Source organism: Methylobacterium brachiatum (assembly GCF_020523825.1).
In the GTDB taxonomy this organism is placed as follows: Bacteria; Pseudomonadota; Alphaproteobacteria; order Rhizobiales; family Beijerinckiaceae; genus Methylobacterium; species Methylobacterium brachiatum.
In genome coordinates, this window is the sequence record NZ_JAJALK010000005.1 from 166,199 (window position 1) to 222,363 (window position 56,165).

A 56,165-nucleotide genomic window follows, 5' to 3' on the forward strand; every position below is an offset into this window, starting at 1 on the left:
CGAAGAAGCCGCCGAGCATCGGCGAGTGGATCCGCACCTGGGCGGGCTGCAGGCCGGCCACCTGCGCCGCGATCGCCTGGAACAGCTCCGGCATCTGGTTGGGCAGCCAGAGGTCGAGCGTCCCGTCCTCGGAAAAGCGCGCCAGCGCCGAGGGCGGCTCGAGCTGGGCATGGGCGAGATAGGGCGCCTCGTAGTCCGCCTCGATCACCTTGGCGGCCTTGGCGAAGGCGCCGGCCGTGTCGCCCACCGCCTCGGCGGGGAGGCCCGGATCGGTGGAGGCCTTGAGCGCCGCCACAATCCCGTCGGACGAGAAATCGGCCGCCACCGTGTCGAGGCCGCTGGGCTTGGGCGCCGACCAGCGCACGCCGAGCGCCTCGACCGCCTTGCGGGCCCGCCACCAGCTGTCGGCCGCGACCGCGACGGCGCCCGGCAGGCGGTGCACCGAATGGACGCCCGGCATCGCCCGGATCTCGGCCTCGTTGGTGAGCGCCTCCGGCTCGGTGCCGAGATGCGGCGCGTGCTGCACGGCGGCGTAGAGCATGCCGTCGAGCTTCTGGTCGATCGCGTAGACCGCCCGCCCCGTCGCCTTGTCGTGCACGTCGAGCCGCGGGACCGGCTGGCGGATGTACCGGAAGGTCGACGGATCGCGCAGCTCCACGGCCTCGTTCGGCTTCAGCAGCAGGGCGTCGGCCGCGAGATCGCCGTAGGGCAGCGACCGGTTGGTCGCCGCGTGGATCACGGTTCCGTCGCGGGTGGTCAGCTCGGATTCCCGGACCTTGAGCCGGGCGGCGGCGGCGCGGATCAGCATGTCGCGGGCGGTGGCCCCGAGCCGGCGCATGACCGCGTAGCTCGACCGGGTCGAGAAGCTGCCGCCGGTCATGCGCAGGCCGTTCACCACGGCGTAGTCGGGGCCGGGCGGCGCGCAGTCCACGACGAAGCGCGCGGGCGGCACGTCGAGCTCCTCGCCGACGATCTGCGCCATGCCGGTGGCGATGCCCTGGCCGCCCTCGACGAACGGGCTGAGCAGCTTGACCGTGCCGTCCGGGTGGATCTCCAGGAAGGCGGCGACCCGGGTGCCGGGCTTGGGCGCGATCGCGCCCGCCCCCTCCGCGGGCCCCTGCGCCTGGGCGCGGGCGCTGCGGCCCGGCAGGGCCACGCTGAGCACCAGGGCGCTGCCGGCGGCCGCCAGGAAGCCGCGCCGCGACGCCCCCGGGACCCCGTCCCGCGCGGGCGGTTCGACCACGGTCACGGCGTCCGCGCGGGCCTCTGTCAGAAACTGGTCCATGCCGATCTCCTCAGGCCGCGGCCTGCCGCACGGCGGCGGCGATGGCGTTGTAGGTCCCGCAGCGGCACAGGTTGGTCATCGCGTCGGCGATGTCGGCCTCGGTGGGGTGCGGCGTCTGCTGCAGCAGGGCGGTCGCGGCCATGACCTGGCCCGACTGGCAATAGCCGCATTGGGGCACCTGCAGCGCCACCCAGGCGGCCACGACCTTCCGGCCGACCGCGTCCTGCTCGACCGCCTCGATCGTCGCGACGGATTGCGTGCCGACGCTCTCGATCGGGATCTGGCAGGAGCGCGTCGCCTGGCTGTCGAGCAGCACCGTGCAGGCGCCGCATTGGCCGATGCCGCACCCGTACTTGGTGCCGGTCAGGCCGAGCGTATCGCGCAGGACGAACAGTAATGGCGTGTCGGGCTCGGCATCGATTGCATGCTGGCGACCGTTGATTGTCAGGCTCACCATGATTGCGTCCGTCCGAATATCAGCAAGGGCCTGCGCCCTGCTTAAGCAGGGCCGTGCCCGCCGCCTACGCCATAAAGGCCACGTTTTCGGACACGGCCGCGCGCAGCCCGCGGGCGGTGTCCGCCTCACATGACGGCGAGCGGCCCGGCGGCTTGCCGGATCGCCCGGGGGACCTCGCCGTAGACCCGGAGGAACGACCGGCGCATCCGCTCGCGGTTGGCGAAGCCGACCGCCTGGGCGATCTCCTCCAGGGGCAGCCGGCTCTCCTCCAGCATCAGCTTGGCCGCCTCGACCCGGATCGTCTCGATGGCCTTGGCCGGCGAGGTCCCGGTCTCGGCCCGGAACAGCCGAGTCAGCTGGCGCGGGCTCAGGCAGGCCACCGCCGCCAGGTCCTCGGCGGTCAGGGGCTTGCGCAGGTTGCGGCGCGCATAGGCCAGGACGGTCTGGATCCGATCGGTGGGCGGGTCGACCTCGAGCAGGGCCGAGCGTTGCGCCTGGCCGCCGGACCGGCGCCGCTCCATCACCAGCCCGCGGGCCACGGAGGTGGCGAGGTCCCGGCCGTGGTCGCGCTCGACCATGCCGACCGCGAGATCGAGCGCCGCCGACATGCCCGCGGAGGTCCAGATGTTGTCGTCGGCGATGTAGATCTTGTCGACGTCGAGCTTGCAGGCGGGATAGCGGGCGCGGAACTGGGGCGCGAAGTACCAGTGGGTCGTGGCGCGCCGCCCGTCGAGCAGGCCGGCATCGGCCAGGATGAAGGCCCCCAGGCACAGGCCGGCGAGCCGGCGGGTCGATTGCGCGGCAGCGCGGATATAGGCGGCGAGCCCCGGCGCCGTCGTCGGGATGCCGACGCCGGCCGCGACCAGGACCGTGTCGAAGGCGTCCGGCTCGGCCAGGGGCTCGGTGGCGACGTCGGCGCCGAGGCCGGCCCGGAGCCGGCCGCCCTGCTCCGACAGGAGGCGGACGTCATAGAGCCGCTCGCCGGCGTACCAATTCGCCATCTCGAACGGCGAGGTCACGGCCAGGCCCATGAAGTCGAAATCGGGGCAGAGGACGAGGCCGACGCGACGGGCCGCTGCCATGAAGAACCGCTCCGCTCCACCCCGATAAGAGCGGCTGTATTAGCATTCCTTCCGAGAGGGCGCGACGCGCAGAAGCACATCCCGTCGCGCGCCGCGCGGGTTGTGCAATGGATACCGGTCGATCACGGCGCGAACCTGGCTCGGTACTCGGGACCGAACCCGCGTGCAGACGAGCCTCCGGCGGCCCGGGCCCGTGAACCTGCGGCGCGCCGAATCTCCGCGACCGGCGCGCCGGGATTCAGCTCAGTGCAGCAGGAAGTCCCCGGAGACCGCGCGCAATTCAGCCGGCTTCACGAGCTGACAATGCATGACCGTCACGGAATGCACGGGACCGTCGAGCTGCGCCTGCCAGAACGCCAGGAACTTCTTCAGTTGGGGAAGATCGGGGAACAGATCCAGCTGCTGCCAGATGAAGGTCTGGAGCAGGTTCGGGTAATCGGGGAGATGATAAAGGATTTCCGCCGTCGTCAGGCTGTAGCCTTCGATCCAGGTGGGAAGCTTTTTCAAGGTCGCCATCACCCAACTCACGTAAGCCGGTTGACCGAAGCCGTACGCTAACCCGGGCCGTTTGCCGCCTCAAGGAAGCGGCGCCTCGATTCCGCGTTTCTGCGGATGCTCACACCGTTCCAGGCCGCCACGAGGCGCAGGCCCGCTCGGCTCGACAGCGGGCCTGACGCCACGCTGACCCGTGCACGAAACGGGCCGTGCGACCGGATCCGTGCCGGCGCGGCGGAGCGAGCGCCGGCTCACGCCGGAAAGGCGCGGTTGAGCAGATCGTAGTTCACGAAGGGCCCCAGGGCGGCCGGGATGCCGCCGCGCTTGATCTCGCCGGTCTCGATCAGGAAATCGGCGGTGTCCGACAGCGCCTTGAGGAACGGCGCGGTGTTCGCCTTGGCCGTGCGCCCCCAGTATTTCGGGCCGAGCTGCTCCTGGGCCGTCGGATAGGACAGGCCGGCCAAGGTGTCCCGCAGGGGCTCGAAAGGCGCGCCGAAATCCTCGGCCAGGGTTCGAGCCGTGCCCTCGGGATCCGCCCGGTAGCGATCGAGCTGGGCCTGCACGGTCCGCAGCCAGGCGATCACGGTCTCGGGCCAGCGCTGCGCGAAGTCCGTCCGCACCACCGCGGAGTTCCAGAACAGGAAGCCGTGCGGCCGGAGATCGCCGGAGACGAGGAGCTGTCGTCCGCCCGAACCGAGCAGGTCGCCCCAGAACGGCCCGTTGATGTAGGTGCCGTCGATGTCCCCGCGCGTCCAGGCGGCGATCGTCTCGGGCTGGCCGAGCGGCAGGCGCTTGATCGCAGCGGGGTCGAGCCGGTTGATCCGGATCACCGCGTCCAGGGCGCAGGCCATGGTGGAGGACGGCGCCACGGCGATGCGCTTGCCCTCCAGCTGCTTGATCTCCGTGATCGCGGGCCTGACCACGAGGCGTTCGCTGGTCACCACCACCTCGGGCGAGCCGAGGATCTGGATCGGCAGCCCGCGGCCGAGGCCGGCCACGATCGGCGCACTGCCGAAGATCGCGAGGTCGAGCCGGCCGGCCGCGAGCATCTGCAGCGCCAGCCCGCCCGACGGAAACGGAAACCACTCCACCTGCGTGCCCAGCGCGGCCTCGAACGCGCCGTCATGCCTGCCGATCACCCAGGCCCGGGGGGCCGTCGGATGGCCGATTCGGACCAGGGCGGGCTTTCCACCCGGCTGGGCGCCGCCGCGGCCCGGCCGAGCAAGGGTTCCGAGCGCGCCCGCGCCGAGCGCCAGCACGCCGCGGCGGGACGGGTTTGCGCGACCGCGCGTCATCGGTCGCCGTCTTGGCGGTCCAGGCGCGCCCGTCCGCCCGGCCCCTGCTCGCGGACGGCGCGGGAGGGAACCGGACTGCCGATGCCCAACCGGCCGATGTCAGCTTTCCCATACACGCGGTCGATCCCCCTGCGAGATGGAGCCGTGCGGCAGCGGACGGCTCGAAGCAGCGGCGGATACAGTGTGATCCGGCAGCCGATCAGGTCAACGGGACCGACTGTGCATGTCGAACGCGCCCGCTTAAATGCCCGCCCTTCTGCACTATAAAGTCGACGACATTACTTTATCGATGGAAAATTCAATTCGTTTCGTATTTTCAATAAATTTATTCGGGTCAAAAATTTCGATCCCTCGAGTCTTACAACAGAAAAATCCCGGTTCAGCCAATGTCGTGACGCCGCGGGCATCACGAAAGCGGACCTGCGTGTCGGCATCCGTCGCAGGCGACGGGGTATGAACCCGTTCGCGAGGAACGTGATAACCTGTGCCCTTCCATCCATCGAGGGACCGGTTTTGCCCACGGATCGTATCGTCCTGACCGAGAACATCGCGTCCACGGCCCGTCAGGTCTTCGCGCAGGCGGGGCTCGACGATGTCCAGGTGCTCTCGCATGCCATCGGCCTGCCCGACGCGTCGCGCATTGCCGAGACCAACGTGCTCGGAATCCGGTCCCGGACCAAGATCACCGCGGCGCTGCTCGACGCGCTGCCCCAGCTGACCGCCATCGGCTGCTTCAGCGTCGGCACCAATCAGGTCGACCTCGAGAGCGCCCGGGCCCGCGGGCTGCCGGTCTTCAACGCGCCGTTCTCGAACACGCGCAGCGTGGCCGAGCTCACGATCGGCGAGATCGTCATGCTGCTCCGGCGCATCCTGCCGCGCTCGGCCTCGGCCCATGCGGGCGGCTGGGACAAGTCGGCCTCGGGATCCTTCGAGGTCCGCGGCAAGACCCTCGGGATCGTCGGCTACGGCAATATCGGCTCGCAGTTGTCCAACCTCGCCGAGGCGATGGGCATGCGGGTCATCTTCCACGACCTGACCGACAAGCTGCGGCACGGGAACACCGAGCCCGTGGAGAGCCTGGAGGCCCTGCTCGCCGCCAGCGACGTCGTCAGCCTGCACGTCCCCGAGACGCCCGGGACCCACGGGCTGATGGATGCGGACCGCATCCGGTCGATGAAGCCCGGCGCCTACCTGATCAACAACAGCCGCGGGACGGTGGTGGATCTGGACGCCCTGGCGCAGGCGTTGCGGGACGGGCGTCTCGGCGGCGCGGCGATCGATGTCTTCCCGGTCGAGCCGACATCCAACGCGGAGCGATTCGTCTCGCCGCTCCAGGGCCTCCCGAACGTCATCCTGACCCCGCATATCGGCGGGTCGACCGAGGAGGCGCAGGACCGGATCGGCGCGGAGGTCGCCCGCAAGCTGGTCGACTACGCGCAGACCGGCTCCACCCTCGGCGCCGTCAACTTTCCGCAGGTGCAGCTGCCGCCGCGCCTGTCCGGGGCGCGCTTCCTCCACGTGCACCGGAACGTGCCGGGCGTGCTCGGCAAGATCAACGCGATCTTCTCGAGCCGCGCGCTCAACATCGATGCGCAGTACCTGCAGACCGACGGCGAATTCGGCTACGTCGTGGTGGACGCCTCGGTGCAGCTGCCGGAGGCGGATGCGGTCCTCCAGGCGCTTCGAGGCATCGACGGCACGGTGCGCACCCGGCACCTCGCGCCGCGGGCGGCGTGAGCCCGGGCGTGGAACAGTAGTCCCGGGCCGAAACCCGCCCGTCCGCGAGCGCAGCCCGTATCCGGCGGCGCAAGGAAGCTTGGCTTTCCTGAATTCAAAATTTCTGGCAGCTTACGAGGCCTCGAATGCGGGCGGAGCCGGGCTCCGCCGCCGTCCGGGACCGGGATCGTTCGTCGCCGCGCCGGAGCCGTCCGCGGCCGGCGCCGCGCGACGTCCAAGGGAGACCATCACATGCCGCTGCCTTCGTCGGGGCCACGCTCGACCCTGACCTCCCTCGCCGTGATCGCGGCAATCTGCGCCGGCGCGACCGGCGCGTTCGCCTACACCGCGGGCTGGCTCTCGCCCGACCGCCTGACGCCGACGAAGCTCGTCGACGCCCTCGCGCCGCCGACGGGGCCGGTTCCCGGCTATCGGCGCAACCATGCCAAGGGCATCTGCTTCACCGGCGTGTTCGAGGCCAATGGCAACGGCACCGCGCTCTCGCGGGCCCGGGCCTTCGAGACCGGGCGCCATCCGGCGCTGGGGCGGTTCAACCTCGGCACCCCCAATCCCGGCGCGGCGGATGCCACCGTCCGGGTGCGGGGCTTGGGGCTTCAGATCACCGCGGAGGACGGCGCGGTGTGGCGCACCGCCATGATCAACGCCCCGGTCTTCCCGGTCTCCAACCCGGAGGCCTTCTACGCCCTGCTGCGGGTGCCCGCGAGCAAGGAGCCGAACGCGATGGCGGGCTTCGTCGCCGCGCATCCGGAATTCGCCCCGTTCGGCGCCTGGGCCAAGAGCCCCGACTGGACCGCGAGCTACGCGCAGGAGCCCTATAACAGCCTCAACGCCTTCCTGTTCACCAACGCGTCCGGCGCCGAGCAGGCGGTGCGCTGGTCGTTCCGTCCCCAGGCGCCGGCGGAGCGGATCACCCCCGAGGACCTCGCCAAGCGCGGCGCGGCCTATCTGGAGCAGGAGATCACCGAGCGGGTCGCGGCCGCGCCGCAGCGCTGGAGCCTGATCCTCACCGTCGCCGAGCCCGGCGACCCGACCGCGGATCCGAGCCGGGCCTGGCCGGAGGGACGGCGCACCATCGAGGCCGGCACCCTGGTGGTCGAGCGCATCGAGCCCGAGGCGGACGGCCCGTGCCGCGACATCAACTTCGATCCGACGATCCTGCCGGACGGCATCCGGGTCTCCGACGACCCGTTCCCGGCGGCGCGCTCGGCGGCCTACGCGAAATCCTACGATCTACGCACCGCGGAGGCGAAGGACTATCCCAAGCGCGCATCGGAGGCGCAGCGATGACACCCGACGCGAAGCGCTTCACGGGGCTCCAGCGGCTCCTGCACTGGTCGATGGCCGTGTGCATCATCGCGATGTTCTTCATCGGGGTCGGCATGGTCTCGACGATCATGCCGAAATACGTGCCGCTGCTGGCGACCCATAAGACGCTGGGCGTGGCGATCTTCGTCCTGGCCCTCATCCGCCTGGCGGTGCGGGCGCGAAGCGGGACCCCGCCCCTGCCGGCGGACCTGCCGGCCCCGATGCGGCTCGCCGCGCACCTGTCCCATTACGGGCTCTACGGGCTCATGGTCGCGATGCCGCTGCTCGGATGGGCGATGCTGTCGGCCGGCGCCTACCCGGTCGTGCTCTACGGCGGCCTCCGTCTGCCCGCGATCGTGCCGCAGAACCCCACGCTCCATACGGTGCTCTGGAACGCGCATTCCTACCTGGCCTTCGCGTTCTTCGCCCTCGTGCTGACCCATGTCGCGGCGGCGCTGTTCCACGCGCTGGTGCGCCGGGACGGCGTGTTCGCGGCGATGGCCCCGGTCGGATCGCGGACCGGGGCGTCTGCCCGGTGAGCCGGCGCCCGGCGGTCGGGACGCGTCGCTAGCGCAGCACGCCCTCCGCCAGGGCGCGCTGGATGCCGCGCACATCGGCGCCCTTCTTCAGGGTGCGCTCGATCGGCTGGGGCGTGCCCGAGACCCAGATCTTGAGCTCGGCGTCGAGGTCGAAGGTGCCGGCCGTCTCCACCGAGAAGCGGACCACCGCCCGGTAGGGGATCGAGGTGAACTCGACCTTGCTGCCGGTGATGCCCTGCACGTCGATCAGGATGATCCGGCGTTCCGTGAACACGAACACGTCCCGGATGATCTTGAACGCTAGGCGCGCGGTCTCGCCGTCGATCAGGATGCCCGCGAGCCGCCGCTCCAGGGATGCGGCGTCGACCTCGCTGCCGTGGCCGAGCAATCCGTCCAGCAAACCCATGGCTCGCACGCTCGCTTCGCCTGTTCCGGGGCCGCCACCATGCCGTCCGGGATCCGCGCCGGCAACAGGGCGGCGGTCCGGACCGGCCCGTCGACGCGTTGGCGTTTCGCAGGGCCGGCGCTAAAGCCCCCGGCATGTTCGATGACGCAGCCGCTCGACGCTATCTCGCGGGCCTGGCCCCGGCGGCCCCGGGCTCGGTGCGCTGGCTCATCTATGACCAGGCCCGGCAATGGGTGTCGGTCATCGACACGGAGCTGGCCGCGCTGCGGCGGGACTGCGCGCATGTCCTCAGCACCCTGCCGGAGGAGGACACGGACGCGTCCCTCGCCGCGGCGATCCGTGAGTTCCTCGCCGCGGGGGCCGACCGCGCGCCGCACGTCATCGCCCTCTCCTGCGCCGTGCTGATGCAGGGCACCGGCGATCGCGAGGCGGTCTTCGCCCGGGTCCAGTCCGGCGTCATGGCGACCCTCGTCGAATCCGAGGCCGTGGTGGTCAGGCCCGTCGCCGCGTGACGGGCCGGCGGCTTGTGCCCTGACGGATCGCCCCGCGCGATCACCGGCTGCTCGATGCGGGCCCCTCCGCATTCGGGCGCGCGGCCTCAGGCGACGACGAGGTTGAGGGTCCGGGCCGCGGGGGCGATGGCGACGCGCCGCCCCCAGTCGAAGGCGAGGAAGTCCTGCTCGATCCCGTCGGCGAACACGACGCCGCCCTCGTTCATCCGCGAGGTCACGGTGAGGGACTCGGCGGCGAGCTTGCCCGCGCGCAGGCCCGTCGCGGTGGCGACGCTGGCGAACGGCTCGCGCACCCAGTAGCCGACCGCAGCCTCCTCCACGCCGACATCGAGGGCGATGTGGGTCGCCTCGGCGATCGACCGGGCCCAGCCGGTCAGGCCGGTGCCCGACGCCACGATCAGGCCGCTCGACGACTGGTCCTCGGCCCGGCCGTGATCCTCGATCCGGTAGCGGGCGGATTGGTGGCTGCGATGGCCGACGAAGATCTCGTTCAGGGCGAGCAGCCGCTCGCCGCCGTCGAGGACGGCCTGCACCATGGTGCGGCGCTCGATCGGTGCCGCGCCGGCGACGCTCGCCGGCAGCAGGGCACCCAACCGCTCCACGGCGGCGCGGGCCAGCACGCCGTCGTAGAGGTCGGGCGCCGGATTGACGCCGACCACCGGCTGCCCGTCGAGATATTTCGCGACGTTGGCCACCAAGCCATCCTGGCCGACCGCCACCACGACGTCTTCGGGGGCGAACAGGAAGCGGTCGAGGTCCGGGCGCCGCACCAGCGCCTGCCGCCACTCGGTCGGCACCGTGGCGCGGGCCTGGGCGAGGACCGCGTGGAAGCGCGCGTGGCGGTCCTCGATCGCCGCGATCGACTGCCCGCGACTCTCCAGGAAGAACCGCACCTGGCCCCGCGTCGCGTGCCGGGCGAGCAGCAGCTCGTAGTCGGTGTCCCGGGTCACGAAGACCACCCGGGGCGTGACGGAGGGCATGGCGCGTCTCCTCAGCGCGGCGCGACCGGCAGGGGCATGGCCCGGCGGAACTCGCCCAGGGCCGATGCCAGGAGATCGGGCGTGACGTTGAGGTGCTCGATCGTGTCGAGCTTGCCGGCCAGCTCCCGGGCGGCCAGCCCGAGCAGCACGGTCGGCGGCATGTCCCGGTAGATCGCCGCCCGGCGCTGCTCGGCCTCGATCGTGGCGCCCTCGACCAGCCGGATCCGCTCGGCCTCGGCGGCCGCCTCCAGCCCCTGGGCCTCGGCCAGGCCGGCGGCGCGGTCGCGGGCGTTCTGCGCCTCCTGGGCGATCAGCAGCGTCTCGCGCCGGGCGAGTTCGGTCTTGGTCGCGAGCTCGTTCTCCGCGATGGCCCGCTCCTTCTCAACCGCGAGGGCGCGGCGGGCGAAGGTCGCCTCGTCGGCCTTCTGCTGCAGGGCCTCGAAGGTCGGGGTCTGCAGGGCGCGTTCCAGCTCGCTCGTCGGCGCGAGGTTCGTGAGCCGCACGGAGACCACCGCGACCCCGATCTCGGCGAGGGCCGGGGCTTCGGCCAGGACCGCCTCCAGGGTGAGGCGCAGCGGCTCGGGGCCGGCATCGAGCAGGGCGCCGATCGGCTTCGCGCCGAGGTGCTGCAGCACCGCCTGGCCGGCGATGCCGTTGAGGCGCGCCTCGATCCGCTCGATCGGCTCGCCCTGCAGGCGCCCGGTGGCGAGGTTGATCGAGAAGTCGACGCGGGTCGCGAGCAGTTCGGGATCGACCACGTGCCAGCCGATCGTCCCCTGGACCGCCACAGTCTGGAAGTCCCGGCTGCGGCCGCGCACGAACAGCGTCGTCTCGCGGTCGTCCACCGGCACCTCGCTGATGCTCGCGGTCTCCGGCCAGAACCAGAAGACCAGCCCGCGCCCGCTCTCCCGGACGCGGCCGCCGCGGTAGCGGATGATGTGGCTGCTCGCCTCGCTCCTCAGCTGGGCGATCAGGCCGATATTGCGGATCGTTGCCATGACATCCTCCTGGCGGGTCAACGGGACGGTCGGAACCGGTAGAGCTCGGCCGGGCGGAACGCCGTGCCGGCCTCGCGCGCGCCGGTCGGCTCCAGCCAGCCGCGGTCGAGCATGCGGCGGCGGAAGGCGGGCTTGTTGAGCGGGGTGCCCAGGATCGCGGCGTGCACGTCCTGGAGCTGCCGGAGGGTGAAGTGCTCCGGCAGGAGCGCGAAGGCGACGTCCGAATAGTCGAGCTTGCCGCGCAGCCGCAGCACGGCGAGCGCCAGGATGTCGGCGTGGTCGAAGGCGAGCGCGCGCGGCTCCCCGCGCTCCGACAGGGCCGAGACCGGGCCGCCGGCCTCACCCGCCCAGGGCACTGCGAGGGTCGCGGCCGCCAGACCCTTGCCGCTGTCGAGCGCCGCGGCGAAGGCCGGCTCCGGCAGCAGCGCCAGATAGGCCACGGAGACGATGCGCATGCGCGGATCGCGGTCGAGGGCGCCGAAGGTGTAGAGCTGCTCGAGCCGCGCCCAGGCGATCCCGGCCTTCTCGCGCAACACGCGCTCGGCCGCCGCGTCCAGGGTCTCGGCGATGCCCACGAAGCCGCCCGGCAGCGCCCAGCGCCCGGCATGGGGATGCTGCCTGCGCTCGGCCAGGAGCGCGGTCAGGCGGCCCGCGCGCAGGCCCAGCAGGACCAGATCGACGGCGAGCGCCGGCCGCTCGAAGGCGGCGGGGTCGTATCCGGCGAGGAATTCGGACTCGGTCATGGCGTCGACTATGCTCAACTTGAGCATAACTAAGACGCAGATTGCGTATAAGTCAAGCGCCCGCCGGTACCGTCGCGCAGCGCCGATGGGCGGACATGTCCGGACACGGTCCGCACCGATCCGCCGGGGCGCGACCAGCCTGTGCGGTTGCGCGCCGAAAAATGGCGAAGCTTCTCGTGGCCGCCGAATCCGGCGCGGGAGAACCTGATGTCCGAGCCGGCCCCGACCCGCCGGCACCGGAGGTTCCACGATGCCGATGCCCGTCTCCCGCTCTTCATCGCTGATCAAGCAGCCCCACACCGCCGCGCTGTCGCCGCTCTTCCTCGCCGCCCTGGCGCTCCTGATCATGCTGGGCTCGGCCCGCGCCCTCCCGGCGCCGACGGGCAGCGACCTGCTGCTGCACGGCCCGGCCGGCGCGGCGCCGGTGCCGGCCCTGCGGCTGGCCACCGACATCGCCGTCGACGTCAGCGGCCCGACCGCCCGGGCCGTCGTGACCCAGGCCTTCCGCAACACCACCCCGGACTGGATGGAGGGCACCTACGTCTATCCGCTGCCGGAGGACGCGGCAGTGGACGCGATGACGCTTGTCGTGGGCGAGCGCGTGATCGTCGCCGACATCCGCGAGCGCGCCGCCGCCAAGCGCGCCTACACGGCCGCCAAGGCCGCCGGGCAATCCGCGGCGCTCACCGAGCAGGAGCGGCCCAACGTCTTCACCAACACGGTCGCCAACATCGCGCCCGGCGAGACGGTGCTGGTCCAGATCGCCTATCAGCAGACGATCCCGGTCGCCGACGCGACGCGCGCGCTGCGCCTGCCCCTGGTGGTCGCGCCCCGGTACAACCCGGGATCGCAGGCCGTTGAGAGCGTCGCCACCGCCCCCGCCGCCGACCCGGTGCCCGACCGCGCCCGGATCAGCCCGCCGGTGCTCGATCCGTCCCAGGCCCTGCCGGTGAATCCCGTCACCGTGACCGTGCGCCTTGAGGCCGGCTTCGCGCTCGGCGCGGTCCGCAGCGCCACCCACGCGATCCACGTCGCCGAGACCGGGCCGCAGGGCCGCCGCATCACCCTCGCCGAGGGCGTTGTCCCGGCCGACCGCGATTTTGAGCTGACCTGGGAGCCCGCGCCGAGCCGGGCCCCCGAACTGGGGCTGTTCCGGGAAGAGGTCGCCGGCCGGACCTACCTGCTCGCCACCGTGAACCCGCCGGAGGCCGAGGCGGCGCCGCGCCCGGCGCGGGACGTCACCTTCGTGATCGACAATTCCGGCTCGATGGCCGGCGCCTCGATGCGGCAGGCCAAGGCCGGGCTGCTCGCGGGCCTCGCCCGCCTGACGCCGCGGGACCGCGTCAACGTCATCCGGTTCGACCACACCTGGGACGCGCTGTTCCCCGAGGCCGTCCCGGCGACCCCGGAGGCCCTGCGCAAGGCGGAAATCTTCGTCGCGGACCTGGAGGCCCGGGGCGGCACCGAGATGCTGGCGCCCCTCAAGGCGGCCCTGGCCGACCCGCATCCCGAGGAGACCGCGCGGGTGCGCCAGGTCGTGTTCCTCACCGACGGCGCGGTCGGCGATGAGGAGCGGATCTTCGCGGCGATCCACGAGGGGCTCGGGCGCTCGCGCCTGTTCATGGTCGGCATCGGCTCGGCGCCCAACGGCCACCTGATGCGCCACGCCGCCGAGATCGGCCGCGGCAGCTTCACGGAGATCCGCGACCTCGGCCAGGTCGGCGAGCGCACCCGCAGCCTCTACGCGAAGCTCGAATCGCCCGCCGTCACCGACCTCACCGCGACCGTCTCGGCCCCGGATGCCGAGGTCACGCCGCGCAGGCTGCCGGACCTGTATCGCGGCGAGCCGCTGGTCTTCGCCGCCCGGCTCGCGCATCCGGAGGGCACCGTGACCGTCTCCGGCCGGGTGGGCGGCAAGCCCTGGCGCCGCACGCTGCCGCTCGGCGAGGCGGTCGCGGGGGCCGGCATCTCGAAGGTGTGGGCGCGCTCCCGGATCGGCGAGACCGAGACGGCGCGCATCACCGGGCACCTGACCGCCGAGGCGGCCGACGCCACGATCCTGGGCCTCGCCCTGGAGCACGGGCTGATGACGCGCCTGACCAGCCTGGTCGCCGTCGACGCCACGCCGCGCCGCCCCGCCGGCACGCCGCTCGTGGCCGCCGACCTGCCCCTGAACCTGCCGGCGGGCTGGGACTTCGCGACGGTGTTCGGCGAGGGCCCGCACGGCGGGACCGCGGAACCGCGCCAGCGGCGGGCCGAGGCCTCCGCGCCGGGCCCGGTCGCCGAAGCCGGGATCGCCCTGCCGCAGACCGGGGCGGGGTTCCTGCCGCAGCTCGCCCTGGGCCTGCTCCTCGCCCTGCTGGGCCTCGGGCTGCAGCGGCTCGGCGGTCGCCTGCCCCGGAGGGCGCCGTGAGCCGCCGGCGCAGACTCGGCACGGGGCGGGCGCTCTGCGCCCTCCTCACCCTGGCCGGGCTCGGGCTGGCGGCGCAGGCCGCCTGGATCCCCGCCAAGGCCGCCCTGGCGCAGGTCCTGCTCGCGCGGTCCTTCGCCCGCACCCTGGCCGAGGGGCGCCCGGTCCGGCCCTGGCCCTGGGCCGATACCGAGCCGGTCGCCCGGCTCGCCATCGCGGGACGCAGCTTCGTGGCCTTGCGCGGCGGGAGCGGCCAGGCCCTGGCCTTCGGCCCCGGCCATCTCGACGGCACGCCGGAAGCCGGCGATCCCGGCACCGCGGTGTTCGCCGCCCACCGCGACACCCAATTCGCGGTGCTGGGCGGGGTCGAGCCCGGTGATCCGGTGGCCGTGACCCGGCGCGACGGCCGGACCGCGCGCTTCCGCGTCACCGGCAAACGGGTCGCGCGCTGGGACGCCTCGGGGATCGACCCGCGGGCTTCCGGGCAACACCTCGCCCTCGTCACCTGCTGGCCCCTCGACGGGCTTCGCCCCGGGCCGCTGCGGTTGATCGTCGAGGCCGAGGCCGAGACGCCCTGACGGCGCGGCAGTTGCGCAGCTGTGCGGTTTCGTGCGGATCTGTGCGGGACGAAGCCGCACGGGCCACACCGGTGACCGAGATCGAACTGACCGAGGCGCAGAGCAGCGCCATCGCCCAGATGGTGCGCGAGGCCATGGCCCGCCGCCGGATCTCCCGGCAGACCCTGGCCGTGCAGGCGCAGATCAGCCTGTCCACCCTGGAGAAGGCCCTGGCCGGGCGCCGCCCCTTCACGTTGGCGACCACGATCCGGCTCGAGGAGGCGTTGGGACAATCCCTCCGCCGGGACCCGGGCCGGACGGCGCCCGCGCCCGAGCCGCCGCCGCACGCCCCGGACGAGCTCGGCTCCTACTCGCGGGAGGGCGTGGCCTGGATCGAGGGACGCTACCTCACCCTGCGCCCCTCCTTCGGGACCGCCGGCGCGATCTTCGCCTACCGCACCGAGATCGCCTGGGATGCCGGCCTGTCGCGCCTGGTGTTCCGCGAGGCCGAGCGCATGGACGCGCCCTTCGCCCAGTCCGGCAGCGTCGCCGTCCCGAGCCAGTCGGGCATGATCTACCTGGTGACCAACTGGCACGGGCAGCATCGCCTGGCCGTGCTGTGCCGCCCGAACATCCAGGGCGAGATGTACGGCATCCTGACCACGTTGCATGCCGGCCGCGGCACGCAGCTCACCCCGGCCGCGGCACCCCTGGCGCTGATCCCGGAGCGGGCGGCGGCGGACCTGGCCTACGGCCGCATCGCCCCGCAGGAGCCGGGTCACGCCCGGTACCGGGCCTATCTCGACCGGGTGCGCGAGGACGGCTACGCGGTGTTCTTCACGGACGTCTCCTGATCCGCAGATGAGTTGCCCGGGCCTGTGACACCGGCCCCGGGACACATGCCGCGCGATCGCCTGTTTCCTCTTCGGACACAGACGAAAGACCCCCATGATCAAGTATATCCTCGCCGCGGCATCGGCCGCGGCGCTGACGACGCCTGCCCTGTCGCAGGTGATCGAGAACCCCACGAGCACCACCGTGATCGTCCCGCCCGGCGCGCCCGGCGTCGTCACGCGCCAGCCGGGCTCGACCGGAGAGGACGAGGCCGCAAGCTACTCGCCGACCGGCCGTGCCGCCGACGGCATCGCGGCCGACTCGGCGGCGGCGGGTAACGCCAACCAGCCCGCGCGCGTCGGCACGACCGGGAGCGGCGGCGGCGGCAGCGGGAATGGCGGCGGCGGCTGAACCGGCCCCGCTCGAACCGACCCCGTCACGGCGAGCGCCGGACGGGGTTTTTTTTAATCCGCCAGGACCAGCCAGACGTCCCGGATCACCGGGTTTGAAACCGTCGCCCCCTCCCCCCGAGCGGTGCCGCATCGAAGGATGCCGGATGCCGCTGCCCTGAAAGGCGCCCCCGTGCTGCTTCGCTCCGAGACCCCGCCGCCGCCCGGCAACCTGCATGTCGCGGAGCCGCCCGCTTCCGACCGGCCGACCACGGCCATGCTCAAGGCCGACATCGACAGCGGCGCCACCGGCGACAAGGTCGCGGCCTACGATCCAGGCCTGTCGCAGCTCGGGACGGATGACGAGGCGGCCGGCAACCCGCCCTCGCCCGAGCGGATCGCCCTGGCCCGCAAGACTCAGGCGGCCTCCGCCAGGGTTCGGAATGCGGCGCGGCCGCGCGGGCTGGATGCCTGGATCGTGCTGGGGTTCGGCGGGTTCATCGGCGGCATCGGGGTCGTGCTGAGCACCGCCATCTGGCTCGGACGGTGAGCGCGCAGCGCACCCGGTGCGTGTGGATCGTTCAGGGGCGGATGCTCTGAAAACCCCGGAGCACTCACGATTCTTGTGGCGAATACGGCGGAACACAACCAGAACGATAAATATCGTCTGAACCATCGACGTTACGGAGGTTTAACCCAAATCAAAGTCGGTCCGCGGGCCGCCCAATTCCCAGAACGTTCGGGCCCACATCCGACCATGCGCACACTCGATCTTCACGCCCCCACCTTCGGGTCCTCTCACGATCCGATCCTGCACGGCGTCGCCACCGGGCTCGCCGATCTGTTCCCCCCGGTCGACCATCCGGCGGGCCTGGCGGACGAGCCCGCTACGCCGTCCGACTTCGCACTGGCGCCGGACACGCCGCCGGATGCCGAGCTCTGATGGTACGGCGATGCGCCCGGCTGACCGGCAACCCGGAGGCCGGGCGCATCGGCGCACCGATGCGGATTCATCCGGCTTCGGCGGGCTGCTCGATATTCGAGGCGACCGTGAAGCCCTCCCGATCGAACACGTTGTAGATGATTGCAGCGGGCTCCAGGCCGAGGCCGGCGATATGCGCGACCGCCGCCTCCTTGGCGTCGGCGACCGTGTCGAACGGCTCGGGCAATTGGTACATCTCCGGCAGCTCCTCCTCACCCGCGCTCTTCACGGGCGGCGTGGTGATTTCGACCGTATAGGGCATGTCGGTGCCTTCCTGACGTCCAGTGGAACCTGCCGCGGATCGTGGGCTGGACCACGATCGCAGACCAACCCGAAGTTGCCGGAGCCATTCGCTCCGGCCGGCCGCCGTCCTGGCCTGCGATCGATCCTGCCAAGACTCGCGTCGATGCGATTGGTAACGCACGGATACGGAAAACCGTTGCTCAATACGGCCCCGCACCGGCAAACGTCTTAACCCTGCCGCGGAAACACGATGGTGCCGGGCGCTCCGTCCCTGGCCGCCGCCGGGCATGAGACTCAACCCAGGCGGGTGCCGCGACGACCGATCCCACAGAGCTTTCGCCGGCAGGATGTGCTCTCGCGCACCTCGCGGGAAGCGGCCCGGGCGTATCCAGGGCTGAGGCCGTCTCCGCCCCCTCGGACGGCCCGATCAAGCGGCGCAGTGACCTCCCCGGTTGCTGCGCCGTTGTCGTTCCGGGTCCATCGAGCCTTGAGGGTCTCGCGCCGGCCGGCGCGTCGACCGAGCCTCGGCATCGGACCGGGCCGAAGGCGCCTCGGGGCGTGCACGGGTTCGGCGTGCAAGGGTTCGCTAACCGAAGCCCCCCACCTTCGGGCTCATGTCCAAGCGAACGATCCGAACTGCGAGAGGCGTGCTCTGGGTCGCGGCCCTCGCGCTCTGCTGTGTCTCGGCCGTGATGCTGGCGAAGGCCAACCGTCCCGTGGACCGGGCCGCCGCATCTCCGGCCGCCTCCGATCCCGCGACGACCGGGTCGATCGATCAGGCTCCGATCCGATGGTGCGGGGCCGCCCCGTGGTGCCGCTGATCCGCGATCCCTTTCACGCCGCAATCCCTTTCACGCCGCCCGACGAGGACACCGTGCGAACCTGGATCTCTCTACCGATCGTGCTGATGCTCGGCGTCGCGACGCAGGCGCATGCCCAAGGCCTGGAGCGCGGCGCGCGGGATGGCCGGGAGCGCGGCGAAGCGATCGCGGGTCCCCTGGGCGCTGCCGTCGGCGGCGCGATCGGTGCCGCGGTCGGCACGGCCAACAACATCCTGGGCATCGACCGGCGCGACCGCTTCCGCATCTACGTGCTCGGCGAGCGCCGCCCGTCCTTCGCCTATGCGGGGCCGGTGCGGGTCGGAACCGTGCTGCCGGAGGACGGCGTGGTCTATTACGACGTACCGCCCGAATTCGCGCTTCCGAACTACAATTACACGATCGTCAACGACCATCCCGTGCTGGTCGAGCCGCGGACGCGCCGGATCGTCGAGGTCATCGAGTAGGGCCTGGACGCATCGCGGCGGGCCCTCCGGCCTGCCGCCGCCGAGATGCGCTCGGCGGCGGGCGCGCCCCGCACATGACGGGGCGCGCGGACGGCCGGTTACTTCAGGCGCGCGGCAGCCCAGGCGATGTGGTCGGCCATGAAGGTCGAGATGAAGAAGTACGAGTGGTCGTAGCCCTCGCGCATGTTGAGGGTCAGCGCGATGCCGGCCTTCTTGCAGGCCTCCTCCAGCAGCCAGGGGCGCAGGCCGTCCTGCAGGAAGCTGTCGGCGGTGCCCTGATCCACAAGGAATTCGGGGAAGCGCTTGCCGTCCTCGATCAGCGCGGTGGCGTCGTGGGCGCGCCAGGCGGCCGGGTCGGAGCCGAGATACTTCTCGAAAGCCGGCTTCGACCAGCCGGCCGTGGAGGGCTGGGCGATCGGCGCGAAGGCGGAGCAGGACTTGAACCGCTCCGGGTAGGTCAGCGCGATGGTCAGAGCGCCGTGGCCGCCCATGGAATGGCCGAAGATGCCCTGGCGGGTCATGTCGGCGGGGAATTCCTTCGCGATGAGCGCCGGCAGCTCCTCCGTGATGTAGCTCCACATCCGGTAGTTCTTGTCATAGGGCGCCTGCGTGGCGTCGAGGTAGAAGCCGGCGCCGGAGCCGAACTGCCAATTGCCTTCCTCGTCCGGGATGCCGGGACCGCGCGGGCTGGTATCGGGGGCCACGATGATCACGCCGTGCGCGGCGGCGGCGGCACGGTACTCGCCCTTGTCCATGACGTTGGCATGCGTGCAGGTGAGGCCGGACAGGTACCACAGCACCGGGACCGGGCCCTTCTCGGCCTGGGGCGGCACGAACACCGCGAAGGTCATCGGGCATCCCGTGGTCTGCGCATCGTGCTTGTAGACGCCCTGCGTGCCGCCATGGGCGCGGGCCTTCGAGACGGTTTCCATCGGCTGTGATCTCCTGCGAGTGGGCTGAGACGATCGTCTTCAGGAATGCGCGGCTCTCCTCCCTCTTGCGGGGAGGAGTTGAGGCTGGGGGTGGCTCAGCCGGCCTCGGCCGGGAGAGGGTCATACGACCACCCCGCCCCTGCCCCCTCCCCGCACGGGGAGGGGTGGTGATGGTCAGTAGACGACCACGGACCGGATCGACTTGCCCTCGTGCATGAGGTCGAAGCCGTGATTGATCTCGTCGAGCGGCATGGTGTGGGTGATCAGATCGTCGATGTTGATCTTGCCCTCCATGTACCAGTCGACGATCTTCGGCACGTCCGTGCGGCCGCGGGCGCCGCCGAAGGCCGAGCCCTTCCAGACGCGGCCGGTGACCAGCTGGAACGGACGGGTCGAGATCTCGCGGCCGGCCTCGGCCACGCCGATGACGATCGACTCGCCCCAGCCGCGATGGCAGCACTCGAGGGCCTGGCGCATCACGTGGACGTTGCCGGTGCAGTCGAAGGAGAAGTCGGCGCCGCCGCCCGTGAGATCGACGATGGCCTGGACCACCTTGTCGGTGCCGATCTCGCTCGGGTTGATGAAGTCGGTCATGCCGAATTTGCGGGCCATGGCCTGCTTTTCCGGGTTGATGTCGACACCGATGATCTTGTCGGCCCCGACCATCCGGGCGGCCTGGAGCACGTTGAGGCCGATGCCGCCGAGACCGAACACCACCACGTTGGCGCCGGGCCAGACCTTGGCGGTGTAGATCACCGCGCCGATGCCGGTGGTCACGCCGCAGCCGATGTAGCAGATCTTGTCGAAGGGGGCGTCTTCACGGATCTTGGCGAGCGCGATGGCGGGCAGGACCGTGAAGTTCGAGAAGGTCGAGCAGCCCATGTAGTGGAACACGGTGTTCGCGCCGGAAGGGCTGCCGCCGGTGGAGACGCAGGAGAAGCGGCTCGTGCCGTCCGGCATCACGCCCTGGCCCTGGGTCGCGCGGATCGCGGTGCACAGGTTGGTCCGCTGGGACAGGCAGGACTTACAGTTGCGGCATTCCGGCGTGTAGAGCGGGATGACGTGGTCGCCGGGCTTCAGCGTGGTGACGCCGGCGCCGACCTCGCGGACGATGCCCGCGCCCTCATGGCCGAGGATCGCCGGGAACTTGCCCTCGGAATCGAGGCCCGAGAGGGTGTAGGCATCGGTGTGGCAGATGCCGGTGGCCATCAGCTCGACGAGAACCTCGCCGGCCTTGGGCCCTTCGATGTCGATGGTCTCGATCGTGAGAGGCTTCTTGGCCTCCCACGCGACCGCAGCGCGCGTCTTCATCACCTGTTCCTGTTGTCTGGACGATCACGGACGGCGCCGAACTGCCGACTCTTCGGCGCGCCTCGCCCGAGGGCGGCACACCGAACGGTCCGAAAATCTGGCGTGTGTTTGATGCTTCTCGCGCCGGGATGCAATCTTTGCGGCCGCGTTGAGACCGCGTGCCCCGCCGGACGGTCCGGGGAATGGGTCGCATCCGCCCGGCGCGGGCTGCGCGCTAACTCCCGGGCATGGATCGCACCTTTCCCATGACCCGCGCCGCCGGGCTCGACCGGCTCGCCGCCTTCCTGGCGGGCGCCGGGGCCGATTACGCCGCCGCCCGCAACACCGATCGCGGGCCCGGCCTCGAGCCGACCACGTCGGCACTCTCGCCCTATCTGCGCCGGCGCCTGATCACGGAGGCCGAGGTCGCGGCAGCGGCCGAGCGCGCCTTCGGCGACGGCGGCGCCGAGAAGTTCGTCTCCGAGGTGTTCTGGCGGACCTACTTCAAGGGCCACCTGGAGACCCACCCGTCCGCCTGGACGGAGTCCCTCGCCCTGGCCGCGTCCGACCGGGAACGCCTCGCCGCCGAGCCCGGCCTGCGCCGGACCTACGAGTCCGCCGTCGAGGGCCGGACCGGCATCGACGGCTTCGACGATTGGGCGCGCGAGCTCGTCGAGACCGGCTGGCTGCACAACCACGCCCGGATGTGGTTCGCCTCGATCTGGATCTTCACCCTGCGCCTGCCCTGGGCGCTCGGCGCCGAATTCTCCCTGCGCCACCTCGTCGACGGCGACCCGGCGAGCAACACCCTGTCCTGGCGCTGGGTGGCGGGCCTCCACACGCGGGGCAAGCACTACGTCGCCCGCGCCGAGAACATCCGGCGGTATACGGAGGGGCGCTTCGATCCTGCCGGCCTCGACGAATACCCGGACGCCCTCGACGAGGCGATGCCGCCCCGCGAGGTCGCGCTGCCGCGCTCCGATGCCGTGCCGGCCGGCGACGTCGCGCTGCTGCTGCATCTCGACGACCTGAGCCCGGAGAGCCTGCCGCTAGGCGCCGCCCGTGTCGTCCGCGTCGGCGGCCTGCTGGCCCACGCCCCCGGCGCGTCCGATCGGGTGCGCACGGCCGACGCGGCGGCGATGGCCGATGGCCTCGAACGTGCGGCGGCCCGGTTCGGGTGCGCGGCGCGATTGGTCGAAGGGGATTGGTCCGGGGACCTGCCTGTCGTCACGGCCTGGGCTCCGGTGGGTCCGTCGGCCGATGCGCTGCCGGACGCGTGCATCCGGATTCGCCGGGGATGGGACGAGGCCGCCTGGCCGAGATCCAACCGCGGCTATTCCCGCCTGCGCTCGGCCATCCCGGCGGTGCTGACGGCCTGACGCTCCATACCGGCCCGCAGAGTTGTCCGCTCATCCGGCTTCAGTCCTCATGGAGGTTGCCCCGGCAAATACGGTATGGAGCAGCCGGACGACCCGGCCGTTGTGAGAGCGGCGGGCAGGTATGGCGATGCGAGGTCGGGATTTCGCCCCATGGATGTCGAAAACGACACGTTGCGCCGACGCCTGCGTGAGGCCGAGGCCGAGATCGAGCGGCTGCGGTCGCGCAACGAGAGCCATGTGCATACCCCGAGCGCCGGCCAGCGCACCTCGGCGGCCGGGGTCGATCTGCTGTTCACGGCGGCGGAGAAGACCCGCATGCCGCAGATCGTCACCGATCCCAACCTGCCCGACAATCCGATCGTCTTCGCCAACCGCGCCTTCCAGGAGCTGTGCGGCTACGGCGCGGAAGACCTGATCGGCCGCAATTGCCGGTTCCTCCAGGGGCCCGGCACCGACCCGTCTGACGTCGCCAAGGTCCGGGACGCCATCGCGGCCCGGCGCGACGTGGTCGTCGAGATCCTGAACTATCACCGCGACGGCACGCCGTTTCGCAACGAGCTCTACGTCAGCCCGGTCTTCGATCCGGCCGGGCAGCTGCGCTACTTCTTCGCGAGCCAGCTGGACGTCACGCGCTTCCGCACCGAGGAGGAGCGCCTGGCCGAGAGCGAGGCGCGCTACCAGACCCTGTTCGAGGCGATCGATGCCGGCTTCTGCGTCGCGGAGATGCGGTTCGACGCCGAGGGCCGCGCGGTCGATTACCGGCTGATCGAGGTCAACCCGGCCTTCGAGCGCCATACCGGCCTGCGGAACGCGGCCGGGCGCTGGGTCAGCGAGCTTGTGCCCGACCTCGAACCGTCCTGGTTCGAGACCTACGGCGCGGTCGCCATGACGGGGCAGCCCGTGCGCTTCGAGAGCGCCGCGGTGTCCATGGGCCGGTGGTTCGACGTCCACGCCCTGCGCGTGGGCGAGCCGGCGCGGCGGCGCGTCGCGATCCTGTTCAACGACATCACCGACCGGCGCCGGCTCGAGGATCACCTCGAGACCGCCGCCCGCGAGCGGACCGACGAGCGGGATACGCTGTGGCGGGCGAGCCGCGACCTATTCGTGGTCTGCGGCTTCGACGGGCTGTACCGGGCGGTGAATCCGGCCTGGACGGCGACGCTCGGCTGGACGTCCGAGGATCTCGTCGGGGCGCGGTTCGACGATTTCGTCCACCCGGACGACAAGAAGCTCGCGGCGCAGGCGTTCGAGCGCGTGATCACCGCGGGCGACCTCGACGACGTCGACGTCCGGTTCAGGACCCGCGACGGCGCCTACCGCTGGATCTCGTGGAACGTGGTCCCGCGCGGCGACCATTTCTACGCGGCGGGCCGGGATGTCACCGACCGCAAGGCCCTCGAGGAGCAGCTCCGCCAATCCCAGAAGCTGGAGGCGGTGGGCCAGCTCACCGGCGGGGTGGCGCACGACTTCAACAACCTGCTCACCGTCATCAAGTCGTCGACCGACCTGCTCAAGCGCCCGAACCTCCCCGAGGAGCGCCGGACCCGCTACGTCGACGCCATCTCGGACACGGTCGCCCGGGCGGCCAAGCTAACGGGCCAGCTGCTCGCCTTCGCCCGGCGCCAGGCGCTCCAGCCCGAGGTGTTCGACGTCGGGCGCGGCGTCGCCTCGGTCTCTGACATGGTGAGGACCCTCACGGGCTCGCGCATCCATGTCGACATGCAGGTCGTGCCCCTGCGGGACGCGATGGGGCGGGAGAGCCCGTGCCTGGTCGACGCCGATCCGAGCCAGTTCGACACCGCCCTGGTCAACATGGTGGTCAACGCAAGGGACGCCATGTCGGGCGAGGGCCGGATCACCATCCGGGTCCGGCCCGTGGGCCTGGTCCCGGCCGTCCGGGCGCATCCGCCGATGCGGGGGGATTTCGTCGCGGTCTCGGTGGCCGATACCGGCACCGGCATCGCCCCCGGCGACCTGGAGCGGATCTTCGAGCCGTTCTTCACCACCAAGGGGGTCGGGCAGGGTACGGGGCTGGGCCTCAGCCAGGTGTTCGGCTTCGCCAAGCAATCCGGCGGCGAGGTCGTCGCCGAGAGCCGGCTGGGCGAGGGCAGCACCTTCACCCTGTTCCTCCCGCGGGCGGTGGCCGCGTCCCTGCCCGAGGCCGAGACGCCCGAGCCCGCGGCGCTGGCCGACGGCCACGGCACCTGCGTCCTCCTCGTCGAGGACAACCTGGAGGTCGGCTCCTTCGCCACGCAGGCCCTGCAGGAGCTCGGCTACCATACGGTCTGGGCGACGGATGCGGAGAAGGCGCTGCGCGAGTTCGAGCGCATCCCGTTCCGTTTCGAGGTCGTGTTCTCGGACGTGGTGATGCCGGGCATGAACGGGGTGGACCTGGCCCGCGAGATCCGCCGCCGGCAATCCGACCTCCCGGTCGTCCTGGCCTCGGGCTACAGCGACGTGCTCGCGGCCCAGGGCACCCACGGGTTCGAGCTGCTGCGCAAGCCGTACTCGGTCACCGACCTGTCGCGCATCCTGCGCCGCGCCGTCGAGCGGGCCAAGTCGGCCCGTCGGTGACGGGCCTCATCGGCAACCCACGCAGACGCGGTTGATGATCCGCTGCGCCCGGACATGCTCGTCCTCGACGGTCGCCGGGCGGGACTCCCGGTTCGTCCAGGACGGGGCAGGCCGGATGACGGGGTCGAAGGTCGGGACGTCGGGCTGCGTGAACCGGGGGACGGGCTCCGCCCGGGCGGCGGGCACCACCGCCAGGAACAGAAAGAGGGTCCCGCCGAAAGCACCGGCGGACGCTGCTGCGCGGTTGAGGATCATGTTGGCGTATTCCCGTTGCTGAAAGACGAGGAATAGGCAGGCTGGATTGCAGCGGGATTTCGCGGCGCGCAGGAATTATTACAGCAGACATGCCGTTCGCTCGGGCCGATACGTCAGATGTTCGGGCCGCGAACAGACGCGGGCGGCACCGATCTCTCGGATCGGCGCCGCCCGGATCATGCGGGGTTTGGCTGTCGCTCTCGGCAGCCGGAAATCTGACCGTCGGATAAGTCAGGCGGCGCTGCGCACCCGCCCGGGTTCGGCGTGCCGCGCGAGCACCCGCAGGATCCCCGCCCGGGCATCGTAGGCGGTGAATTCGGCGGCGAGGCGCCGAGCCTCCCGGCGGTGACCGGGTTCGTCGAGCACGGTCCGCACGGCGCGCCGAAGCGCCTCCGGGGTCGGATTGTTCGTGCCGAGGTCGATGCCCGCCCCCGACCAGGCGATGCGGGCGTTCACGTCGGCCTTGTCCTCGGTCAGGCCCGCGGCGACGAGGGGCACGCCGAAGCTGAGGGCTTGGTTGACGCTGCCGTAACCGCCATTCGTCACCATCGCGTCGATCCGCGGCAGGATCCACTCGAACGGCAGGTAATCGGCGAGCCGCGCATTGGCCGGGATCGGCCCCGGGATGGCGTCGCGCGCGCGTCCGCCGGCCGTGACGACGGTGAGGATGTCCGGCTCACCGGCGAGCGCCGCGAGGGTCGGGCCGACCAGCAGGCCGAAATCGTGGTTCGCGACGGTGCCCTGTGTGACGAGCACGACCTTGCGGGCGCCGTCGAGATCGTTCGCCCAGGCCGGCAGCGGCGCCTGCCCCGGCACGATCGGCGGCGCGCCGACGAAGGTCACCGCCGGCGGCAGCGGGAACGGGTATTCGAAGCTCGGGACGGTGAGCTGCAGGTAGGTGTCGGCGAGCTGCACCACCGCGTCGAACAGGGTCCAGGACGGGGCCGGAACCCCGACCTCCTCCAGCACGCCCGCCAGGCGGCGCGCGACGGGCCGGTCGACGGCCGCCTCGTGCGCCCGCGCGATCCGCGCATAGGCGTCCCGCTGCTCGAGGGTCTGGGCCGGCGGCAGCCCGAGGAAGATCGGGGCCTTGTCGGGCCGTGAGCAATGCAGGATCGACGTGCCGCACAGGACGATGGCCGGCCGCTTCGATCGCGGCCCGAGCAGCAGGGGCAGGACGCCGAAGAACATGTCGTCGCCGATCACGACCGCGGCCGGGAAAGCCCGAAGGGCGTCCTGGAGGCCGCGATGCTGATCCGGGATCCGCTCGATGAAGATCCGCTCCATGGCGACGCGCAGCCAGTCCGGGCCGGGCGGGGTCTGCGCCAGCTCGGGAACGACCGCGACGAGGTTGCGCCCGTCGAAATCGGCGATGCCGGGCAGCGCCGCGAACCGGGCGCCGGTCGCCTCGATGCGGTCGCGGAAGGCCGAGCCCGACAGCACCATGACCTCGTGGCCCTCGTCGGCCAGCATCCGGGCGATGGCCAGTATCGGGTTGAGATGGCCCGTCGCGGGCGTGGAGCAGAGGAGGATCTTCATCGCGCTCGTCCTGTCTTCGCGTGGGGAAGCGGGCGCCGCGCCGATGCGGCGACCCAGGCGCGAGGCTGGGGGCCGCCCGTTACGCGACGGCTGCGGATGGGCGCCGAAACGGTTACCGCTGGAACGCCCGCCCGGGGGCTACCAGGCGACCCGCAGCGCATCGATGCGGCGGATGCCGCTGTGCCCGTGCAGCATCGGAACCGGGCCGGCGAAGCGCAGCCCCGGGGCCAGCCGCACCAGGGCGCCCAGCCCCTCCTCCAGCTCGATCCGGGCCAGGGCCTCTCCGAGGCACCGGTGCACCCCGCCCCCGAAGACGGGGTGCAGGCGCGGGCGGTCGGTGCGGTGGATGTCGAACGCGTCGGGCCGTGCATAGGCCTGCTCGTCGCGCATCGCCGACAGGATCGAGAGCATGATCAGGCTGTTGGCCGGCACGACGTGCCCGTCGAGGGTGATATCCTCCTTGGCGACGCGTCCGGCGGAGCCGACGCTCGGCTCGAACCGCAGGGATTCCGCCACCGCGGCCGGCACGAGGCCGGGATCCTGCTTGACCGCCTCCCATTGCTCGGGATGCTGCAACAGCAGGGCGATCTGCATGGCGCCGGCCCCCCTCGTGGTGTCGGTGCCGCCGATGATCATCTGCACGAGCTGGATGACCACCTCGTCCGGCGTCAGCTCGCCCGCCGCATCCGCCTCCGCGAGGAAGCGGGACAGGAAATCGTCCCGGGGTGCCGCGCGCCGGGCTTCGAGGATCTCGACGACGTAATCGTGCAAGGCGACCGCCGCCGCCTCGATCTCGGGCAGGTCCTCCGGCCCGAAGGTGAAGCTCAGGACCCGCGAGACCTCGTAGGCGAGCCGCGTGAACCGGGGGATGTCGCCGCGCGGCAGCCCGAGGATGTCGGCGATGGTCTGGGCGGGGATCAGGCCGGTGTAGCTCGCGACGAGATCGACCTCGCCCTCCTCCATGCAATCCCGGACGAGGGCCTCGGCGGCGTCCCGGATGCGGGGGCGCAGATTCTCGACCAGGCGGGTCGCGAAGGTCCGGGTGAACGGTGACCGGCGCCGCCGGTGGACCGCACCGTTGGCGGTGAGCATGCCGTGCGCGAAGATGTCGAACAGCCGGCCCTGCGGGATCTCGCGCATCTCCGGATAGAGGGTCTCGGTCGCCTGGACGCGCGGATCCCGCATCAGCTGATCGACGTCCTGCGCGCGCAGGACCATGTAGCCGCCGATCTCATGGATGATGAACGGCACCCGGGGCCGCCAGGTGCGGAACACGCCGTGCGGGTCGGCCTCGAGTTCAGCCACGGACAGGGTCGGGACAGCGTGGCGGGCCCCGGCGCTTCCGACGTATCCGTGCTCGTCCCTGTGACACTTCATCGACACATCCTCGCTGCTGTTCAAGCGCGCGGATTCTCGAAAGGCCGGACTACAGGACGATTTCGAAAGAGCGGCCGTTGGTTACGGTCATAACATTCGGGCCGCCCGACGAGCCCCGGTGGCGCGGCGCCGGTGCGGCCGACCTCCGCTCGATCGGCCACCGGGCGTCGATGCCGGCGACCCGGATCCCGCGGGCCCGCATCGGCCCGAGGCTATTTCGGGCGTCGGCGATTCCGAAATCGTGCCGTAACGGGCGCGGCTCAGAACGACGATGCTTCGCGCAAGGAGGTATCGCCATGATCGCAAGCGAGCCCAGTCCGGACGATCGCTTCGAAATGCTGCTGCGGCGGCTCATCACCGACTCGGTGATCGGCGGCACCGATGACGGCCAGCACCTCATCGCGCGCCTGAGGCGCTTCGACCTGCGGGCCCGGAGCGAGCAGCTCAGCTCCCAGACCCTTCAGGTCATCGCGTCGGCCCGGCGTCTCCTGGGCGACGAGCCGGCTTCCGGCCGGACTGTCAGCGGCCGCAGGCGCGCGCAGTAACGGGAGAATGCCGGACGCCGGAGCGGAGATCGCCCCGGCGCCGCGCGTCATCCGGCCGCCCGTTCAGCGCGCCCGGGGCTTCAGCCCGACCGCGAGGAAGCGGTCGATCATCGCGTTGACCTGCTCGGCCACCTCGATCGTGTTGAAATGGCCGGCGAGCAGCGTCTTGGCGGTCACCAGCTGCGGGCAGAGTTCGCGCAGCCGTTCGAGATCGCGTGCCGACTCGATCAGCGGCACGTCGGCGGAGATGTAGGCCATCGGGACCCGGCAGGCGCGCGCGGCCGGGATCGGATCGTGGTTCTGGACCATGTTGTGCAGCGTGGAATGCGCTACGTGCTGGGGCGTCTTGCGGCAGGGGCCGAGAACATACGTGTCGAAGATCGCTTGGCGCCGGGTCGGCTCGTCGAAGGCGCCCCCGATCGACCAGGCGGCCGCCAGCGCCGCCGCGGGGTAATCCGGACCGCCGACGCCGGACAGGAGCTGCGCCAGCTCGACATTGCCGCGCTGGTCCGGCGACGGCAGGACGATGGAATCGATCATCACCAGGCCCGCGGCGAGGTCGGGATGGCGCCCGCACAATTCGAGCCCCACCGCGCCGCCGAAGCTGTGGCCGATGACGATCGGCTTGACCAAGCCCAGCTGGCGGCACTGCCAGGCGACGTCGTCGGCGAAGCCCGCGACCGTATAATCCTGCTCCGGCGCGTCGCTGGCGCCGTGACCGCGCAGGTCCACGGCGACGACCCGCCGGAGCCGCGAGAAGTGCCGGATCTGCGGCGTGAAGATGCCGTGATCGCCGGTCCAGCCGTTGATCAGCACCAGGGGGTGGCCCTGGGGCGTCATCGGCCCGGCCTCGACATGGGCGAGCCGGACGCCGTCGCGGGCCAGATGGACGGGCTGCCACCGGGGCGGTTCGAAGGTCATGGGAATCTCCGTGTGATCAGGATCGGGGCATCGATCGCCCGGCGGCAGGACTCGGGAGGGTCGCGATGGCGGCGATCGCCGCCAGGCAGGCCCCGAGCATCACGGCGGCCATCGACAGGGCGGAGCGGCCGTCGAAAATCCGCGCCACGCCATCGCTGGCGAGGGCGCCGACCAGCATCTGCAGGCAGATCGCCACGCCGCTGGCCGCGCCGGCGGCCTCGGGCATCGGCTCCGTGGCCCCGTGCAGCGCGTTGGGCGAGATCAGGCCGAAGGCCAGCGCCGTGCCGACCATGGCGACGACCACCGGGACCGGCGAGGGACGTCCGGCCAAGGCCGCGCCCATCAGGATCGCCGCGACGGCGGTCGCCAGGGCGAGACCCGCTCCGATCGCCTGACGGGGCCGCCCGCCGCGCGCGACGAGGCGGGCGTTCAGGAACGCGCCGGCCATGACGGACAGCGAACTCGCGCCGAAGACGATGCCGTAGGTCTGCGGGCTGACGCCGAAGGCGTCGATGAAGACCAGCGCGGAGCCAGTGATGTAGGCGAAGACCGCCCCGGCCGAAGCGGCGTTGCACAGGGCGTTGCCGCGGAAGACCGGGTCCGCGAGGATGCGCGCGTAGCCCTGCAGCACCGCGCGCGCATTCAGGCCGGGCGATGGCGTGAGCCGCGCGGTCTCGTCGACATGCCGGACGGCCACGAGAGCCGCGAGGGATGCGGCGATCGGCGCCGCGTGGATCAGGCGCCAGCCGCCGAGACCCATCAGCGCCGCCCCGACCGTCGGGGCGATCATCGGCACCACGTTGATCACGAGGACGACGAACGACATCCGGGCGCGCGCGGTCTCGCCCTCGGAGACGTCGCGCACGATCGCCATGGCAGCGAGGCCCGGCCCCGCCGCACCGAATCCCTGCACGGCCCGGCCCAGCAGCAATTGCGGCAGCGTCTGCGCGGCGAGGCAACCGAGGCTGCCGCCGATCAGGAGGAGGCAGCCGCCGATGATGGTGGGCCGGCGGCCGAGCCGGTCCGAGAGCGGCCCGTAGACCAGCAGGGCGATTCCGAGGCTCAGCAGGTAGATCCCCATGGTCGAGCCGATGGCGGAGGACGGGACCCGCAGGGCGGCGGCCGTGTCCGGCAGGCTCGGCAGGATCATGTCGATGCCGAAGGTCGGGAGCGCCGCCAGCAGCCCGATCAGGGCCGAGAACGCGGCGGTGCCCGGCCGGAGGCGTCCGCGCGGCCGGATCCACCCGTTGGCGAGCGGGATCACGCCCAACGCCGGTCTGCCGAATCCGCCCTGGTTTTCCGGGCCGCGACCATCGCGTCGATCTCGCGGACGAGACCGGCCGCATCGAGATCCGCCCGGACGGCCGCGCCGAGGGTGCCGGCCGCGACGCGAAACTGCGGCTCGGTGAGCAGCCGGCGCATCGCCGCCGCGATCTCGGCCTCCGGCGCGTCGGGGGCCAGGCGCAGGCCGGCGCCCCGCGCGCCGACCCGGGCGGCGTTGTCGGTCTGGTCGCGGGCCATCGGCATGACCAGCAGCGGCACGCCGTGCAGCAGCGCGCGGGACACGGTGCCGTGCCCGCCCTGGCTGACCACCAGGGCCGCCTCCTCCATCAGGGCTTCGTGGGAGGCCGCCGTCACGACGCGGACATTGGCGGGCATCGCCAGGTCTTCCGGCCGGACATGGGGCCCGGTGGTCACCAGCGCCTCGGCATCGACCGTCCCGACGGCGCGCACGATCCGCTGCAGGAGCTCGGTCTGGTTCTGGGCGCCGGTGCTGCCGGCGACGAGGATGCGCGGCCGGCTGGTGCCGGGCCAGGCCGACGGGCCGCCCCGCGTCCAGCCCGGCTCGTCGAGCAGCGGGCCGATATACCGGTAATTCCCCGGGAGCGTCGCTGCGTCGAAGTCGAAGGCCCGGCTGATCGCCAGGAGGACGCGGTCGGCCCGGTCGAAATAATCGAACGCGCTCGCGACCGGCGGCAATCCCAGGCCGCGCCGCGTGGCGTTGAGGGCGGTGCGGCCCTTCTCCATGGCCGTCGTGATCGCCTCGGTGGCCGCCGCCATCGCGGCGCGCTCCGCGGCGGTCCGCGGGGGCGTGAGGCCGCTGGCGGCGGGCGGCATGCCGGGCAGCGGGCGGATGCTGATATGCGGCGACAGGATCGCGTGCGGCAGGTCCGCCGCCTCGGCCGCCAGCGCGCAGCCCAGCAGCAGGTCGAGGCTCAGGACGGCGTCGGTCGGAACGCGCCGGATCTCGTCGAGCGTGTCGGCTGCGTAGGCGCCGGCCGGCACGAACAGCGTCTTGCGGAACCAGTCGGCGAGGTCGGAGAAATCGGCGGGGTCCGCATCGGTGCCGACGGGGGCCCGGCGCCATCCGATGAAGGGAAAGCCGGCCGCCTCGACCTCGCTGCGCATCACCGGATCGGCCATGATGCGCACGCGATGCCCCGCCCGGTGCAGCTGCCGTCCGGCCGTCAGCACGGGGCTGAGATTGCCCGTGGTTCCCCACGAGATACACAAGACGCTGAGCGACATCTGAAAGGCTTCCCAATAGGACTGCGCAGGAGCGCGCTGTTTCGGGATCGGTCGACGATTGGATTTGACATTCACGGCGCGAAATCGCGCGACGACGCGGAAGATCTGGAGCATCCGCACGCATTGCTTGGAAAAGCGGTCCGTTTCGACCGGATCGAAGCGCTGAAGTCCGTGGCGCGCGCCGCGAGGTCTTTGCCGAAGCGACGGATTTCCGGTCGGATCTGGTCTAGCGCCGCGCGTTGCTGTTGATGTCGCGCAGGAACGCGATGTAATCCGGATGGGTGTGATGGATACAGCCGCCATGGGCGAAGCTGACCACGAGGGCATCCAGCAGCCACCGCCCGAAGACGAAGAGCGCGGGTCGGGCCGGTGCGATCGGGGGCGAGGCTATCGCGACGCGTCGCAGTCGAGGACCGCGGCGGCCGCAGGCGGGAAGATCTTCGCCACGAGGCAATCGATCGGGCACAATCTTGTTGAAGCGCCCCGGGTCTACGCCGCAGACATCTCGGATCAGAGCGTCGGTCATAATCACCCCTTCATCCAGAGAGGGTGACGATCATATTCGGCAGTTACATCGGCATGTCAGCCATCACGACTTCCGGTTACAACCGTAACTGAGCTGCTTCTTGCCGGATCGAGACGGCGTTATTGAAGGTCATCGCCCGCGTTGTGCTGCCTCGCACAATGTGGTGGGCGCAATCCTTTTGGGGCCGTGATATCAACTCAGCGGTGCAGGGCCACACCCGGGCGCCCTCAGACGGGCGATCGGGCATGGGCTGGCGACGACGGTTCGATGACTCCCCGGGTGGCGGCGTCCCCGACACGGCGCCGCCATCCAGCCGCGGAGGTCGGGGCGGCGCTCTGCCGAGAAGCGTGAGGTGCCCATGATCGAACCCAGTCTGGACAGGGGTCAGGGCCGGAGGCCGCGCCCCGGCAAGACCCGCATCCTGCTCATTGAGGACGATGCGGGCATGCAGCGCATCGTCTCGGATCATTTCGCCGACCACGACGTCGACGTGACGGCGGCGACCAACCGGGCCGAGGCGGAGCGGTGGCTCGCGGAGGGCGATTTCGACCTCGTGGTGCTCGATTTGCGCCTGGGCTCGGAGAACGGCCTCGACCTGCTGCGCGACCTGCGGACCCGGAGCGATCTGCCGGTGATCATCACGACCGGCCATCGCCGCGACGAGATCGATCGCGTGATCGGCCTCGAGCTCGGCGCCGACGATTATCTCGTCAAACCCTACGGCCTGCGCGAGCTCCTGGCCCGCATCCGGGTCATCCTGCGCCGGGCCGAGGTGACGCCCGTTCCGCCGAAGGCGCAGGATTCGCATCGCAGTCGCTTCGACGGCTGGGTGCTCGACCGACGGCGGCGGCGCCTGACCAACCCGGCCGGTGAGGGCGTCGCGCTGAGCAACGGCGAGTACGCGCTGCTCGTGGCCTTCCTGGATGCGCCCCAGCGCCCCCTGAGCCGCGAGCACCTCCTGCAGGCCACGCGGGTCCACGAGGACGTGTTCGACCGCAGCATCGACGTCCAGATCCTGCGCCTGCGCCGCAAGCTGGAGGTGGACCCGAGTGCGCCCCGCCTGATCGTCACCGAGCGCGGCGTGGGCTACGTCCTGACCACGCCCGTCGAGAAGCTGTAGCCGTGATCGGGCGCCCGGCACGGCCCCTCCTCGCGGCGCTGCTCGGCAGCGCCGTGGCCATCCTGGCGCCGGCCGCCCAGGAAGGGCCGGCCGGCAGTCCGGCGATCGCCGATGCCGTCGAGGCCTCGGCCGTCATCACGCCGGTCCCCAGCTCGCTGGGGGCCGACCCGGACCGCGTCGATATCGGCCGGATGCTGTTCTCCGACACCCGGCTGTCGCGCCGGGGCGACCGCGCCTGCATCACCTGCCACGACATCCGGACCAACGGCGCAAGCGCGGTCCCGCGGAACGTCACCACCGACGGCACGCCGGTGCCGCGCAACACGCCCACGGTCTTCAACGCCGCCCTGAACTTCCGCCTGGGCTGGGCGGGCGATATCCCGACCCTCAAGGATCAGGCCGAGCTGGCGCTGACCCAGCCGGAATTCCTGGGCGGGTCGTGGCCCCGCATCCTCGACACGGTCCGCGCCGATCCGGCGCTCGCCGCCAGGTTTCGGTCCGCCTACGGCCGTGAGGCCGACCGCGAGGCCGTCGTCGACGCGATCAACAGCTTCGAGCGGCACCTGCTCACCCCGGACAGCCGGTTCGACCGGTGGCTGCGCGGCGATGCGCGGGCCATCACCGAAGCCGAGCAGCGGGGCTTCGCGCTCTTCCGCGGGATCGGCTGCTCGGCCTGCCATCAGGGCGTCAATGTCGGCGGCAATCTGTTCGAGAAGGTCGGGATCTTCGTCACGATCCCGAACAAGACCGCCGAGGTGCTGCGCGTCCCCAGCCTGCGCAACGTCGCGGTCACGGCGCCCTATTTCGACGACGGCGGCATCGCCACGCTTCCGGAGGCCGTGCGGCTGATGGCCCGGGTCCAGCTCGGGCGGGAGCTGACCACGACGCAGATCGCATCGATCGTCGCGTTCCTCGGCACCCTGACCGGATCCTACGAAGGTCACCCCGTGACCGTGCCCCCGGCGACGCCCCCCGGCCCGCCGCCGACCGACGACCATCGGCCATGAGGTTGACCGCGCAGGCCGCCGTACTCGGTGCGCTGTTGGCCGCGCTGCTGACGTGGCTGCTGATCAACGGCAATGGCGAGATGGAGGCGGCCTATGTGACGATGCAGCGGACCGTCGGCAGCCTCGCGCTGGCCGAATCGCGCCTCCAGCACGACGTGCTTCGGGCCCGCGCCGGGCATCTGCGCAACTACGATCCGATCGTCGCCCATCTGCGCAAGATGCAGGCGGCGGTGGCCGACCTGCGGGCCGCGAGCCGGCCGGACGACGCCGAAGTGCGGGCCCTCGCCGAGGTGGTGGACCGGGAGGCGCAGATGGTCGAGCGCTTCAAGACCGGCAACGCCCTGGTGCAGAACTCGGTCGCGTATTTCGACTCGCTGAGCGATCGCCTGTCCGAACCGGACGTCGATCCGCGGCTCGTGCAGGCCGTGGCCGCCCTGCAGATCCGCGTCTCGCAACTCGCGCGGGACGGGAGCGCGAAGCATCTCGAGGACATCCGCGCGCGGCTCGACGCCATGGCCGCGATGACCCTGCCGACGGACCAGGCCGCGGATGTCGCCGCCATCGTGCTCCACGGGCGCCAGCTCCTGGATCTGCTGCCCCAGGTCGGCGCCGCGACGCGCTCGCTTCCGGTCGCGTCGAGCGAGAAAGCCCGCCAAGCGCTGCTGGATGCCCGCCGGGAGCTGCACGCCGAGCGCCAGGCCCGCGCCGATGGTTTCCGCCTCGCGCTCTACGCCGCCGCCCTGGCGCTGCTCGCCCTCGCCGTGCGCGTGGGCCTGCTGATGCGGGCCGGCACCCTGATCCTGCGTCGGACGGTCGCCTTCCAGACCGTCGTGGCCCAGGCCGCCAACCGCTTCCTGGGGAGCCAGCCCGACGAGATCTCCGCCCACATCGTCGATGTCCTGGCCATGGTGGGCGGGGGCCTGAACACGGACCATTGCTATGTCCTGATGCTCGACGGCAGCGGCGCCGTGCATCTGTGGAACCGGCCCGGCCTTGCGCAGCCCCGGGGCTGGCCGATGGCGCAACGCGCCCTGATCCCCGACATCACCGCCGCCTCGGACGATCTCATCTTCATCGAGACCGCGGACGCGACCGGGCATCCGGCCTTGCGGCACGCCCTCGCCGAGCGCGGCATCGTCTCGTGGGCCTGCGCGCGGCTGCGCCGGGGCGAGCGCACCGTCGGCCTGCTGTGCTTCGAGCGCAGCACCTCCGATCTGCCGGGCTGGCTCCGGCAATCGTGCGGCCTGCTGCAGGTCGTCGCCGACAGCTTCGGCGCGGCGCTGGAGAGCCAGCAGGTCTGGGCGGAGCGCCGCGCGATCGAGGGGGAGCTGCGCCGGGCACAGCGGCTCGAGGCCATCGGCACCTTCGCCAGCGGTGTCGCGCACAACATCAACAACGTCCTCAACGTCATGCTCGGCCATGCCGAGATCGCGGCCGAGGCCTTGCCGGCGCATCCCGATCGGGCGGCGCGGCAGATCGAGATGCTGGTCCAGGCCGGCGGACGGGCGCACGAGATCGCCAGCCAGATTCTCGATTTCGGGCGGCGCGGCAGCGCGATGCAAGGCACCAGCGCCGTCGAGGCGGTCGTCGCCGAGACGATCGCCCAGATCCGCTCCTCGGCGGCCGACCCGACCGTGATCCGGTTCACCGGGACGGCCCAGGGGGCGATCGTCGGCGGCGAGCCGGCGCAGCTCCAGCAGGTGGTACACAACCTGATCCGCAACGCCGTGCAGGCGTCGAGCCCGGATCGAGCGGTCGAGATCCAGCTCGACCGGATCACCCTGGCGGAGCGGCAATCCCTCTCCCACGGGACGTTGCGCCCGGGCGATCATATCCGGATCCGGGTCAGCGATTCCGGCCGCGGCATGGACGAGGCGACGCTCGCGCGGATCTTCGAGCCGTTCTTCACCACCCGTCCGGCCGGAACCGGCCTCGGGCTCGCGACCGCGTTCGAATTCGTCCAGGAGCAGGACGGCGCCTTCAACGTGCGCAGCGTGCCCGGCGCGGGCAGCACGTTCGAGGTCTGGTTGCCGGTGATGACGCCGGCCATCAGCGACGCATCGCGCGCTTGCGGCGCCGTGATGATCCTGGGCCGGACGCGCGCCGCGGTCCAGGAGGACGAGGAGACCCTGGCGGCCCTGGGCTACGAACCGGTCGGATACGTCGACCCGGAGGCGGCCTTGTCCGCCCTGCGCACGGCGCCGGAGCGGTTCGATCTGCTGATCGTCGAGCACCCGCTGCTCGGCTTATCGGGCCTCACCTTTGCCCGCCGGGCCGCCCAGATCGCGAAATGGCCGATCGTGCTCTCGTTGTCGGCATCCGAGGCCGTGCAGCCGGAGATCCTCTCGGCCATTCCCGTCGTCGAGGTCGCCCGCCGGCCCTGGCGCTCCAACGCGCTCGCCTTGACCCTGCAGAGACATCTGGCCTCCGGCGCGAAGCTGGCCTCCGGCGCCAAGCTGACCTCCGGCCCCAAGACCGCGCCGCCGCCGCGCACGCTCTCGAAGCGTTGAGGCGCGCGGCGCGAGCGCACCAGCTCCGGGGCTCCCGAAGCCGATCGGCCGCCTGAACGCCTTGCAGGCGACCGTCCGCCGGAGGCCTCGGCGCCACGAAACCGCGGGGACCATCCGCGGCCTGTTTCAGGCGTAACCGAGCCGGCGGTCGGTTGAAATGGCACCGAAACCGCGCCTGGATATCGCGGTCACGGGCGGGCCGGGGCAACCGGGCCTGCATCCGCAAGACCCGGAACCGGCCCGGCCGAAACCGGCCGGCATGATCCACCACGGCATGGTGTTACGCGCATGAAACCCGTTGCTCCCCTGCTCTACGCCGCCGGCGTGTTCTCGGCGTCCGTCGCCTGCGCCGGGTCCCTGAAGGCGGAGCCGCTGCCGCTGTCCCACGGCAGTTACGTCCAGGCGGATCTGGCCTGCGAGGGTGCACCGCTTGCTGCCTTGAGGACCTATGACGGGCAGGGTCTGGGCGGCCCGCACGACAGCAAATGCGTCAGCAGGATCGTGGACGCGCACGGCAAGACGTACAGAATCGCGACCTCTTGCGCCGCCGCCGGGGACGGAAGCCCGGTCGCGCCCACCACCACCTCCGAGACGGTGTTCGTGCAGTCGCGCCGAAGCTTCAAGACCGCGGATGGGTCGGCTGGCGACCAAGGGGGCGTATCGTATAAGCTCTGCCCCGGAAGCAAGTAACGTCCAGCAGGGGCTTTGACTGGATTCCAGCCGCCGGGTTTCCAGGCAGAGAACGCGCCGAATATGTGGCGCCGCTCCAGCGCGTGCGCAGGCGGGCGATGCCGGCTCGCGTCCGGTGGACGGCGGTCCGTTCGATAGTCTGCGCCGTATCAGCGGCGTCGGATCGGGATATCCGGGACCCGGATGAGGTCAGGCGAAAGGTACCATGCATAGCCCTGGCCACCGTTTCGAACCGCCGGCGCCGCCGCTCGCACCCGACCGCGTCACCGGTCTCGGCGTGCTCATGCGGGTCCGGCGCAACGCCTTCTCGGCATTCCCGGCACGGTGCTTCACCGCGCCGGCGATCACGTACCGCCTGGGCATCACAGACCTGATCCTCGCCACCACCCCCGACGCCATGCGTCATGTTTTGGCGGATCATCCGGACCGGTTCCGCCGCGTGCGGGCGACAGGGCGCGTGCTCGGTCCCATCCTCGGCCGGGGCCTCGCCGCGGCGGAGGGGGAAGCCTGGCGGCGGCAGCGGCGCACGCTCGCACCCGCCTTCACGCCGCGGACGTTGCCCGTCCTCTCGCAGCATATCGCGGCATGCGCGGAGGCGACCTGCGCGCGGATCGAAGCCGCGAAGGGCGGCCCGATCGATCTCCTGTCGGCGATGCAGGACCTGAGCCTGGATATCGCGGCGCGCTCGATGTTCTCGCTGGAGACGGCGCGGTTCGGGCCCGAGCTGCGGCGCCTGCTCCTGTTCTATTCCGCCACGATCGGACGTCCCCGCGCGAGCGATTTCCTGCTGCCATCGACGCTGCTGACACCGACGGATGTGCGGCGCGCCCTGTTTCGGCGGCGCTGGTCGCGGATCATCGCCGCCGTCATCGCGGAACGCCGGTCCACGGCCGCGCCGGATACGCCGCGCGACCTGTTCGATATGCTGGCGGATGCCTACAAGGACCAGGACGAGGGCTTGTTGGCCGACGAGGTGTCGACGATGCTCTTCGCCGGCCACGAGACCACGGGGCTGACGCTCTTCTGGGCGTGCTATCTCCTCGCCAACGCCCCCGACTGGCAGGACGCCGTGCGCGACGAGGCGCGCGCCTGCGACGTGTCGCCGGGTTCGGCCGGAGAGGCGCTCGCGCGCCTGCCGCTGACCCGGGCCGTGGTCGAGGAAACCCTGCGCCTGTATCCTCCGGCCTATATGTCGGCCCGCGAAGTCGGGGACCCGCACGACCTCTGCGGATCACCGGTCCGAGGTGGCAGCCTCGTCCTCCTGCCCTTCTGCATGCTGCACAGGAACCCCGCGTTCTGGGCCGCCCCCGCGCGTTTCGATCCGTCGCGCTTCCTCGGCGCTGCGAGGCCGGACCGGTTTACCTTCCTGCCGTTCGGTGCCGGACCGCGGGTCTGCATCGGTGCACAACTCGCCGTGGCGGAGAGCGTGCTCGTCCTCGCGCGGCTCCTGCGCGGCAACGCGATCGCGATGGAACAGGCCGCTCCTGTCCAGCCGATCGGATCGTTCTCGACGCGGCCGAGCCATGTGCCGGTGTTCACGCTGCGCCCCTGCCTGCCTTAGGCGCTCGGGCGGGCCGGCATCCGAAAGGATCGGACGCGCCCGGATCCGTGCAGCCATCACACGCTGGTGTCGGAACGGGGGTGACGTCTTCCGGTGCGGCAGGGGAGCGAAGCTCAGGTGCTCGTTGCCGGATACCACCCGGGGCTCCCGCCGTCAGTGCGCGGCCTGCTTCGCGAGCTCGGGGCGACCGGATTCATCGTAGCGTCGCGCGAAGCTGAAACCGGATGCCGTCGGTCCCGCATCGGCCAGGATTTCCAGACGTCGGACGCCGTCCGACCAAGGGGGACGACATCCTCGGGAACCCACCACAGAACGTAACCCGGCCATTGCGGCGGCTGAAACCAGGCCGAGCGCCGTTTCAGGGCGTCGCGATGCAGCCCATTGTAGGCGAAGCGGCGGGCGGCTTCGCAATCGCGCCACAGCGACAGCGTTTGAACCATGCTGGCGCCGCTCGCCTGCCAGCGCGCGTCGAAGAAGCGCGGCGCCACGTAGACGCCCCAGGCCCCGAAATCCTCACCGTGACCGGCCCGGCCAAGCAGGTCGGGACGCGCATCCCCCGCCTGAGCGATGAAACCGTCCGCACCGCCCAGGGTCGGGAATATCATGCGGGCCATGCCGGCGAATTCCGTCAGCGCCTCGGACTGATACGCGCCCTTCAAGATTCCGAATGTGTAGAGCGCGATCCGAGCCATCCGACATTCTCTCTCTTTATATTGACTATCGCGCTGCGTTTTCTGCCCAAGACGCCTCTATTCCTGGGGCACATCCGTTGAGGGCAGAGAATTATGATGCCCGCTCGCATCCTCGCTGATGCCGACGCACGATCATCGGTCAGTCCAGCCGCGTGCTCGGCTTGCCGAGGCGAAGTCTTCGGCACCGGCCGACAGCTTCGTGGTGGGGATCGTAGGGCGGAGGCCGTCCAAAGCGGCCGTCGCGCCGATCAGACCGGCAGCCTGAGATTATAAATATCAACCTGGTACGGTCAACGTATTTAAGAGTTGTTTGCATTGTTACATATGAAACGAAAGATTTTGAATTCGTATCGACGCTGTAACAAGCCGGCTTTATCGAGACACGAACCTCGCGTCGATGCGATACATTTCGAAACGCGATTTTATTGACGCCACGACACGGGAGACCAAATGCCGAAGTCTTGGTTCGTGACAGGCAGTTCCCGCGGCCTCGGCCGGGCGATCGTCATGGCCGCCCTCGAGGCCGGGCACAAAGTCATGGCGACGGCGCGCAACCCCGGTGACCTCGACGATCTCGTCATCCAGTATCGCGGACGCATAATCCCCTATGCGCTCGACGTCTCCGATGCCGCCGCTGTCGGCCGGGCGGTCGCCGACGCGAAGGACACATTCGGCCGGGTCGATGTGGTCGTGAACAATGCGGGCTATGCCAGCCTGGCGTCGGTCGAGGACATGAGCCAGGACGCCTTCGCGGACCAGATGGCGACGAACTTCTTCGGCACCGTCCATGTCTCCAAGGCGGCCGTGCCGATCCTGCGCGCGCAGGGCGCCGGGCATATCTTCCAGATCGCCTCTGTCGGAAGCCGCATCGCGTCGGTCGGCCTGTCCGCATACCAGGCGGCCAAGTTTGCCGTTCGCGGCTTCAGCCTCGTCCTCGCGCAGGAGCTGGCTCCGCTGGGGATCAAGGTGACGATCCTGCAGCCGGGCGGCGTGCGGACCGATTGGGCCGGCTCCTCGATGACGATCCCGGCGATCAGCGAGCCCTATCGGCAGACGGTCGGGCCCTTCGCCGAGATGTTGCGGGCCGGGTCCGGCAGGGAGCCCGCAGATCCGAGGAAGGTGGCCCGGGCGATCGTCGATCTGTCCGGCCGTGACGATGCTCCGGTCGAGCTCCTGATCGGCGAGGATGCCTATGCCTATGCGCAACGCGCAGCCGATGCCGTGGCCGCGTCCGACCGGGCCTGGAAGGACCTGACTGTATCCGTCGCGTTCTGAGGCCGGGCGCGGACCCGGAATGCGCGTCTGCGCCCGGTCGCCCCTGCGGCCTGTCCTGATGAGAGCGGAGTGCTGCGTGCATGGCGAGTGAACAGGCCCGACGGGGCTGGACGTGGGGGCGTCGTCTGCTTGCCGTCTTCGGGGCGATCGTGATCCTGGCCGGCATCGCCGGCGCGGCGGTTCTCGGCCCGATCCTTCTCAGGCCGAACGCCTACAAGGCCGTCACCTCGATCGAGACGCAGCCCACCTTCCACGATCCTGCGCTCCTGGCGCAGGCCTGGGCTCTGCCCGTGGCCGAGAAATACCGGCAACGGCCGTACGAATACCAGAGCAACCCCAGTTTCTGCGGTCCGGCCACCGTGGCCAACCTGCTGCGCTCGCTCGGAGTCGATTTCTCGCAAGCCGATGTCATCCGCGGCACGGCGTTCCAGCCCTGGTTCGGCATCCTCATCAACGGCCTGACGCTGGACGAGTTGGCGGATCTGATCCGCAGGCGGCTCGACCGTCCGGTGCGTGTCGTGCGCGATCTGTCGTTGCCCGCGTTTCGCGAGGCGATGCGCAGCAGCAACGATCCGAGCAAGCGGCTGATCGTGAACTTCCATCGCGGGCCGTTGTTCAGCCGGGGCGCCGGGCACTTCTCGCCGGTTCTGGGCTACCTGCCGGACCGGGACCTGGTCTTCGTCGGCGACGTGAACGGAGACTACACGCCGTTCCTCGTCGGTACGGAACGCCTCTGGCAGGCCGTGACGACGATCGACGGCACGTCCGGCAAGGCCCGCGGCTTGCTGGTCATCGATTCCACTCTTCCGTCGCCGTGATGGACAGCCCGCCCGCGAATAGTGCGACCTAGGTGACGACGCGACCCGGCGCCATCGCGTCGGTCGCGACCGCCGGGTCGCGTATCGACGGGCCGATCGCAGCCCATGCCGGGCGTGATCCCGATACGGCACGGCGCGAGAGGCGCGATCACGTCAGCGCGGTGCACGCCGCCATGCCCCTTCCCGACACGGGCCGATCTGCGGCCGGGGAAGACGCACGCGCCGGCCCCCACAGCGCCTTGCCCCCAGCCCCGGAGCACGGCTTCACAGCGGCAAGAGGCAAAGTCCGGACACGTCGCGAGGCCTGAACCGCGAGGTGCACGTCCCATAGCCACCGACTGGACGGTGCCGTCTCGCTCGCGGCCACGGCCGGCTGAGCGAATATGCGATCTCAGCGCGCCGCACATTCGACGGGAACGGCGAAGACGTATCCGACGCCGCGCTCGGTCAGGATCACGGCGGGTTGGCTCGGTTCCGTCTCGATCTTCCGGCGTAGCCGCAGGATCTGCACGTCGATGCTGCGATCAAAGACGTCCTCGTGGATGTGGGTTGCCTGCAGGAGGTACTCGCGGCTGAGCGGGCGCTGCGGCGCGTCGAGAAAGGCCGCGAGCAAGGCGTATTCCCCCTTGCTGAGGTCGACATCGACGCCGGCGGGATTGGTCAGGCGCCGCCGTCGCCGGTTGAGGACCCAACCCTCGAATCGTCGGCACGGCGCGTCGCGCGAACGATGCCGGGCGTGTCCCGCGGCGCGGCGGTGCACGACGCGCACACGGGCCAGGAATTCGCGCAGGCCGTAAGGTTTGACGAGGTAATCGTCCGCGCCGAGCTCGAGACCCAGCACACGATCGAGCTCGTCGCGGCGGTGCGCCGTGGTGAGGATGACGGGGATGTCGCTCCGCGCCCGCAATTCGCGCAACAGCTCCAGCCCGTTCTCCGAGCCCGGCCGCAGGTTGAGCGCCACGAGGTCGAACTCCGTGGGGTCGGCCAGCAGCGCTTGAGCCTGCAGCCGGGTCGCCGCCGGTGTGACGGACACGCCATGCTCAGAGAAGTAGTCCGAGACGGTCCGCTGCACGTCCGCGTCGTCGTCGAGCAGCAGGATGCGAATACCGGGTGCGGGCACGGCGCGTGCTCCTGTCGGCTCATGAGCGCGGAGACGTCTTCGGGAAGGGCGCGCTGCCGCTTGGGTCGGCCCGACGTCCTTCGGGGGACGGAAGCGCTTCGACGTCCGTCCGCCGGCTCATCGAACCGCCCGGCGGTCCGTCAAGGTCGGTTCAGCGGCAGGCGCGGACGTAGCTTCCCCAGGCGGGGCTGAAGACCAGGCGACAGCCGCCGTAATAGGAGCTCCGGTAATAGCCGCCCGCGGGATACCCCCAGCCATAGCCGCCGAAGCGGTGATGGAAGCCGCCATGGAAGCCACCGTGATGGAAACCACCATGGTGCCCGAAACCGCCATAGCCGAACCCGCCGTGCCCGAAACCGCGGGCCTCGGCGCCTCCGGCCCCGCCGGCCAGGGCTGCCAGCGCAAGGCCGGCTAGAATCACAGTCTTGGTTGAAGTCTTCGTCATGGTGGATCTCCCTGTTGCAGTACAGGCACCATGCACCGGACGAAACCGTAGAACTGTGATCCGAATCACAGTTCCGGCTTGAGGCCTCCGGTGAGAGCGGAAAGCCGGCCGGCACCCCCGGACATCGGCCATCCCGGTGCCGGGGCTACGAATGGGTCTCGCGCCGGTGCCGCAGCCACACCTCGAGGGTCTGGGTCCGCCCGCGGATCGACGTCGTCCGCCGCTCGAAGGTCCCCTGGGACAAGGCGAGGCCGGCCGCCTCCGTCAGCTCGGCGCTGAGCGCCAACCGGGCATTGGCCTGCGCGGCGACGGCGAGCAGGCGGCTCGCGACGTTGACCGTGTCGCCCGTGGCCGTGATGTGCTGGTTGGTGTCGCTGCCGAGCCGGGAGAGGATCACCGGCCCGTAATGCGCCCCGATGCGCACATCGAGGGCCGGTCCGGCCTCCGACAGAGCCGGATTGCGCGCGATCCAGAGCCGCGTGCGCGATATCAGGTCTTCGGCCGCTTCGACGGCGTTCGATGCCTGATCGGGATCCGGGTCGAGCGCGCCGAACAGGATCATGGCGCCGTCGCCCATGAAATTGACCACGAGGCCCCCGTGCCCCGTCACGGTCTCGTCGACGAGATCGTGGAACGCCTTGAGCATCCCGCGGGTGCGGACCGGGCCCAGATGCTCGCTGCGGCGGGTGAAGCCGGTGAGATCAACGAACAGAACCGGGATGTCCCGCGCGACCGGCTCCGCCAGGTAGGCGGGATCCAGGGCGAGCCGGTCGGCCAAGGCGGCGGGCTGGAGCCGCCGCAGGACCTCCTCGGACCGCGCCACCCGCGCACTCTGGCGACGCTCCAGCGTCTGGCGGCCGGCCGCGCAGAGCAGGGTCGGAAGCCCGGCTGCGGCGAGCGGCAGGGCAGCACTCAGCCAGAGGCCGTGAGCGAACGCGAAGGCGCCCGCGATCAGCCACCCTGCGGTCAGGAGGAGCACGAGCATCATGCCCGGGCCCGGCGGCAGGAGCGCGATGAGCAGCGCGGCGCCGACGGACAGGACAAGGGCCGCCGCAGCATCGAGCCGGCGCACAGCCGCATCGCGGACGAGACCGTGCCCGGTCGTGAGATGGGCGATGCCGGTCGCGAGGAGTTCGACGCCGGGCATGACGGGGTCGAACGCCGTGACGAAGGTGTCGCCGCCTCCGAGTGCCGTGGCACCGATCACCACGATGCGATCGGCCAAGGCTGCGGCCGGCGCCGTGCCGTCGAGGAGGGACGCCGCGCTCACCGTGGCGATGGTGCGCCGCGGACCGTAGGGGCGCAGCGGAAGGTGATAGCCGAGGTCCAGGGGAATCGCGGCGGTCCCGATCTGGACGCGGCCCTTGGTCAGGACCGGATCGCTGCGGGCCGCCAGGGCCGCCGCACGCAGGACGAAGGCCGCCGACGCGCCCTCGCTCGTCCGCACGATCAGTGGAAGGTGTCGCGGAACGCCCGCAGCATCCTCGGTCACGTTGACGAGGCCCGAGGCAATCCCCTCGCCGATCTCCGGGGTCGGCCGGTGTACGGCGGCGGCGACCGGAATACCGTCCTCGCTCGCGCTGCCGTCGAAGACCGCCGCCGAAGCCAGGACGGCGTTCGTCTTGCCGAGAGCCGCGGCGAGCGCGCGATCCGCCTCCGGCTGGCGGCCGACATCGAGGAAGAGCACGTCCACGGCGATCACCCGCGGGTTTGCGTCCGCGATCGTCTCGATGAGCCGCGCCATCGTGGACCGCGAAACCGGGAAGCCTCCTTCGCGCCGGACGGTCTCGTCATCGATCGCGACCACCGCGAGGTCGGCGGGTGGCGTGCGCGGACCCGCAAGGCGCAGGCGCAGGTCGGTGAGCGCCGATTCGACGCGATCGAGCGGCGTCGCGCGACCAGCAAGGTGCAAATGGCCGAGCCAGGCCCCCCATCCCAGCGCGCCTAGGAACGCGGCGCATACGAACCAGCGCTTGGTTCGGCGGAAACCTTGATCGGTCCTCGGGACGGGATTTCGGTCGGCGGCGCTCAACGCCCGAAACGCTCGAGCAAGCTCCTGACGCGCTCCTGCGGCCAGCGCCGCACCTCCAGGGCGTCGCGGCCGTCATCGACATCCACGCCCTCGCCCGGCCCCAGCGTGACCGAGATCTGGGGGGCGCCGCGCCGGGCCACGTCGACATGGCCCTGCTCGACGAAAACGGAGGTGCGCGCGCGGGTCACGTCGACGGCGTAGACCGTGCCGCGGACCGAGGCGATCGCATGCGGGGTGAGGATCTGAAAGCCTTCGCGGCGGACGCGGCGGCTCGCCGGGATGGTGACGAAGACCGCGTGGCCGCCGATCTCGGCCCCTTCGAGGTGCCCGTCGCCGTCCCGATCCACCGGCCGCAGGGTGCCCGCCGCCTCGGTTTCGAGCACGAGGCCGTCGGCGCACCGCAGAACCCGCAGCGGTGGGTCGAAGCGCGTCGTCTCCGTACAGCGCGTCTGGGCGCCGACGGGGCCCGCGACGACGGTGAGGACGGCCACCACCGCAAGACGCGCTCCGGTTCTCATTCCATCAGACTCCCTCGCCAAGTCATGTCTGCGCCCGATCCCCGAACGCGACGAGACGCTGCGCAACCCGCACCGTGACGCGCGAGCGGCCCAGATCGATGATGCCCGCCCCCCGCCAATCCTGAAGGATCCGGTTGACGCTCTCCCGGGCCGCGCCGACGAAGGCTGCCAGTTCCTGCTGCGTCACCGGGATCTCGGCACCGTAATCCTGAGACAGCATGATCAGACGCCGCGCCAGGCGCGCGTCGAGCGGCAGCAACGTCGCCTCCTCCATGCGGTCGCTCATCCAGCGCAGACGCTGGCACAGCAGGCCGATGATCTGCGCCGCCAGGGTCGCGTCGCGGGCCAGCAGCTTGAGGAAGTCCCGCCGCTCGACGACGAAGAGATCGGTCGGCTCGAGGGCCACCGCCTCCGCGGTCCGCAGATGGCCGTCCAGGAACGCGATCTCGCCGAAGACGTCGCCCGACCCCAGCAGGTTGAGCGTGACGGCACGCCCGGCGTCGGTGCCGGCCCCAATGCGAATTTGGCCGCGGCGTACCGCGTAGAGCGCGTCGCCCGGGTCGCCCTTCTGAAACAGGATCTCGTGCCGCGCGAGACTGCGCGTCGTGCAGAGGCCGGCGATGGTCTCGATGGCGTCCGAACCGAGTCCGGCGAAGAAGGCATTCGCTGTGAGCAGCCGAATGAGCGTGTGCGACGTGCTCACGACTTCGTCTCTCTGGCCCGCGAAGGCCGGCTTATGCGCGCTTCCTGGACCGGTCGGCAAGGCTTCCAATTCGCTTCTCTGGGCAGGAACCCGCACCAATACGCCGGGTGCCCCTATCATGGAGCGGCCAATACCCGACATCTCGGAGTCCGGGCGGCAGCATCTGCGTAGCGCGCCGACGACGCAAGGGCGCGCTCGAAGCGGCGCAGGCACAGGCGCGATCCGAACCTTCGACGCCGCGGACGTTCCCCGAACCGCAGTTTCGGGAGCGGCGCGCCCCGTGCGACGGCGAGCCAGCACGGGGCCGCATGGAAGCCGGAGCCACGCCTGCGTCTGAGAAAATGATGACGGCCTCGTACGGGGATGCGACTTCAGGCTGGAAGTCGGCTCAGAAAGCCGAGCACGGCTTTGAAGTAGTTCGCTTGGTCGTCCCACATGGCGAGGTGACTGCCGCTGTCGCTCAGGAACAGCTCGGCATTCGGAATGAGCCGCGCCTCGCGACGTGCACTCTCCGGATCCATCTCGTCGTACCGCGCGCCGATCACGAGCGTCGGCGTCGCGATCCGGTGCAGATCCGCCCACCGGTCCCACGCTTTCAGCTCACCCGTCGGCGTGAACTCGTTCGGTCCCTGCAACTGCCTGTAGATGTCCGTGTTGAGGCCGGAAAGGCTGCGCTGGACGGGGCTCGGCCAGGGGTCGAGCCGGCAGATGTAGCGGCTGTAGAGTTCGCGCTGCACGAGGTCGGCGTACGCCTCGCTGTCGCCCAGCCCAGCCGCCTCCAACGCCGTAAGACGCATCCGCACGTCTTCCGGAAGCGTATCGCGCAGGTGACGCCAGTAGGCCCCGTAATCGGCGAAGCTGGCGCTCATATTGGACAGCACGAACCCGCCCAGCCGCTCCGGGCGACGCAACGCGTATTCGATCCCCAGGATCGCGCCCCAGCTGTGCCCGATCAGCACGAACCGTTCGAGGCCGAGCCCGGCACGCACGGTTTCCAGCTCATCGAGATATCGCGGCAGCGTCCACAGGCTCCGGTCATCCGGACGATCGGAGGCGCCGGTGCCGAGCTGATCGTAGAAGTACAGCGAATAGCCCGCTTGCGGCAGGAAGCTGGCGAAGCACTGCATATAGTCGTGCGACAATCCCGGGCCGCCGTTGACGAGCAGAACCTTCTTTTCTCCGGAGCCGCGGCGCTGCGTCCAGACCTTGTTCCCGTTCGGGAGCACGATCCATGTCACAGCACCCGGATCATCGGTCGATACGGGCGCAGCCGATGCCGTCCTCGACCGCAGCATTGCACCCGCGCCGACGGCCGCTGACCCGAGTAATACGTGTCGCCTGTCCGGCTGCATCATGCTGTGACCCGATCGCAATGCCATAAAGCGTCGTTATCTGCCTGGACTCGATCCTCGAGAACGAGGTCGCCGAGTGTCCGCGAGGAACAGCGCGTTATCCTGAGCGCCGATGCCTCGACCGGCCGCGATGCATACCCACCGATCACCTTCGCGATCTCGAACCGACGCGGGCCTTCGCGCTGATTTCCAAGGGCCTTCTCGAATTGTAACATGAGGGACGAGCATCAGATGCATGCATTGCGTGACTGCTACAGAAACAGAAATTCTGGTTACAGCTGTCATCTATCAGGAAGATCCTGGGCCGGGGGATGCCTCATGTCTGTGAGCCGCCTCCGAACGTCTTACGACGAGTTTTGCGGCTGAAACTTTGATCGGCGAGGGAGGCGCTGATGTCGTCACCGGGCCGGTCGCCTCCGATGCCGGCTTCGCCAACGCCGCCGGCGCCAGCCTGACCGTCTCCGGCCGCTACGCCCTCACCGGCACCCTCGACAATGCCGGCACCGTCACCCTCACCGAGGGCGGCCAGTTCCACGCCGGACGCGTCGCCAATCCGGCACCTTGGTCACCACCGGAACCCTCACCGGCGGCCTGTCCAACACCGGCCTGGTCCAGGCCGCAGGCGTGCTCGCCGGGCCGGTGAGCAACGTCCAGGGTGGGGTGATCGCGCTCACCGGCACCACCACCGGCATCACCCGGCTTGCCAGCCCCGGCCAGGTCCAGACCGGGACGCTGGCGAGCAGCCCGATTGGCGGCGTCTTCGGCATCCTCGCGGGCGACTTCCGCCCTGCATTCCGCGATCAGCTCGTCGGCCAGTGATCCAGCACCCCGCAAATAGGGCGCCGCCAATGCCTGAACGCGTTTGACGATCTGATCCCTGGTGGTGATCCGGATACCGTCCTCGTCCCGGGCGAGGATCACCTGGCCGGCACCGGTCAGGCCCAGGGCGGACCGGATCTCCGCGGGCAGCATCATTTCCCCGTCCTCGGTGACTTCGACGGTCATTCGCAAAGGCGTCGTCATCGCAGCGTCCCGGTTTCCTCCTGGGTGTCGGTGAGAGGGAAAAACCGTCACGATGAGGCGGTCCGCCTATGGCAGCTGCCAACTCGCTGCGGTGTGTCCTCCCATGCCATAGACAGTAGCATGGGGTGGATAAGCGGGCGTGCCAGCGCTCCTGCGGGGTGCCCGGCTACGGCTTCCTCCCAAATTATCAGACCAGTTGGCTCGGGGAACACCCCACGTCTCAGCCGAGCCTTCACGCGAGGCGAGGTCGTCGGGATGCTGGCGCGACGGATCCCGCCCAAGAAATAGCCCGCTCGAACACCTTCAACCGAATGGACCGCGATACGGCATCTGGACAGGAGTAATCAGCATGTCCCCATCGATCGAAGACCGCGCCCGCGGTGCCTTCCTGGGCCTCGCCGTCGGTGATGCTCTCGGCGCGACCCTGGAATTCGAGCCCCGTGATACGCATCCCCTCCACACCGAGATGCTCGGCGGCGGTCCCTTCAACCTGAAGCCGGGTCAGTGGACCGACGACACCAGTATGGCGCTGGCTCTGGCCGAGAGCCTGATCGCTCACCCGGACTTCGACCCCACCGACCTGATGCGGCGCTTCGTAGCTTGGGCGGAAGATGGCACCTACTCCTGCACCGGTACCTGCTTCGACATCGGCCTCACCACCCGGCAGGCCCTGAGCCGGTTCATGCGGACCGGCGATCCGTTCGCGGGCTCCACCGCCCCCGACACCGCCGGCAATGGCTCGCTGATGCGGGTCGCGCCGGTGGCGCTCCGGGCGCTCGACGACGAGGCCCGGGCCGTACAGATCGCCCGAGATCAGAGCCGCACCACGCACGCTGCAGCCGAGGCGGTCGAAGCCTGCGACCTGTTCGTCCGGATCCTGCGTGAGGCTATCCAGGGCGCCGGCAAGGATGCGCTCCGGTCCCGTCCGTGGAATGGGACCGCCCGGATCCGAGACATCGCTGCGGGTACCTGGCGCGGCAAGGCACGCTCGCAGATCAAATCCTCCGGCTACGTGATCGATACCCTGGAAGCCGCGCTCTGGTGCACGGACCAGGCCGTCGGCTTCGAGGAAGCGCTCGTGCTCGCCGTCAACCTCGCGGGGGACGCCGACACGGTCGGTGCGGTCACCGGCCAGATCGCCGGCGCGGTGTTCGGGGCATCGGCCATCCCGCAGCGCTGGTTGGGGCCCCTCGCCTGGCGCGAGCAGCTGGAGACCCTCGCCACGCAGCTCGTCCGTCTTACGGTCGCTCCAGTTCGGTAAGCCGTGCCATGGCTCGCCTCGTGTCGGTCCGGCTGCTCTTACTGGCTCTCGGTGTGCAGTCCCGATCTGTGAGGGTGCATCATCGATGCTGACGTGTCTGGCGGAGGATGCACCGTAGCAGGCGCTCTTCACGGCAGCGCTCGAACGACGCCGCGTGCCTCACCCTGAACCTGTCGAAGGGCGAGCCGAGCTCCAAGCGGCGGAAGACAGTCGCCGCGCCTTCGCTGCCGCGTAAGGCCTGAACCCGAAGACGCATACCGACAGCAAAATCCTCAGCGATGCGGCCGTCAAGGTCGTCCACGACGAGGATCTGACGCGATGACCCGCCTGAATGGCGCGTCGTCACAGGTAACTCAGACCGGGCCAGGATACGCGCCGCTTGAGTCCGACCATCCCGTGGCAGGCGGCGTAGAGGGGAAGACAGAGCGCGGCGGCGATCAGCCAGATCAGAACGGGCGCGCCGACCTCGATCCGGCCCGAAGCGGCGACGAGGCCGATCCCGGCCGCGGCCGTTTGCAGGGCGCGCAGCAGGAATAGGTGCAGGAGATAGAAGAACAGCGGCGCACCGCCGAACACCTGCAGCCCACCCGAAATCGCCAGCGGCAGGCGCTCGAACAGGGCCAGCAGGACGAGGCCGAGGCCGAGCGTCGCGAGAAGGAAGTCGGCGGAGGGCGGGTACTTGGTCAGGTTGAGGAAGGCCAGTGCCGTATCGACCATCGTCGCGCCGGGCTGCCAGGGTACGGGATCCCCGTAGCCGTTCAGGCCGCGCAGGACGGCGAAGGCCGCGAACGCTGCCCCACCCGCGAACGCAAGCCGGCGTTGCCTCCGTTGCGCCGGTACGGCGCCGGTGAACCAGGGTCCCAGGGCGTAGCCGGCTGCAATCACGCCGATCCAGGGCAGGACCGGGTACGAGGTCCGTGCCACGCCCCAGGGCAGCGGGATCAGCCCGCGCTGGTGCAGGATCGACCACAGGGCATAGCCGGGCTGGTCCGGCGCGAGGGCGATCCCGTCGAGGGCGTTGTGCCCGAGCATGATCACCAGCGCGAGGACCGCGAGCGCCGCCCGCGGCAGCCAGAGCAGGCCTGCGAGCGCGACCATGCTGACGCCGATCGCCCAGATCACCTGCAGGTACAGGATGGGCGGCGGCAGGCTCGCGGTCCAGGCGAAACTCACGAGGGTCACTTCCAGCGCGATCAGGAGCAGGCCGCGCTTCAACAGGAAGGCGGCGGTGGCCGCCCGTCCGCCGTGTTTCTGACCGTACAGGCTCGCCGACAGGCCGGTGAGCAGGATGAACACCGGGGCACAGATGTGCGAGGCGATCCGCGTCCAGGCGAGCGCGGCCGGGGTCGCGGCGAGGTCCATCGGGTCGCGGACCTGGGCGTGCAGGTAGACGAACTCGCGCACGTGATCGACGAGCATCAGCAGCATCACGAGGCCGCGCAGCGCATCGATCGCGGCGATGCGGTGTGACCGATGCGGCGTCGGGGCGATGCCTCCGGGGGTCAACGCGCGACGTCCGAGCCGAGACGGCGCAGGAGGCGGCGCACGTCGGCCGGCGTCCAGATCGTTCCGCCGCGGGGCTTGCCGATATCCCGGCGCGTCATCTCCGACGCGATCCCTTGCGCCGTTCGACCGGTCTCCCGCGCGATCGTCTCAATCAGCGGCTGCAGCGCGAGGACGTAACGCCGGGCCCGTGCGGAGGCGGCGTTGCGCCCGGCATCACCCGGGCGGACGGGCCCCGGCCGCGCGGGACGCTTCTCGGCCAGACGCGCCATCAGAACCGCACCGTGAACGAGCCGGTGAAGCGCCGCGGCGAGCCCGGATAGACGCGGAACACGTTGAGCGAGCTCTCGTAATACTCGGTGTTGAAGATGTTCTCGATGTTGAGGGCCAAGCGAACGTTGTCGAAGCGGTAATAGGCCAGGGCGTCGACCGCGATGTAGGCCGGCAGGACGAAGCCCGAGCCCGCCGCATCCCCCGCCCGCTCGCCCACGCCGCGCACGCCGCCGCCGATGCCGAGGCCCTTCCAGTCGCCGCCCTGCGGCTCGTAGACCGCGAGCAGGCTGCCCGAATGGCGCGGCACGTTGATCAGCGGCGCGCCCACGGGCAGCACGTTGTCCTTGGTCACCACCGCGTCGGCAAAGACGTAGCCGGCCAGCACCTTCAGTTCCGGCGTGAGCTGACCCTGGGCGGTCAGCTCGAAGCCCTGGCTGCGCACGGCGCCCGCCGCGAGCGAGAAGCCGCTGTTGTTCGGGTCGGGGGTGAGCACGTTCTGCCGCTCGACCCGGAAAGCCGCCGCCGTCAGCAGAAGGTTGCCGCCGAACAGCTCGGACTTCACCCCGACCTCGTAGCCGAGGCCGGTCTCGGGTGCGAGCGGCGTGCCGCGGGTCACCGCCGCGGCGTCCGGGCCGATATTCGGTCGGAAGCTCGTGCCGACATTGGTGTAGAGCGCGAATTCCGGGATCGGGCGGTAGACGAGCCCGGCCCGGGGTGAGGCCGCAACCCGCGATTGATCGACCTGGCTGCGCGGGGCCCGCTCCCGGAACGACTGCTCGAAGATGTCCAGGCGCATGCCGACGAGCGCCCGCCATTCCGGGCTGAGGACGATCTCGTCCTGGGCGTACAGGCCGGTATTGGTGATGCGCTCCAGATTGTTGCGCGGGATGGTGATCGGCGGCAGCGCCTGCCCGTAGACGGGCGCGTAGATGTCCAGCGCGTAGGGGCTCGTGCGGAAGTTCGAGCGGAAATACTGTGTGCGGCTGTCCGTGCTCTCGCGGTCGACTCCCAGCAGCACGGTGTGGCCGATCCCGGCCGTGTCGAAGCGCCCGAGCAGCTCGGCCTGGCCGATCGCCACGTCCCAGCGGTAGTCACGCACGTTGCGGTCGCGCGACACCGTGCGGTTGTTCGCGGCGAGCGAGCGAACCTCGGCGGACTCGCCCTCCAGGTCGCCCGTGTTGAGGTAGGCCGCGAGACGCATCTGCCAGGCGTCATCGAAGCGATGATCGATGCGCACCTGCATCGTGTTGTTGTTCTGTTGGTCGCCTCGGTTCGGTTCCCCCAGGAAGCGTGAGATCGGCAGGAAGCCGAGCTGCTTGTTGATCGCGATCACGCCGCGGTCGAACACGATGCGGTTCTTGACGAACTCGGTCTCGACCGTGATCCGGGTGTCCGGCGTGACCTGCCAGCTCACCACCGGCGCGACGAGCAGACGGTCGCTGTTGACGAAGTCGCGGAAGCTGCCCGCGCCCTGGGCCGCGAGGTTGAACCGGTAGAGGACCGTGCCGTCCTCGTTGAGCGCGCCGCCGGCATCCACCGTTCCGCGGGTCAGCCCGAACGAATCGACCTGGGTGCCCATCTCGACGAAGCGCTGGGCGGTGGGCTGCTTGGTGATGATGTTGACGAGGCCACCGGGATCGCTGCGCCCGACCAGGCCGGCACCGGGGCCCTTCAGCACCTCGATCCGCTCGATGTTCTGCGCATCGGGCGGGGGCGGGAATCCGCGATTGAGCGGAAAGCCGTTCTTGTAGATCTCCGAGGTGGTCACCCCGCGGATGGCGTAGCTGAAGATCGTCAAGCCGCCGAAGTTGTTCTGCTGCGCGACGCCGGGCAGGTAGTTGAACACGCGATCGACGCGGGTGGCGGCCAGGTCGCTGATCACCTCGCGGGGCGCGACGGTGACGACCTGCGGCACGTCGATCTGCGGGGTCGCGGTCCGGGTCGCGCTGACCGCCCGGGTCGCGCTGTAGCCGGGCGTCGGCCCGATCAGGCCGATGCTGTCCGACGCGCTCGTTGTACCGGGGACCGCGCTGCCGCCGACATGCTCGACCGAGACCTCCTCCAGGGCGACGCTCTCCTGCGCGCGCGTCTCGCCGATTGGCGAACCCGCTGTCAGGACCGCCGCGAGGGCGACACGCGGGCTGTGGCGGCTGAGCCGCGACCGTGAGCGGATCCGCGGGCCTCGGGCTTTCGCGAACGGTTCGGTCGTGGTCGGCTTCGGGCGGACTGGCACCGGCACACTCTGGGTTGTCGAGCCGGGGGCCAAGCGTGAGCGCGTGCGCGCGACGGGCCCGCGTGGCCGCGCCGGACATGCGTTCCACCGGGGCACCCCGCCCGAGGGTTGTCGTCGCGCCGAGGCAGGTCTCCTGGCTCGCGGGTCACGATCCCTGCCTGGCCTTCCCGATGCGAGGCATCAGTGACCGAGGAGCAGCAGGAACTCGCCGCTTACAGTTGCGGGGGCAGCTTCAGCTTTGCCGTTGCCGGCGCACTGAATTCCCATCTTCGCCTACGGACCGAAGCCCGCGGGAACCTTGGCCGATCGATACTCGCCGCGACGCCCCCCGGGGTCAACGGCCCATGGGCAGAATGCAACGTTGTTACATTCGCTGTGGCGCGACGGTCACGGATCCTGGTCGCGCGACCGTAGGATCGGTTCATGTCCCCGTCGGCAAACGCCGGGGGGTGGGCCGAGCGTGCGGGCTGCGGTGCCACGCCGACATCGAGCCCACCTTGGCCGCCCCTGGAGCGCACAAAAAATATCGTCCCTGGCCACTAGACGACCGGTCTAATCAGGACTATCTCAGCGTCATGGCACGCCTCAACGCGCATACCGACACCCGGCAGGAGATCCTCGACACCGCCTACGGCCTCGTGGGTGCGAAGGGGTTTTCCGGGGTGGGGCTCAACGAGATCCTGGCCTCGGCCCGGGTGCCGAAGGGCTCGTTCTACCACTATTTCGGATCGAAGGAGGCCTTCGGTGAGGCGCTTCTGGCCGACTACTTCGAGGGATATCTGGCCGATCTCGACGCGACCCTTGCGGAGCCCGGCCTGAACCATGCCGAGCGCCTGATGAACTACTGGCGCAAATGGCAGGCGACGCAGGGCAGCATCGATTACCAGCGCAAGTGCCTGGCGGTGAAGCTCGCCGCGGAGGTCTCGGACCTGTCCGAGGTCATGCGGCTCGCCCTCAAGGACGGGACCGCCGGTATCATCGAGCGGCTGGCAGGGGCCATCGAGGCCGGGGTCGCGGAGGGCTCGCTCAAGGTCGAGGGCGAGCCGCATACCATGGCCGAGGCGCTCTATCACGTCTGGCTCGGTGCGAGCCTGATGGCGAAGATCGTGCGGACCGACGCGCCGTTCGAGGCCGCGATGGCGACGACGCGGCGGATCCTCGGGCTCGCCTGACGCGGATCCGACGAAGGGGGAGAGGCAGCAGAACCGTGCTTACACGTGCGTAAAATCGAGACGACCGGTCTACTCAACAGGGACGATGTGGCTTCGGCGACCTGCCGAGAGCCCACGACCACAACCAGGAGAGATACGATGCCCTACGCAGCTAAGACGTTCGCCATCCCGTCCCTCGTGATCGCCGGGTTGGAGAGTGCCGTGCTCGGCATGCCCGCAGCCTCGGCGCAGGAGAGGATCACCCTCGAGACCATCGGCGCCGTCCGCATGGCCAGGGCCGACGAGGTCCGCCGCGCGAGCCTCCCTGTTCGCTCGATGGAGACGGCGCCGGCGCACGACCAGGTCGCAGAGCGGCCGTCGAAGGCGCGCTAACGCCGCCCCCTTCGATCACCACCCACCATCCGCGCAGCCCGCTCCACGGAGCCGCCGCCCGCACTCCCCGGCTTCAACCCCGAC

54 protein-coding genes and 1 riboswitch (1 of these 55 cut by a window edge) are annotated in these 56,165 nt (G+C 70.6%); of the genes, 24 read left to right on the forward strand and 30 right to left on the reverse strand.

The window, feature by feature from the left end; all coding sequences use genetic code 11:
• From LGR69_RS13575 to LGR69_RS13595, 5 genes are all read right to left on the reverse strand, one after another.
• On the reverse strand, nt 1-1,285 hold the 5' portion of the coding sequence (locus LGR69_RS13575) for a xanthine dehydrogenase family protein molybdopterin-binding subunit (protein ID WP_230366335.1). It extends 989 nt beyond the left edge of the window; 1,285 of the gene's 2,274 nt are visible here — the first part of the coding sequence; its start codon is at nt 1,283-1,285; its stop codon lies beyond the left edge, outside the window.
• A 10-nt stretch (nt 1,286-1,295) separates the two neighbouring features.
• Nucleotides 1,296-1,742 carry a (2Fe-2S)-binding protein gene (locus tag LGR69_RS13580; protein WP_230366336.1) on the reverse strand — a complete coding sequence of 149 codons (447 nt, stop codon included), beginning with the start codon at nt 1,740-1,742 and terminating at the stop codon, nt 1,296-1,298.
• Between the two features lie 125 nt (nt 1,743-1,867).
• Entirely contained in the window at nt 1,868-2,824 is a 957-nt protein-coding gene (locus tag LGR69_RS13585) for a GlxA family transcriptional regulator (RefSeq protein ID WP_230366337.1), read from the reverse strand.
• 243 nt (nt 2,825-3,067) lie between these two features.
• Nucleotides 3,068-3,340: an usg protein gene (locus tag LGR69_RS13590; RefSeq protein WP_230366338.1), complete on the reverse strand. Its 273-nt coding sequence runs from the start codon at nt 3,338-3,340 to the stop codon at nt 3,068-3,070.
• A 230-nt stretch (nt 3,341-3,570) separates the two neighbouring features.
• Nucleotides 3,571-4,614 (reverse strand): taurine ABC transporter substrate-binding protein, encoded by a 1,044-nt coding sequence (locus LGR69_RS13595; protein WP_230366339.1) that lies wholly within the window; start codon nt 4,612-4,614, stop codon nt 3,571-3,573.
• A 513-nt stretch (nt 4,615-5,127) separates the two neighbouring features.
• On the opposite strand from LGR69_RS13595, the gene serA reads away from it, so the two are divergent.
• The 3 genes from serA (at nt 5,128) to LGR69_RS13610 (ending at nt 8,195) form a co-directional block, all read left to right on the forward strand.
• Nucleotides 5,128-6,351, forward strand: a complete 1,224-nt coding sequence (gene serA / locus LGR69_RS13600) for a phosphoglycerate dehydrogenase (RefSeq protein WP_230366340.1) — start codon at nt 5,128-5,130, stop codon at nt 6,349-6,351.
• Between the two features lie 231 nt (nt 6,352-6,582).
• Complete coding sequence (locus LGR69_RS13605) at nt 6,583-7,638, forward strand: catalase family peroxidase (RefSeq protein WP_230366341.1); 1,056 nt, start codon at nt 6,583-6,585, stop codon at nt 7,636-7,638.
• The gene (locus LGR69_RS13610) at nt 7,635-8,195 is read left to right on the forward strand and encodes a cytochrome b (RefSeq protein WP_007564542.1); all 561 of its coding nucleotides are present in this window, start codon (nt 7,635-7,637) and stop codon (nt 8,193-8,195) included. The genes LGR69_RS13605 and LGR69_RS13610 overlap by 4 nt, the downstream gene beginning before the upstream one ends.
• 28 nt (nt 8,196-8,223) lie before the next feature.
• On the opposite strand, the gene LGR69_RS13615 is transcribed toward LGR69_RS13610, so the two are convergent.
• Nucleotides 8,224-8,601: a PH domain-containing protein gene (locus tag LGR69_RS13615; RefSeq protein ID WP_007564540.1), complete on the reverse strand. Its 378-nt coding sequence runs from the start codon at nt 8,599-8,601 to the stop codon at nt 8,224-8,226.
• Nucleotides 8,602-8,735: 134 nt separating this feature from the next.
• Here LGR69_RS13615 and LGR69_RS13620 point away from each other — a divergent pair, with 134 nt between their 5' ends.
• Nucleotides 8,736-9,113, forward strand: a complete 378-nt coding sequence (locus LGR69_RS13620) for a hypothetical protein (protein ID WP_230366342.1) — start codon at nt 8,736-8,738, stop codon at nt 9,111-9,113.
• 86 nt (nt 9,114-9,199) lie between these two features.
• Here LGR69_RS13620 and LGR69_RS13625 read toward each other — a convergent pair whose 3' ends face one another.
• The 3 genes from LGR69_RS13625 to LGR69_RS13635 are packed head-to-tail and all read right to left on the reverse strand — an operon-like array spanning nt 9,200 to nt 11,834.
• Entirely contained in the window at nt 9,200-10,093 is an 894-nt protein-coding gene (locus tag LGR69_RS13625; RefSeq protein ID WP_122161518.1) for an NAD(+)/NADH kinase, read from the reverse strand.
• Nucleotides 10,094-10,104: 11 nt separating this feature from the next.
• The gene (locus tag LGR69_RS13630; protein ID WP_230366343.1) at nt 10,105-11,091 is read right to left on the reverse strand and encodes an SPFH domain-containing protein; all 987 of its coding nucleotides are present in this window, start codon (nt 11,089-11,091) and stop codon (nt 10,105-10,107) included.
• Between the two features lie 17 nt (nt 11,092-11,108).
• The gene (locus LGR69_RS13635; RefSeq protein ID WP_230366344.1) at nt 11,109-11,834 is read right to left on the reverse strand and encodes an NUDIX hydrolase; all 726 of its coding nucleotides are present in this window, start codon (nt 11,832-11,834) and stop codon (nt 11,109-11,111) included.
• Nucleotides 11,835-12,084: 250 nt separating this feature from the next.
• Between LGR69_RS13635 and LGR69_RS13640 the strand changes: the two genes are divergently transcribed.
• From LGR69_RS13640 to LGR69_RS13665, 6 genes are all read left to right on the forward strand, one after another.
• Entirely contained in the window at nt 12,085-14,247 is a 2,163-nt protein-coding gene (locus tag LGR69_RS13640; protein WP_230366345.1) for a marine proteobacterial sortase target protein, read from the forward strand.
• Complete coding sequence (locus LGR69_RS13645; RefSeq protein ID WP_230366346.1) at nt 14,244-14,822, forward strand: class GN sortase; 579 nt, start codon at nt 14,244-14,246, stop codon at nt 14,820-14,822. Before LGR69_RS13640 ends, LGR69_RS13645 begins: the two co-directional genes overlap by 4 nt.
• A gap of 119 nt (nt 14,823-14,941) precedes the next feature.
• Entirely contained in the window at nt 14,942-15,655 is a 714-nt protein-coding gene (locus tag LGR69_RS13650) for a helix-turn-helix domain-containing protein (RefSeq protein WP_230366518.1), read from the forward strand.
• A 94-nt stretch (nt 15,656-15,749) separates the two neighbouring features.
• Nucleotides 15,750-16,046, forward strand: a complete 297-nt coding sequence (locus LGR69_RS13655; protein ID WP_230366347.1) for a hypothetical protein — start codon at nt 15,750-15,752, stop codon at nt 16,044-16,046.
• Nucleotides 16,047-16,184: 138 nt separating this feature from the next.
• A complete protein-coding gene (locus tag LGR69_RS13660) occupies nt 16,185-16,574 on the forward strand; it encodes a hypothetical protein (RefSeq protein WP_091860766.1) in 390 nt (129 codons plus the stop codon).
• A 207-nt stretch (nt 16,575-16,781) separates the two neighbouring features.
• Nucleotides 16,782-16,967 (forward strand): hypothetical protein, encoded by a 186-nt coding sequence (locus LGR69_RS13665; protein ID WP_230366348.1) that lies wholly within the window; start codon nt 16,782-16,784, stop codon nt 16,965-16,967.
• Between the two features lie 67 nt (nt 16,968-17,034).
• On the opposite strand, the gene LGR69_RS13670 is transcribed toward LGR69_RS13665, so the two are convergent.
• On the reverse strand, nt 17,035-17,268 hold the full coding sequence (locus LGR69_RS13670) for a hypothetical protein (protein WP_007564517.1): 234 nt from the start codon (nt 17,266-17,268) through the stop codon (nt 17,035-17,037).
• A gap of 888 nt (nt 17,269-18,156) precedes the next feature.
• Between LGR69_RS13670 and LGR69_RS13675 the strand changes: the two genes are divergently transcribed.
• On the forward strand, nt 18,157-18,534 hold the full coding sequence (locus tag LGR69_RS13675) for a DUF1236 domain-containing protein (protein ID WP_268868566.1): 378 nt from the start codon (nt 18,157-18,159) through the stop codon (nt 18,532-18,534).
• 98 nt (nt 18,535-18,632) lie between these two features.
• Here LGR69_RS13675 and fghA read toward each other — a convergent pair whose 3' ends face one another.
• A complete protein-coding gene (gene fghA / locus LGR69_RS13680; RefSeq protein ID WP_007564514.1) occupies nt 18,633-19,466 on the reverse strand; it encodes an S-formylglutathione hydrolase in 834 nt (277 codons plus the stop codon).
• 174 nt (nt 19,467-19,640) lie between these two features.
• Nucleotides 19,641-20,777 (reverse strand): S-(hydroxymethyl)glutathione dehydrogenase/class III alcohol dehydrogenase, encoded by a 1,137-nt coding sequence (locus tag LGR69_RS13685; RefSeq protein ID WP_230366349.1) that lies wholly within the window; start codon nt 20,775-20,777, stop codon nt 19,641-19,643.
• Nucleotides 20,778-21,022: 245 nt separating this feature from the next.
• On the opposite strand from LGR69_RS13685, the gene LGR69_RS13690 reads away from it, so the two are divergent.
• A complete protein-coding gene (locus LGR69_RS13690) occupies nt 21,023-22,135 on the forward strand; it encodes an FAD-binding domain-containing protein (RefSeq protein ID WP_230366350.1) in 1,113 nt (370 codons plus the stop codon).
• A gap of 150 nt (nt 22,136-22,285) precedes the next feature.
• Complete coding sequence (locus tag LGR69_RS13695; RefSeq protein ID WP_230366351.1) at nt 22,286-24,709, forward strand: PAS domain S-box protein; 2,424 nt, start codon at nt 22,286-22,288, stop codon at nt 24,707-24,709.
• A 6-nt stretch (nt 24,710-24,715) separates the two neighbouring features.
• Here the strand turns inward: LGR69_RS13695 and LGR69_RS13700 are convergent, their stop codons facing one another.
• The 3 genes from LGR69_RS13700 to LGR69_RS13710 form a co-directional block, all read right to left on the reverse strand.
• On the reverse strand, nt 24,716-24,964 hold the full coding sequence (locus LGR69_RS13700) for a hypothetical protein (RefSeq protein ID WP_230366352.1): 249 nt from the start codon (nt 24,962-24,964) through the stop codon (nt 24,716-24,718).
• Between the two features lie 231 nt (nt 24,965-25,195).
• Nucleotides 25,196-26,503, reverse strand: a complete 1,308-nt coding sequence (locus LGR69_RS13705) for a glycosyltransferase (RefSeq protein ID WP_230366353.1) — start codon at nt 26,501-26,503, stop codon at nt 25,196-25,198.
• A gap of 138 nt (nt 26,504-26,641) precedes the next feature.
• Complete coding sequence (locus LGR69_RS13710; protein WP_230366354.1) at nt 26,642-27,880, reverse strand: cytochrome P450; 1,239 nt, start codon at nt 27,878-27,880, stop codon at nt 26,642-26,644.
• Between the two features lie 296 nt (nt 27,881-28,176).
• On the opposite strand from LGR69_RS13710, the gene LGR69_RS13715 reads away from it, so the two are divergent.
• The gene (locus LGR69_RS13715) at nt 28,177-28,425 is read left to right on the forward strand and encodes a hypothetical protein (RefSeq protein ID WP_007564505.1); all 249 of its coding nucleotides are present in this window, start codon (nt 28,177-28,179) and stop codon (nt 28,423-28,425) included.
• 63 nt (nt 28,426-28,488) lie between these two features.
• Here the strand turns inward: LGR69_RS13715 and LGR69_RS13720 are convergent, their stop codons facing one another.
• The 4 genes from LGR69_RS13720 to LGR69_RS13735 all read right to left on the reverse strand — a co-directional run bounded on the left by LGR69_RS13720 (nt 28,489) and on the right by LGR69_RS13735 (nt 32,401).
• Complete coding sequence (locus LGR69_RS13720; RefSeq protein ID WP_230366355.1) at nt 28,489-29,346, reverse strand: alpha/beta fold hydrolase; 858 nt, start codon at nt 29,344-29,346, stop codon at nt 28,489-28,491.
• 16 nt (nt 29,347-29,362) lie between these two features.
• Nucleotides 29,363-30,610, reverse strand: coding sequence for a multidrug effflux MFS transporter (locus tag LGR69_RS13725; RefSeq protein ID WP_230366356.1), 1,248 nt, complete (start codon nt 30,608-30,610; stop codon nt 29,363-29,365).
• Complete coding sequence (locus LGR69_RS13730) at nt 30,607-31,875, reverse strand: glycosyltransferase (RefSeq protein ID WP_230366357.1); 1,269 nt, start codon at nt 31,873-31,875, stop codon at nt 30,607-30,609. The genes LGR69_RS13725 and LGR69_RS13730 overlap by 4 nt, the downstream gene beginning before the upstream one ends.
• A 226-nt stretch (nt 31,876-32,101) precedes the next feature.
• The gene (locus LGR69_RS13735; protein ID WP_230366358.1) at nt 32,102-32,401 is read right to left on the reverse strand and encodes a hypothetical protein; all 300 of its coding nucleotides are present in this window, start codon (nt 32,399-32,401) and stop codon (nt 32,102-32,104) included.
• A gap of 358 nt (nt 32,402-32,759) precedes the next feature.
• Between LGR69_RS13735 and LGR69_RS13740 the strand changes: the two genes are divergently transcribed.
• The 5 genes from LGR69_RS13740 to LGR69_RS13760 all read left to right on the forward strand — a co-directional run bounded on the left by LGR69_RS13740 (nt 32,760) and on the right by LGR69_RS13760 (nt 39,289).
• A complete protein-coding gene (locus tag LGR69_RS13740; RefSeq protein WP_007564501.1) occupies nt 32,760-33,521 on the forward strand; it encodes a response regulator in 762 nt (253 codons plus the stop codon).
• A 2-nt stretch (nt 33,522-33,523) separates the two neighbouring features.
• Nucleotides 33,524-34,528, forward strand: a complete 1,005-nt coding sequence (locus tag LGR69_RS13745) for a cytochrome-c peroxidase (RefSeq protein WP_230366359.1) — start codon at nt 33,524-33,526, stop codon at nt 34,526-34,528.
• On the forward strand, nt 34,525-37,038 hold the full coding sequence (locus tag LGR69_RS13750) for a two-component system VirA-like sensor kinase (RefSeq protein WP_230366360.1): 2,514 nt from the start codon (nt 34,525-34,527) through the stop codon (nt 37,036-37,038). The genes LGR69_RS13745 and LGR69_RS13750 overlap by 4 nt, the downstream gene beginning before the upstream one ends.
• A gap of 288 nt (nt 37,039-37,326) precedes the next feature.
• Nucleotides 37,327-37,728 (forward strand): hypothetical protein, encoded by a 402-nt coding sequence (locus LGR69_RS13755; RefSeq protein ID WP_230366361.1) that lies wholly within the window; start codon nt 37,327-37,329, stop codon nt 37,726-37,728.
• Between the two features lie 205 nt (nt 37,729-37,933).
• Nucleotides 37,934-39,289 (forward strand): cytochrome P450, encoded by a 1,356-nt coding sequence (locus LGR69_RS13760; protein ID WP_230366362.1) that lies wholly within the window; start codon nt 37,934-37,936, stop codon nt 39,287-39,289.
• A 113-nt stretch (nt 39,290-39,402) separates the two neighbouring features.
• On the opposite strand, the gene LGR69_RS13765 is transcribed toward LGR69_RS13760, so the two are convergent.
• Nucleotides 39,403-39,981, reverse strand: a complete 579-nt coding sequence (locus tag LGR69_RS13765; protein WP_230366363.1) for a DUF3291 domain-containing protein — start codon at nt 39,979-39,981, stop codon at nt 39,403-39,405.
• Between the two features lie 450 nt (nt 39,982-40,431).
• Between LGR69_RS13765 and LGR69_RS13770 the strand changes: the two genes are divergently transcribed.
• Complete coding sequence (locus tag LGR69_RS13770; protein WP_230366364.1) at nt 40,432-41,256, forward strand: SDR family NAD(P)-dependent oxidoreductase; 825 nt, start codon at nt 40,432-40,434, stop codon at nt 41,254-41,256.
• A gap of 149 nt (nt 41,257-41,405) precedes the next feature.
• Nucleotides 41,406-42,074, forward strand: a complete 669-nt coding sequence (locus tag LGR69_RS13775) for a phytochelatin synthase family protein (RefSeq protein ID WP_230366365.1) — start codon at nt 41,406-41,408, stop codon at nt 42,072-42,074.
• Between the two features lie 391 nt (nt 42,075-42,465).
• On the opposite strand, the gene LGR69_RS13780 is transcribed toward LGR69_RS13775, so the two are convergent.
• From LGR69_RS13780 to LGR69_RS13810, 7 genes are all read right to left on the reverse strand, one after another.
• The gene (locus LGR69_RS13780) at nt 42,466-43,194 is read right to left on the reverse strand and encodes a winged helix-turn-helix domain-containing protein (RefSeq protein WP_122161537.1); all 729 of its coding nucleotides are present in this window, start codon (nt 43,192-43,194) and stop codon (nt 42,466-42,468) included.
• Between the two features lie 151 nt (nt 43,195-43,345).
• A complete protein-coding gene (locus LGR69_RS13785; protein ID WP_091862204.1) occupies nt 43,346-43,639 on the reverse strand; it encodes a hypothetical protein in 294 nt (97 codons plus the stop codon).
• 145 nt (nt 43,640-43,784) lie between these two features.
• Entirely contained in the window at nt 43,785-45,551 is a 1,767-nt protein-coding gene (locus LGR69_RS13790; protein ID WP_230366366.1) for a CHASE2 domain-containing protein, read from the reverse strand.
• Nucleotides 45,552-45,667: 116 nt separating this feature from the next.
• A complete protein-coding gene (locus LGR69_RS13795) occupies nt 45,668-46,189 on the reverse strand; it encodes a FecR domain-containing protein (protein ID WP_230366367.1) in 522 nt (173 codons plus the stop codon).
• A gap of 22 nt (nt 46,190-46,211) precedes the next feature.
• Nucleotides 46,212-46,892, reverse strand: coding sequence for a Crp/Fnr family transcriptional regulator (locus LGR69_RS13800; RefSeq protein ID WP_230366519.1), 681 nt, complete (start codon nt 46,890-46,892; stop codon nt 46,212-46,214).
• 371 nt (nt 46,893-47,263) lie between these two features.
• Nucleotides 47,264-48,130: a proline iminopeptidase-family hydrolase gene (locus tag LGR69_RS13805; protein WP_230366368.1), complete on the reverse strand. Its 867-nt coding sequence runs from the start codon at nt 48,128-48,130 to the stop codon at nt 47,264-47,266.
• A 582-nt stretch (nt 48,131-48,712) separates the two neighbouring features.
• Nucleotides 48,713-49,267, reverse strand: coding sequence for an AbrB/MazE/SpoVT family DNA-binding domain-containing protein (locus LGR69_RS13810; protein ID WP_230366369.1), 555 nt, complete (start codon nt 49,265-49,267; stop codon nt 48,713-48,715).
• A 349-nt stretch (nt 49,268-49,616) separates the two neighbouring features.
• Here LGR69_RS13810 and LGR69_RS13815 point away from each other — a divergent pair, with 349 nt between their 5' ends.
• Nucleotides 49,617-50,528 (forward strand): ADP-ribosylglycohydrolase family protein, encoded by a 912-nt coding sequence (locus LGR69_RS13815; protein WP_122161540.1) that lies wholly within the window; start codon nt 49,617-49,619, stop codon nt 50,526-50,528.
• A gap of 342 nt (nt 50,529-50,870) precedes the next feature.
• Here the strand turns inward: LGR69_RS13815 and LGR69_RS13820 are convergent, their stop codons facing one another.
• Genes LGR69_RS13820 through LGR69_RS13830 form a run of 3 tightly spaced genes read right to left on the reverse strand, consistent with a single transcriptional unit; the run spans nt 50,871 to nt 54,477 of the window.
• Nucleotides 50,871-52,034: a DUF1624 domain-containing protein gene (locus tag LGR69_RS13820; protein ID WP_122161542.1), complete on the reverse strand. Its 1,164-nt coding sequence runs from the start codon at nt 52,032-52,034 to the stop codon at nt 50,871-50,873.
• Nucleotides 52,031-52,303: a hypothetical protein gene (locus LGR69_RS13825; RefSeq protein WP_122161543.1), complete on the reverse strand. Its 273-nt coding sequence runs from the start codon at nt 52,301-52,303 to the stop codon at nt 52,031-52,033. Before LGR69_RS13825 ends, LGR69_RS13820 begins: the two co-directional genes overlap by 4 nt.
• Nucleotides 52,303-54,477: a TonB-dependent siderophore receptor gene (locus LGR69_RS13830; protein WP_230366521.1), complete on the reverse strand. Its 2,175-nt coding sequence runs from the start codon at nt 54,475-54,477 to the stop codon at nt 52,303-52,305. The genes LGR69_RS13825 and LGR69_RS13830 overlap by 1 nt, the downstream gene beginning before the upstream one ends.
• 166 nt (nt 54,478-54,643) lie before the next feature.
• A riboswitch (cobalamin riboswitch) is annotated at nt 54,644-54,853 on the reverse strand.
• A 259-nt stretch (nt 54,854-55,112) separates the two neighbouring features.
• Here LGR69_RS13830 and LGR69_RS13835 point away from each other — a divergent pair.
• Nucleotides 55,113-55,709: a TetR/AcrR family transcriptional regulator gene (locus tag LGR69_RS13835; protein ID WP_230366370.1), complete on the forward strand. Its 597-nt coding sequence runs from the start codon at nt 55,113-55,115 to the stop codon at nt 55,707-55,709.
• A 138-nt stretch (nt 55,710-55,847) separates the two neighbouring features.
• Complete coding sequence (locus tag LGR69_RS13840; protein ID WP_007564481.1) at nt 55,848-56,081, forward strand: hypothetical protein; 234 nt, start codon at nt 55,848-55,850, stop codon at nt 56,079-56,081.
• Nucleotides 56,082-56,165 lie beyond the last annotated feature (84 nt).

Coding starts and splice junctions, on each gene's coding strand:
- LGR69_RS13580 (WP_230366336.1), bottom strand. CDS start 1,742: ATGGTGAGCCTGACAATCAACGGTCGCCAGCATGCAATCGATGCCGAG.
- LGR69_RS13585 (WP_230366337.1), bottom strand. CDS start 2,824: ATGGCAGCGGCCCGTCGCGTCGGCCTCGTCCTCTGCCCCGATTTCGAC.
- LGR69_RS13590 (WP_230366338.1), bottom strand. CDS start 3,340: ATGGCGACCTTGAAAAAGCTTCCCACCTGGATCGAAGGCTACAGCCTG.
- LGR69_RS13595 (WP_230366339.1), bottom strand. CDS start 4,614: ATGACGCGCGGTCGCGCAAACCCGTCCCGCCGCGGCGTGCTGGCGCTC.
- LGR69_RS13605 (WP_230366341.1), top strand. CDS start 6,583: ATGCCGCTGCCTTCGTCGGGGCCACGCTCGACCCTGACCTCCCTCGCC.
- LGR69_RS13610 (WP_007564542.1), top strand. CDS start 7,635: ATGACACCCGACGCGAAGCGCTTCACGGGGCTCCAGCGGCTCCTGCAC.
- LGR69_RS13615 (WP_007564540.1), bottom strand. CDS start 8,601: ATGGGTTTGCTGGACGGATTGCTCGGCCACGGCAGCGAGGTCGACGCC.
- LGR69_RS13620 (WP_230366342.1), top strand. CDS start 8,736: ATGTTCGATGACGCAGCCGCTCGACGCTATCTCGCGGGCCTGGCCCCG.
- LGR69_RS13625 (WP_122161518.1), bottom strand. CDS start 10,093: ATGCCCTCCGTCACGCCCCGGGTGGTCTTCGTGACCCGGGACACCGAC.
- LGR69_RS13630 (WP_230366343.1), bottom strand. CDS start 11,091: ATGGCAACGATCCGCAATATCGGCCTGATCGCCCAGCTGAGGAGCGAG.
- LGR69_RS13635 (WP_230366344.1), bottom strand. CDS start 11,834: ATGACCGAGTCCGAATTCCTCGCCGGATACGACCCCGCCGCCTTCGAG.
- LGR69_RS13640 (WP_230366345.1), top strand. CDS start 12,085: ATGCCGATGCCCGTCTCCCGCTCTTCATCGCTGATCAAGCAGCCCCAC.
- LGR69_RS13650 (WP_230366518.1), top strand. CDS start 14,942: ATGGTGCGCGAGGCCATGGCCCGCCGCCGGATCTCCCGGCAGACCCTG.
- LGR69_RS13655 (WP_230366347.1), top strand. CDS start 15,750: ATGATCAAGTATATCCTCGCCGCGGCATCGGCCGCGGCGCTGACGACG.
- LGR69_RS13660 (WP_091860766.1), top strand. CDS start 16,185: ATGCCGGATGCCGCTGCCCTGAAAGGCGCCCCCGTGCTGCTTCGCTCC.
- LGR69_RS13665 (WP_230366348.1), top strand. CDS start 16,782: ATGCGCACACTCGATCTTCACGCCCCCACCTTCGGGTCCTCTCACGAT.
- LGR69_RS13670 (WP_007564517.1), bottom strand. CDS start 17,268: ATGCCCTATACGGTCGAAATCACCACGCCGCCCGTGAAGAGCGCGGGT.
- LGR69_RS13675 (WP_268868566.1), top strand. CDS start 18,157: ATGCTCGGCGTCGCGACGCAGGCGCATGCCCAAGGCCTGGAGCGCGGC.
- fghA (WP_007564514.1), bottom strand. CDS start 19,466: ATGGAAACCGTCTCGAAGGCCCGCGCCCATGGCGGCACGCAGGGCGTC.
- LGR69_RS13685 (WP_230366349.1), bottom strand. CDS start 20,777: ATGAAGACGCGCGCTGCGGTCGCGTGGGAGGCCAAGAAGCCTCTCACG.
- LGR69_RS13690 (WP_230366350.1), top strand. CDS start 21,023: ATGACCCGCGCCGCCGGGCTCGACCGGCTCGCCGCCTTCCTGGCGGGC.
- LGR69_RS13695 (WP_230366351.1), top strand. CDS start 22,286: ATGGATGTCGAAAACGACACGTTGCGCCGACGCCTGCGTGAGGCCGAG.
- LGR69_RS13700 (WP_230366352.1), bottom strand. CDS start 24,964: ATGATCCTCAACCGCGCAGCAGCGTCCGCCGGTGCTTTCGGCGGGACC.
- LGR69_RS13705 (WP_230366353.1), bottom strand. CDS start 26,503: ATGAAGATCCTCCTCTGCTCCACGCCCGCGACGGGCCATCTCAACCCG.
- LGR69_RS13710 (WP_230366354.1), bottom strand. CDS start 27,880: ATGAAGTGTCACAGGGACGAGCACGGATACGTCGGAAGCGCCGGGGCC.
- LGR69_RS13715 (WP_007564505.1), top strand. CDS start 28,177: ATGATCGCAAGCGAGCCCAGTCCGGACGATCGCTTCGAAATGCTGCTG.
- LGR69_RS13720 (WP_230366355.1), bottom strand. CDS start 29,346: ATGACCTTCGAACCGCCCCGGTGGCAGCCCGTCCATCTGGCCCGCGAC.
- LGR69_RS13730 (WP_230366357.1), bottom strand. CDS start 31,875: ATGTCGCTCAGCGTCTTGTGTATCTCGTGGGGAACCACGGGCAATCTC.
- LGR69_RS13735 (WP_230366358.1), bottom strand. CDS start 32,401: ATGACCGACGCTCTGATCCGAGATGTCTGCGGCGTAGACCCGGGGCGC.
- LGR69_RS13740 (WP_007564501.1), top strand. CDS start 32,760: ATGATCGAACCCAGTCTGGACAGGGGTCAGGGCCGGAGGCCGCGCCCC.
- LGR69_RS13750 (WP_230366360.1), top strand. CDS start 34,525: ATGAGGTTGACCGCGCAGGCCGCCGTACTCGGTGCGCTGTTGGCCGCG.
- LGR69_RS13755 (WP_230366361.1), top strand. CDS start 37,327: ATGAAACCCGTTGCTCCCCTGCTCTACGCCGCCGGCGTGTTCTCGGCG.
- LGR69_RS13760 (WP_230366362.1), top strand. CDS start 37,934: ATGCATAGCCCTGGCCACCGTTTCGAACCGCCGGCGCCGCCGCTCGCA.
- LGR69_RS13765 (WP_230366363.1), bottom strand. CDS start 39,981: ATGGCTCGGATCGCGCTCTACACATTCGGAATCTTGAAGGGCGCGTAT.
- LGR69_RS13770 (WP_230366364.1), top strand. CDS start 40,432: ATGCCGAAGTCTTGGTTCGTGACAGGCAGTTCCCGCGGCCTCGGCCGG.
- LGR69_RS13785 (WP_091862204.1), bottom strand. CDS start 43,639: ATGACGAAGACTTCAACCAAGACTGTGATTCTAGCCGGCCTTGCGCTG.
- LGR69_RS13795 (WP_230366367.1), bottom strand. CDS start 46,189: ATGAGAACCGGAGCGCGTCTTGCGGTGGTGGCCGTCCTCACCGTCGTC.
- LGR69_RS13810 (WP_230366369.1), bottom strand. CDS start 49,267: ATGACGACGCCTTTGCGAATGACCGTCGAAGTCACCGAGGACGGGGAA.
- LGR69_RS13815 (WP_122161540.1), top strand. CDS start 49,617: ATGTCCCCATCGATCGAAGACCGCGCCCGCGGTGCCTTCCTGGGCCTC.
- LGR69_RS13825 (WP_122161543.1), bottom strand. CDS start 52,303: ATGGCGCGTCTGGCCGAGAAGCGTCCCGCGCGGCCGGGGCCCGTCCGC.
- LGR69_RS13835 (WP_230366370.1), top strand. CDS start 55,113: ATGGCACGCCTCAACGCGCATACCGACACCCGGCAGGAGATCCTCGAC.
- LGR69_RS13840 (WP_007564481.1), top strand. CDS start 55,848: ATGCCCTACGCAGCTAAGACGTTCGCCATCCCGTCCCTCGTGATCGCC.